Below are 56430 nucleotides of genomic sequence, written 5' to 3'. Positions count from 1 at the left end.
GGGTGGTGCGGTGAACTTCACGCCGGCCAAGCCATGCACAATCAACGCGCGGATATTGCCGTGATCACTGCCCTCTGGCGTTGCCACCACCGAACGGTAATGCTCACCAAACGCCAGCAGCGCTTCCTGGTCGCTCAAGCCTTCCAGCAGCGCCAAGCCCAAGGTCTTGCATGAACCTTCGTTCTGACCAGCAGCATTTTCTACGCCGCCATTGGTAAAAGCCTGCGGCTGGTAGTCGTAACCGGCAGCTACAAAAGCCAGGGTGTCGGCAAAAACGTGTTCGCCGCTGTTGAGGCTGGCGCGCAGGGTGTTCAGATCAGTCATGGGGTTTTCCTTTGGCGAGCGCCGCCTGTTGGTCGGCGCTGGCTTCTTGCTGGTATTGGGCTTTCCACTCGGCATACGGCATGCCGTACACCACTTCGCGGGCATCATCGAGGCTCAGCTCGATGTGGCGCTCGTCGGCCTCGGCCTTATACCACTTGGATAAGCAGTTGCGGCAAAAGCCCGAGAGGTTCATCAGGTCGATGTTCTGCACATCCTTGCGGCTGTCCAGGTGGGCCACCAACCGGCGGAAGGCGGCGGCTTCGAGTTCGAGGCGTTGTTGATCGTTCATAAGGCTCACTTAACTATCAGCGGCTGGCTGCGAGGGTTATCGACACCGACTCGGCAAAGCGCAGCGCATGGGGCTTGTCCACTTCGACTTCGGCGTACAGCACGGACTCATTGCTCATCACCAGGTCCAGCAACTCTTGCGTCAGGCGTTCGAGCAGCGCAAAGCGATTGCCTTCGACGTGGGCAATAATCGCCTTGGTGATGGTGCGGTAATTCAGCGCGTGGTCGATGTCATTGTCGCGCACGGCTTCCTGGGCGGCATACAGGATAGTCAGGTTGATCAGCACGTCCTGCTTGTTGTTGATCTCATCTTCATTGATGCCAATAAAGGTGCGCAGGCACAGGTCCTTGACCCGGATGCGCGCCATGCCTGGTTGAAGTTGTGGCATTGCTACTTGCTCCGTCCGATCAGTTGCAGGAACTCCATACGCGTGGTGTTCGACTCGCGGAACGCGCCGAGCATCACTGAGGTGTTCATGGTTGAATTCTGTTTTTCCACGCCGCGCATCATCATGCACATGTGCTTGGCTTCAATTACCACCGCCACGCCTGCGGCTTGGGTGACCTGCTGGATAGCGTCGGCGATCTGCCGCGTGAGGTTTTCCTGGATCTGCAGGCGCCGCGCGTACATGTCGACAATGCGCGCCAGCTTCGACAGGCCCAGCACCTTGCCGGTCGGTATATAGGCCACATGGGCCTTGCCGATAAAGGGCAGCAAATGGTGTTCGCACAGCGAATACAACTCGATGTCCTTGAGGATCACCATCTCGTCGTTATCGGAGGCGAACAATGCGCCGTTGACGATGGTTTCCAGGTCCTGCTCATAGCCATGACACAGGTACTGCATGGCCTTGGCGGCGCGCTTGGGGGTGTCGAGCAAGCCTTCGCGCTCCGGGTCTTCGCCCAGGCCTTTGAGGATCTCGCGGTAGTGTTGGGGCAGGGACAAGGTCATACAACATCCTCACAAACGGCTTACTTGATATGCCGCCCGCCGTTGACGGTCAGGGTGGTTCCGGTGACATACGGGTTGTCCAGCAGGTAACGCACACTCTGGTAGATCACCGCAGGCCCAGGCTCGATGCCCAGCGCTGACTTGGCCAGCACCTTGGCGCGGTACGCTGCATCATCGCCCGCGTTGAACATCACCATCGCCGGCGCGATGCCGTTGACCTTGATCAGCGGCGCAAACTGCGCAGCGAACGAAAGTGTAAGGCTGTCGAGGCCGGCTTTTGTGGCGCAGTAGGCGATGTGCTGACGGCTGCCCTTGCGCACCACGTCATCGCTGATGTGCACGATATCGGCGGGTGTCGAGCGTTGCAGCAAAGGTGAACAATGCAGGTTGATCAGATACGGCGCAAGCATGTGCACACTGAACATGTCGGTAAAGGCGCGGCTTTCGTCGCCAGGTGTTTCGGCAACCCACGCCGACGCGTTGTGGATGATCGCACGCAGGCTGTCGGTATGGGTTTTCAGTTCGGCGATAAAGGCCAGAATCCCGGCCTCAGTGGAGAAGTCGGCAAACACGCCGAGCGCGCCACGCGCGCGCAAGGCCTCAACGCCTGGGCGTTCGCTGCGGTAGCTGAAAATCACCGCGTGGCCTTCGTCGAGCAGGCGCTCGGCACAATAAAGGCCGACACGCTGGCCGGCACCGGTGATCAGGATCGGGGCGTTGGTTACCGTCATGGGAGGCTCGAGTCGCTGGCAGGTTGAAACTATACCAGCGACCGGCCACGCCTGTACTCAAGCAGCGGCTTGGGTAGCCTTGGGCGTTGGTGTTGGATGCAACCAGCTCGCGAGCAGATGGGTCGATAGAGGAATAAAGAAGTAAACCATCAGCGGCGTGAGTGCCAGGGTACTGACCAGCACACGCGGGAACATGTCCAACTCGCTGAGCAGCGGCCCCAGGCCGAAGTTGAACAGCAGCGACACCGGGAAAAATGCCAGCCAGATCGCCACCGCCTGTTTCCAGCGCGGTGGTCGTGCACCCACGGCACCGAACCAGCCATCGATGCCACTGACGCGATGCTCGGACGGGTCGGCAAACAGTTCGCTGCCACGGCTTAGCCAGGCGCTGCGCGAGGCGGAGAACTCCCAGGCATGCAGGGTTTTTTCATCGGCGAAGCGGAAGATGATCTGAAACTCATCATCATTGGGCGGCGGCGCAAGCACGCCGGAACCCAGGTAGCCGGGGAAGTCAGTGGCCAATTGCTCGCCTTCGCGCAGCCAGGCCATCAATTCTTCATAGCGCCCTTTGGCCACGCGGCGCGCAACCATCAAGGTGACGGGAGAGGTAGACATTGTGTATCTCCAAGTAATCAGGTGCGCCAAGCCGGGTAGGTGGCGCACTAAGGTGGCGGTCGGGTAAGACCATCACCAAAAAGCAGGCAAGGATTATTCCTGTTTTGAAGAAATACGCCAGCGGCAGTGGTCCGAAAAGTAACGGCCTTGAAAAGGACAGGTAGAAAGGCGTTAAATGGGACCCCAAATAACGTTGGCTTTTTGGCTCAAAATGCCCGTGATTAATGTGCCCATTGATAGCATTTCGCAACTGGAATCAACCGTCTCAGATGAGCTGTTTCCGATCCGTGAAGTGTCAAGACTGACAGGTGTGAACCCGGTCACACTGCGAGCCTGGGAGCGGCGGTATGGCCTGATCCAGCCAACGCGCACCGAAAGCGGGCATCGGCTCTACTCCAGCGCCGATATTGTGACCGTCAATCGTATTCTCGACTGGATTGAACGCGGCGTGGCCGTGAGCAAGGTCGGTAAGATCCTCGCCCGTGACGATCAGCAGGCTGAGACCATTCGTGCCGAGGGCGATAAGGTCGACGAGAGTGAGTGGTCACAGTGGCGGCTGCGGTTGCTGCAGGCGGTCAAAGCCTTTGACGATCGCCAATTGGAAAGCCTGTACGGTCAGGTTTTCGCGACTTACCCGCTGAACGTTGCGTTCCAGGACATCCTGATGCCCCTCTGGAGCGATCTGATGCGCCACCAGGGGCATTTTGGCCAGGCCAGTGAATGGCTTTTTTACGACACCTTCCTGCGCATGCGTACCTTTGAGCGCTTGCAGCTTGCCAGTGCCCCACTCGCGCCGCGGGTGTTGCTGGCGGCCATGCCTGGCGAATGCCGTAAATTGGAACTGCTGGTAGCGGCGCTGATGCTCAGTCACGAAGACACGCCGGTGAAAGTGCTGGGCATGGGCCAGCCCTTTGATGAACTGACATTGGTGTGTGAAAAGATCCGGCCCAAGGCGCTGGTGATTTTCTCCAACCATTGGCATAACCATGATCTGGCAGCGCGCCTGAACCGTCTGGCGTTGACCCTGGATTGCCCACTGTTCCTGGCCGGTGCCGCTGCGGACCTGGCCGAGGGTGATCTGGCCGGTTCGTCTATCGGCTGCCTGGGCAGCGAAGGGCGCCAGATGCAGAGCCGCTTGCAGCAGTTTCTTGCAGGCCAGTTGGATAGTTGATTTCAGGCGTGTACGTGCGGATGGACCAACCGGTGCTGATGCAGGATGAACTGGCGTAACCGTTCGATCTCATTCGCGTCACTCTGGCTCAGGCGATAAGCGAACAGACCCCGCGCGGTTTCCCGTTCCAGCGTGCCGCGCAAGGCAATACGCTCGTAACCGGACGGGCTGAACCACAGGGAAAAGGTTTTCGGCGGTTTGACCCGACCGCGAATTTCCACCAGTACGCCCTTGAATGACACCTCATGCACCCATAGCGCGGCAGGGTTGCCCCTGACGTTTTCCATCGCCACGGGGGCTTCAAGCGCCAGGCGCCATGGACGGATCATTGGCCCATCTTCAAAAATGCTCGGCACGCCCAAGCGCAGATGCACCGCATGAAACTCGTCTTCCACCAAATGCAGCGGGAAGGTCAGTTGCTGGTTGTCGAACTGTGCCTGGATGGTGACGTGGTCGTGAGCGGCCAGGCGCGTGAGCAAATCGCGAATCTGCGCACCGCCATTAACGGTCAGGCTCGACCAGGCATCCCGCAGGTTGAGTTGCGGGTTGTGCTGCATGTCCTGGATAAAATCCAGCTCGTCCTGCGTCAATAGCGCGTCGCGTTGCATTGATGTAGCTCAAGGGTGAGGCATTAAAAAGCCATTATCGCTCTAAAGACCGCATTTTTTACACTTTGTTAATTCCGCTCGTCGCCTTGAGTGCCGCCAGCTCATCTTTAAGCTCGGCCACTTGGGCTTCCAACTGAGCGATGCGTTGCTGCGCTTTCACCTGAACCGTAACGTCTTTTTGCACACCGACAAAATACGTTTGCTTGTCGGCCTTGTTGTAAACCGTGGAAAGCGACAGCTCATTCCAGAAGTGCGTGCCGTCCTTGCGGTAATTGCGCAGTATCTCCCGGCAGGCGCCACCGCTGTCGAGGGCTTCACGAATGGCCATCAGCGCCGGTTGGTCACGGTCACCCGCCTGCAGGAAGCGGCAATCCTGATACAGGATGTCGTCCAGGGTGTAACCGGTCAAACGCTCGAACGCCGGGTTCACGTAGATCAGCGGCTTGTCCTGGCCTTCACGTTCGGCGACGACGATACCGTCGTTAGAAGCGTTGATCACCAGTTGCATCAGGTTGGCGTTGATCATTGAGCAATCCATCGCATGTTTTTAAAGCCTGAATTCTATGGCAACTTTTGAATGTTGCACGGTGTGCACTGAAATATTTGTGTCAGCTGCTAATATCCCACGCTTTCGCTCAACTACAGGATCAGATTGATGAAAGTCGCCATCCTTTCCGGCTCGGTCTACGGCACAGCTGAAGAAGTCGCCCGCCACGCAGCCGGTATCCTCAACGCCGCCGGTTTTGAAGCCTGGCATAACCCACGCGCCACCTTGGCCGACGTGCAAGCCTTTGCCCCCGAGGCATTCCTGGCGGTCACATCGACCACCGGCATGGGTGAACTTCCCGACAACCTGCAACCGCTGTATTCGACCATTCGTGACCAACTGCCAGCCGCCTGGCGCGACCTGCCCGGTGCGGTGATCGGCCTGGGCGACGCCAGCTATGGCGACACGTTCTGCGGTGGCGGCGAGCAAATGCGCGAACTGTTCGCCGAACTGGGCGTACGCGAAGTGCTGCCGATGCTGCGCCTGGACGCCAGCGAAAGCGTGACCCCGGAAGCCGACGCCGAGCCTTGGCTGGCCGAATTGGTCACGGCACTGCGCGCTTGACCGGGAATTCACGCAGCAAGGCCCGCCACGCCAGATAAAGGCAATGCCCCAGCGCAAGCTGATGCCGGTGTTCTGGCTCGTGCTGACGGGCTTGCTCAACCTGTTCGCCGTGCCTTTATTGGCGGCACTTCTCTGACACCGTTTGTACTATTCTCATGACTGACTCGCTCAGTCATCAAGCTGGCTGCCAAGGCAACTCCTTGCGTCATCGCGCCTGACTAGACTGGCTCCTCATCCAGAAAAATAATAAGAACGCGAACCAAGGAGGTTGTTGCCGTGAGCCTAGCCCCTGTTCTATCGCCACAGAATGTCAAAGACCAGGTCAGCGCTGCCGAATGGCAGACCCGCGTCGACCTCGCGGCCTGCTATCGCCTGGTGGCGCTGCATGGCTGGGACGACCTGATCTTCACGCATATTTCCGCCAAGGTGCCGGGTACCGATGATTTCCTGATCAACCCCTATGGCTTGATGTTTCATGAGATAACGGCGTCGAGCCTGGTCAAGGTTGATCAGGCCGGCAACAAGCTGATGGACAGCCCTTACGAGATCAACCCCGCCGGCTACACCATCCACAGTGCCATCCATGAAGTGCGCCACGACGTGGTCTGTGTGCTGCACACCCACACCGCCGCGGGCGTTGCGGTGTCGGCGCAGAAGCAGGGCGTGCTGCCGATCAGCCAGCAATCCACCTTTGTCTTGTCCAGCCTGGCCTATCACGCCTATGAAGGCGTGGCGCTCAACCCTGAAGAAAAAGCCCGCTTACAGGCGGACCTGGGCGACAACAATTTCCTCATGCTGCACAACCACGGTCTGTTGACCTGCGCTGGTTCGATCGCTGACACGTTTTTAATGATGTTCACCTTCCAGCGCGCTTGCGACATCCAGGTGCTGGCGCAAAACGGCGGCGCCGAATTAATTGCCATTGAGCCGCAGATTCTGGCGGGTGCCAAGGCGATGGTGGCGGTTGTCACAAAGAGCGCGCAAGGTATGGGTGGTGCACTGGCGTGGCCGGCGCTGTTGCGTAAATTGGACCTGCAAGATCCCGGGTATAAAAGCTGATGCCACTCGCCGAGATACCGCTCAGAGCCTGGCGCAAACGTGGCCAGGAATTTCTCTTCCGTGGCCACATGATCCGTTACTGGGTGGCGGGGCAGGGCGAGCCGTTGCTATTGATTCATGGCTTTCCCACCGCCAGTTGGGACTGGCACTACCTGTGGCAGCCCCTGGCCCAGCGTAACTTGGTGATCGCCTGCGACATGCTTGGGTTTGGCGATTCGGCCAAGCCGCTGAACCACGATTATTGCCTGCTGGAGCAGGCGGACCTGCAACAGGCGCTGCTCGAACACCTGCGTGTGGAGCGGCCGGTGCATGTGTTGGCCCATGACTATGGCGACAGCGTGGCCCAGGAATTACTGGCGCGCCATTACGACGGCCGCTTCCTGATGGCCAGCTGCGTGTTCCTCAATGGTGGGCTGTTTCCCGAGACCCATCGCCCGGCATTGGTGCAGAAACTCTTGCTCAGCCCACTCGGCTGGATGATCGGCCGTGCCTTTGGGCGCAACGCTTTGTCGAACAGTTTCAGCCAGATTTTCGGCCCGAACACGCGGCCCAGTGAAAGTGCACTGGATGACTTCTGGAGCTTGATCAACTGCAATGACGGCCCGCGTATCCTGCATAAGTTGATTGCCTACATTCCCCAGCGCCGCCGTCTGCGTGAACGCTGGGTGGCGGCGATGCAACGCAATGAAGTGCCGCTGCGGGTAATCGACGGCGAAGTCGATCCCATTTCCGGTGCGCATATGGTGGAGCGTTATCGCCAGTTGGTGCCCAATGCCGACTCGGTATTACTGACCAATATCGGCCACTACCCGCAGATCGAAGCGCCGGTGCTGGTGCTCAAGCATTATTTGGCGTTTCGCGAACGTATCGGTCAGCCGGCGCCGCGAGTGGCCTACTCCTGAGGCCAATCCCGGGCTGCTGCGCAGCCCAGCGGGAGCAAGCTCCCTCGCCACAACAGCCGGTTGATCATCGCGCTGTCTTATTGAGCACCATTCAGCCTCGGCCGTGTTTATTGTGACCAAAGGCTGCGTGCGTGACACTCAACCCATTGCCAATGTCGCCAACGGAGTTCGGTATGAGTGAGTCAGTGCAGTTCCAGGATAAGGTCGTGATCGTCACCGGTGCCGGCGGCGGGCTGGGCCGTGCCCATGCGCTGCTGTTTGCCAGGCACGGGGCCAAAGTGCTGGTCAACGACCTCGGCGGCTCGACCCAGGGCGAAGGCGCGAATGCCTCGGCCGCCGACCGTGTAGTGGCGGAGATTCGCGAGGCGGGCGGTACTGCCGAGGCCAACCATGACTCCGTAACCGAGGGGGACAAGATCGTCCAGCACGCACTCGACGTGTTCGGCCGTGTCGACGTGGTGGTCAACAACGCCGGCATCCTGCGCGACAAGACCTTCCACAAAATGGACGACAGTGACTGGGACCTGGTGTACCGCGTGCATGTCGAAGGTGCCTACAAAGTTACCCGCGCCGCCTGGCCGCACATGCGCGAGCAGGGTTATGGCCGCGTGATCTTTACCGCGTCCACCTCGGGCATCTATGGCAACTTCGGCCAGTCCAACTACGGCATGGCCAAGCTGGGCCTCTACGGTTTGACCCGCACCCTGGCGCTGGAAGGGCGCAAGAACAACATCCTGGTCAATGCCATCGCCCCCACCGGCGGCACGCGCATGACCGAAGGCCTGATCCCGCCACAGGTGTTCGAACGCCTCAAGCCGGAACTGGTCAGCCCGTTGGTGGTGTACCTGGGCAGCGAGGCGTGCCAGGACACCTCGGGCTTGTTTGAAGTCGGCGGCGGCTGGATCGGCAAAACCCGCTGGGAGCGCAGCCTGGGCGTGGGGTTTGACCCTGAGGCCGGGTTCTCACCCGACGATGTGGCGGCGCACTGGGCGCAGATCTGCGACTTCGAAGGCGCTGCGCACCCCAAGGACAACATCGAAGCGTTGAAAGAGATGATGGCCAATTTGCAGAAGTTCAGCCTCTGATCGTTGCTTGAACACAGTTGAATAAAACGGGGCGCTAAAGGCGCCCCGTTTTATTTTGGGTATAAAAAAGGCCGCTGCAAACGCAGCGGCCGAAGTAAGACGTTGGATCAAGGAGCGACAAATCAACGTCAGTGAACAGCGGTAATAGATTGAAACATTAGGCCAATCTATTGGAATCAGACTTTTCCTGGATTTACCCAAGCGGGCCATCTGCCCTGAAAGTGCGTTAAGAATAGTCGGTTGTAACAAAATGAGTAATAGCAGTTCAGGACAAGGACTGTTGCAATTTCTGTAATGATCGCCAGCGCGCTATCCATCCTCCTGATAATCCGCCATCTGCCTGATCCATGGTGGCGCCCAAACCGCGGCCAGAGCGCCTGTTCATCCTTTCGAGCGACACCACGAATACCCCTTTGGTGCGCTTATCGCTCCCGAGGGGCGGCAGTAGGGTGGGGCCTTCTGTCACTCACCGGGGAAGACGCATGACAAAAACAACAATGCGCGCCATCTTCACGCCACAGGCGCTGGCCACGGCGGTTGCGCTGGGTTTCTGCGCCCAGGCGCAGGCTGTTTCATTCAACATCGGCGAGATCGAAGGGCAATTCGATTCCTCGCTGTCGGTCGGCGCCAGTTGGGGCATGCGCGATGCTGACAAGAAGCTGGTGGGCATTCCCAACGGCGGCACGGGGCAGGCGTCCACCGGTGATGACGGGCGGCTGAACTTCAAGAAGGGTGAGACCTTCTCCAAGATATTCAAGGGCATTCACGACCTGGAGCTTAAGTACGGCGACAGCGGCATCTTTGTGCGCGGCAAGTACTGGTACGACTTCGAACTGCAGGACGAAAACCGCGAGTTCAAGCAAATCAGCAACAACCACCGCGACGAAGGCGCGCGCTCGTCCGGCTACGAGCTGCTGGATGCTTTTGTGTATCACAACTATTCCATCGGCGATTTGCCGGGCGCCGTGCGGGTCGGCAAACAGGTGGTGAGCTGGGGTGAAAGTACGTTTATCGGTAACTCGATCAACAGCATCAACCCCATCGACGTCTCGGCGTTCCGCCGCCCAGGCGCCGAGATCAAGGAAGGCCTGATTCCGGTCAACATGCTGTTCGCGTCCCAAAGCCTGACTAACCAGCTGTCGGTGGAAGGTTTTTACCAACTCAACTGGGAAAACACCGTGGTGGATAACTGCGGCACCTTCTTCGGTAACGATGTAGTGGCTCACGGCTGCAATGGCAACTACACGGTCGGCAGCCCGGCGATTGCGCCGTTGCAACCGGTGGCCGCAGCATTTGGCCAGGGCTTTCAGGTGACGCGCGAAGGCGTGGTGGTGCAGCGCGCCAACGACCGCGAAGCGCGCGATGGCGGCCAGTTCGGTGCGGCCTTGCGCTGGCTGGGCGATGACACCGAGTACGGCCTCTACTTCATGAACTACCACAGCCGCACGCCAACGGTGGGCACGATTACCGCCAACACCAACCTGGCCACCATCGGCCGCATCGTCAGCACTGCCAACGCCATCGCGCCCGGCAGTGGTTCGGGCCTGGCCCAGAGCACCATGCTCGGGCGTGGCCAGTATTACCTCGATTACCCGGAAGACATCCGCCTGTACGGCGCGAGCTTCTCCACCACCTTGCCCACCGGCACGGCCTGGACCGGCGAAATCAGCTATCGGCCGAATGCGCCGGTGCAACTCAACACCACCGACCTGACCCTGGCGCTGGTCAACCCGATTGCCGGCCAAACCGCTTCGCCGATCCGCAGTTCGTTCGGCTCGGACAACTCAGGTTACCGCCGCAAGGAAATCACCCAGATCCAGAGCACCATGACCCAATTCTTCGACCAGGTGTTGGGCGCCGAACGCCTGACGCTGGTGGGCGAGGCGGCCTATGTGCACGTCGGCGGGCTGGAAGCCAAGACCAAACTGCGTTATGGCCGCGATTCGGTGTATGGCGCCTATGGTTTCGGCGGCGACACCGACGGCTTCGTCACCGCGAACTCCTGGGGTTACCGCGCCCGCGCGATCCTCGATTACAACAACGTGTTCGCCGGGGTGAACCTCAAGCCCAACCTGTCCTGGTCCCATGACGTCAGCGGCTACGGCCCCAACGGCATTTTCAACGAAGGCGCCAAGGCGATCAGCGTCGGCGTGGATGCGGACTACCGCAACACCTACACCGCGAGCCTGAGCTACACCGACTTTTTCGGCGGTGACTACAACACCCTCACCGACCGCGACTTTATCGCCCTCAGCTTCGGCGTGAACTTCTGACTTGGTTTAAGGAAGGACAACAACCTATGCGTAAGCTATTTGCAGTGATGGCCCTGAGTGTACTGGCCGCCCACGTCATGGCCGCCGTCTCGCCCGAAGAGGCCGCCAAGCTCGGCACCACCCTGACGCCGGTCGGCGCCGAAAAAGCCGGCAACGCCGACGGTTCGATCCCGGCCTGGACCGGCGGCATCCCGAAAAACGCTGGCGCGGTGGACAGCAAAGGCTTTCTGGCCGACCCGTTCGCCAATGAAAAACCGCTGTTCGTGATCACTGCCGCCACGGTCGACAAGTACAAAGACAAGCTCTCCGACGGCCAGGTGGCGATGTTCAAGCGTTACCCCGAGACCTACAAGATCCCGGTGTACCCGACCCATCGCACGGTCAACCTGCCGCCGGATATCTACGAGTCGATCAAGCGCAGCGCGCTGAACGTGCACGCGATTAACGACGGTAATGGCCTGGAAAACTTCACCGGCAACCGTTACTACGCGTTCCCGATCCCGAAAAATGGCGTGGAAGTGTTGTGGAACCACATCACCCGTTATCACGGCGGTAACCTCAAGCGCATCATCACCCAGGCCACCCCGCAAACGAATGGCAGCTACACGCCGATTCGCTTCGAAGAAGAAGTGGCGGTGCCGCAAGCCATCCCGGACATCGACCAGGCCAAGGCGGCCAACGTGCTGAGCTTCTTCAAGCAATCGGTCACGGCGCCCGCACGCCTGGCGGGCAACGTGCTGCTGGTGCATGAAACCCTCGACCAGGTGAAGGAGCCGCGTCTGGCCTGGATCTACAATGCCGGCCAACGCCGCGTGCGCCGTGCACCGCAAGTCTCGTATGACGGCCCGGGCACCGCCTCCGATGGCCTGCGCACCACCGACAACTTCGACATGTTCTCCGGCGCGCCCGACCGCTACGACTGGAAACTGGTCAGCAAAAAAGAGATGTACATCCCCTACAACAGCTACAAGCTCGATTCGCCGACCCTCAAGTACGACGACATCATCAAGGCCGGGCACATCAACCAGGACCTCACCCGCTACGAGCTGCACCGCGTGTGGGAAGTGGTCGGCACGGTCAAGCCGAGCGAGCGGCACATCTACGCCAAGCGCCACATGTACATTGACGAAGACAGCTGGCAGGTCGCGCTGGTGGACCACTACGACGGGCGAGGCCAACTGTGGCGCGTTGCTGAAGGCCATGCGCAGTTCTATTACGACCACCAAGTGCCGGCCTACACCGTGGAAACCCTGTACGACATCATTGCCGGGCGCTACATCGCGCTCGGCATGAAGAATGAGGAAAAGCGCAGTTTCGTGTTCGGCTTCGCGGCCAAGGCGGCGGACTACACGCCAGCAGCGCTGCGGTCCGAGGGCGTTCGCTGACTCAGATATAAAACATGGGAGCGAGCTTGTGTGGGAGCTGGCTTGCCTGCGATAGCATCACCTCGGTATGCCTGTCAGACCGAGGTGTCTGCATCGCAGGCAAGCCAGCTCCCACATAAGCCAGCTCCCACAGTTGTCTGCATTCTGCCTTTAATTAATGCCCTTCAATCACCCCGCTGAATACTTCTTCAACAACCGCCAACCACAGGACTAGGGTGGCGTCAGGTTGCATAACAATAAAAACGCAGGATGCAGCAATGACCGCCATGACCCGCTGCCTGGACCGTCCTGGATTCATGCCACGGCTGTCCGCCCATCACCTGTTACGCCCGCAATTGACCGAGCCGTTGCTCGCAGCAACCGTGAGGGTGAAGTTGCTGTGCGCGCCGGGTGGCAGTGGCAAAAGCGCGTTACTGGCCGAGTGTGCCTTGCAGGCGCCCAAGGGTTGCCAGGTCTATTGGCTGCCACTCAATGGCGCGGCTTTGAGCCCCGATGAGTTGTGCCAACGCTTGGCGCACAACCTGGGGCTGGCGTTTGTCGATGAAGCTACCTTGTTGCTTGACCTCAGCCGCTGGCAGCCCACGGCGTGGTTGTTCCTGGATGATTACTGCCGCCTGCCCGCGCCCGAGCTGGATGCTTTGCTCGACCGCCTGCTCAGTGTCGCCAGCCCGGCGCTGACCTGGTGGCTGGGCGCGCGGCGGCGACCGGCATGCAACTGGCCGCGGCTGTTGCTCGACGATGAACTGTTGGTGTGCAGCGAGCTGAACTTCAGCCCGGCGCAAGTCCAGCAACTGCTCGGCGGCGGGCAAAGCTTCGACAGCGTGATGCAGTTCAGCGGCGGTTGGTGCGCTGGTGTACGCATTGCCTTGCTCGGTGATGGTCACCCGGACAAAACCTTGCTCGACTACCTGCAACACGAACTGCTGCGCACCTTGCCGGTCGAGTTGGCTGAGGCCTGGCGGGTATTGGCGCACCTGCCGCGCTTCAACCCGGGTCTGTGTGAGCACCTGTTCGGCGCTGGCGACGGCGCCGACTACCTGCGGGAGTTGCAGGCATTGGGCGCCTTTATCCAGCCCTGGGAAGACACCACCGATTGGCTGCAGGTCTTTGCGCCGCTCGCACGCTTGCTGCGCGATGAGCCCTGGCCGGCCAAGCGCGCCTGGCATCGGCGTGCCTGCCAATGGTTTACCGCCGAGTGCGATTGGCAAGCCGCGTTTGAACAGGCCTTGCTGGCCGAAGCGTTTGAGATGGCGGTGAGCCTGTTGCAACACTTCAGTTTTGAAGACTTGTTCCGTCAGCAGAATGCGCAGCTGTTGCTGCGTCTGCATGAGCAACATGGCGATGAATTGATGCTTGGCTCCGCACAACTGGTGGGGCTCGTGACGGCCGCATTGTTGTTCGCCGGGCGCTTTGAGCAAGCCGGTGTGTGCATCGACCAGCTTGCCCGGTTTGCACCACAGCCGACGGCGGCGAAACAGCGGCATTTACTGGCGCGCTGGCAGGCGCAATGGGGCTGGTTGTTGCACCTCAATGGGGATGCCGAGCGCTCCCGCGAGCATTTTCTGGAGGCTTTGCAAGCGTTGCCCGACAGCGCCTGGACTTCCCGGCTGATGTGCCTTTCGGGCCTGACCCAGCAAGCCTTGCTGCGCGGCGAGCTGGACGTGGGCCAAGCCTTGAACCGCGAAGCGCTGTGCCTGGCGCGTGCCCATGGTTCATTGGTGCTGGAAGCGCTGCTGGAACTGGATCATGCGCAATTGCTGGAGCAACGCGGTGCACCGTATCGGGCGCAAAGCCTGCTGGAAAATGTGCAGGCGATGCTGGCGCGCCAGCGCCTCAAGGCGGGGCCACTGGTAGGGCGCATCGCCCTGCGGCGCGGGCATCTGGCGTTGCGCCAAGGCCAGGACACGCTCGCCGGTGAATGTTTCGAGAGCGGTTTGAGCCTGTGCCTGCACAGCCAGGACAAGCGCGTGCTCTATGGGTTTCTCGGCCTGGCGTTGCTGGCGGCCAACCATGGCGATTACGCCCAGGCGTTTGCCCAGCTGCGCGAAGCGGAGCGCTTGATGCAGCAACGCCATGTGCCGGACTCGGTATACCGCGCGGTGCTGTTGTTGGTCAGTGGGCACTTCTGGTTGCAACAGGGCCGTGCCGAACTGACCGTGGAAGCAGTGCGCCGGGTACTGCGCCACTTCCGTGGGCCACAGGCCCGGCAAGCACCGCCGGCTACGCTGGAACTGATTCCACGGCTGGAGTACTTGCTGGTGCTGGCCGAGGTGAAGCTGGGTGTGGCCGTTCAGCCCATGGAGCGCCTGTATGCCTTGCTCGACACCACCCAACAACGCGGCATGCTCTGCCTGGAAACCGAGCTGCACCTGGTGCTGGGCGAAGTGGCCTGGCAGTTGGGCGACTCAGCCGTGGCCCGGCGCGCCCTGCAAACCGGGCTGGAGCTGGCGCAACGCTGCCAGGTGCAGCAGGCGATTCGCGAGCTGCGTTTGCGTGCGCCGGGGCTATTGATTGAGCTGGGTCTGGAAACCCCGGCGGCGCCCAGTGGCGTGGTGGAAAACCCGCTGAGCCAACGCGAACTGGAAGTGCTGCAGCTGATCGCCCAAGGCAACTCCAACCTGGAAATCGCCGACCGGCTGTTTATCTCGCTGCACACCGTCAAGACTCACGCGCGGCGTATCCACAGCAAGCTCGGCGTGGAGCGACGCACCCAAGCGGTGGCCAAGGCCAAGACATTGGGCTTGATGGTCTAGGCGCAGAACGCCTGGCGGTATTCCCCGGGCGTGGCGCCCATGGCCTGGCGAAAACGGTGGGTAAAGTGGCTGGCGCTGGAGAAGCCACACCGCCACGCAATCTCGCCAAGGGGCAGGGCGCCGCCACGCAACAGGGCTTGCGCACGCGCCAGGCGACGTGCCAACAGGTACTGGTGGGGCGGCAGGCCGAAGCTTTGGCGGAACATTCGCGCAAAATGGTATTCCGACAGCGCGCACAGGCCGGCCAGTTGCCCGAGGCTGATCGGGTCTTCCAGGTGGTGGTCGATAAACTCCACCAACAGCCGCCGCTGATGCGCCGCCAACCCGCCCTTCAAACGCAGGCCATCGCGTGCGCCGACTTGGCTGAGCAAGGTGTGGCTGAGCATTTCATGGGCCAGACTGCTGGTCAGCAGGCGCTCGGCGGGCTCCTTCCAGTTGAGGGCGATCAGTTGGTGAAAGCGTTGGGCCTGGCTGGCGTCTTCGAGGAAGGTGCTTTCGCGCAGTTGCAGTTCCCGCGGTTCGCGATCGAGCAACGTGACGCAGCCGAGGGCAAATTGCTCGGGACTGAAATACACGTGGGCCAGGCGGATCTCACCGTTGATCACCCAAGCCGACTGGTGCTCGGCGGGCAGTATGCAGAGTTTATCCGGGCCGCCCTTGGTGCCAGGCTGATCGCGCCGAAACGTGCCGGTGCCGCCGCCGATGTAGCAGGACAAGGTGTGATGGGTCGGCGCCTGGTAGTCCTGCGAGTCGTGATGGTTGCTCCACAAGGCCGCAGACAAACCGTCACCGAGCTCGGCGCAGGCTTCCAGGCGTGCGTTGGGCGAGCGGTTAAGGGCTTGAAAGACTTGCAGGGATTCCAGATCTGGCATGGTTGTGCTCTCCGACGCCTTGCATCCTACTCCCGCCGGCGATAGCTGTGATCCCTGCGCCCGACAAAAGCGCAAGAATGTGCAAGAGCGCCGGCCGGCTGCCAAGGGACACTGTGCCTCAATCGACGGAGCCCGCTATGAACCTTTTCCTGTATTTACTCACCGTGCTGATCTGGGGCACCACCTGGATCGCCCTCAAATGGCAATTGGGCGTCGTGGCGATTCCCGTGTCGATCGTCTACCGCTTCGGCCTGGCGGCGCTGGTGCTGTTTGCGCTGTTGCTGCTCAGCCGCAAGTTGCAGGTGATGAACCGGCGCGGGCATTTGATCTGCCTGGCGCAGGGGCTGTGCCTGTTCTGCGTCAACTTCATGTGCTTCCTGACCGCCAGCCAATGGATCCCGAGCGGTCTGGTGGCAGTCGTGTTTTCTACCGCCACGTTGTGGAACGCCCTCAATGCCCGGGTGTTTTTTGGCCAGCGCGTAGCACGTAACGTGTTGATGGGCGGCGCGCTGGGGTTGCTGGGGCTGGGCTTTCTATTCTGGCCGGAACTGGCAGGGCATACCGCCAGCCCGCAGACCTTGCTCGGCCTGGGGTTGGCATTGTTGGGGACGATGTGTTTCTCGGCGGGCAATATGCTCTCGAGCCTGCAACAGAAGGCCGGGCTCAAGCCGCTGACCACCAACGCGTGGGGCATGGCCTATGGCGCTTTGATGCTGGCGACTTACTGTGCGGTGCGCGGCATTCCCTTCGACATGGACTGGAGTGCGCGGTATATCGGCGCGCTCTGGTATTTGGTGATTCCGGGTTCGGTGATCGGCTTTACCGCCTACCTCACCCTGGTTGGGCGCATGGGGCCGGAGCGGGCGGCGTATTGCACGGTGCTGTTTCCGGTGGTGGCGCTGAACGTGTCGGCGTTTGCCGAGGGATACCAGTGGACCGCCCCGGCGCTGATGGGGCTGGTGTTGGTGATGTTGGGGAATGTGCTGGTGTTCAGAAAGCCTCGGTCGGTTCACCCAATCTTAAAGGCGAAGGCAATCTAATGTGGGAGCTGGCTTGCCTGCGATGGCGGTGGGTCAGTCAAAGTTGAGCTAGCTGACCCACCGCCATCGCAGGCAAGCCAGCTCCCACAGTTGGGCTATTTGAGGCCCAGGCGCTTGGCCATGCGGCCAAGATTGGCGCGGTCCAGGCCGAGTTCGCGGGCGGCGCTGGCCCAGTTGTGCTGGTGGCGATCCAGGCAAGCGCTGATGACCTGGCGCTGGTAATGCTCGGTGGCCTGGCGCAGGTCGCCGTTCACGGCCAGCGGCGCTTGCAGCGGTGCTTCGATAGCCGGCGCGCTGACGTCCGGCAGGTCCAGGTCCTGGGCGCTCAGGCTCAGAATCTTCGGCCGCTCGCGGCAGTTACCCAGGGCTTTGAGCGCGCTGCGCCCGATCAAATGTTCCAGCTCCCGCACATTGCCTGGCCAGTTATAGGCCAGCAGCGCGGCCTGGGCGTCGCTGGTCAGGCGCAGGCTGCCCAGGCCCATGCGCGAACGGTTCTGCTCCAGGAAGTACCCCGCCAGCAGCAACACGTCCCGCCCGCGCTCACGTAGCGCCGGCACTTGCAGCGGGTACACGCTCAGGCGGTGGTAGAAGTCGGCGCGGTAGCGGCCATTGCGCACTTCTTCGGCGAGGTCGCGGTTGGTGGCGGCAATCAGGCGTACATCCACCTGGTGTTCCTTGTCCGAACCCAAGCGCTGCAACTGGCCGCTTTGCAGCACGCGCAGTAATTTGGCCTGCACGGTCAGCGACAATTCGCCCACTTCATCCAGGAATAGGGTGCCGCCATTGGCCAGCTCGAACTTGCCACGGCGTTCATTCAACGCGCCGGTAAAGGCGCCGCGCACGTGGCCGAACAGTTCGCTTTCCACCAGGGTTTCCGGCAGCGCGGCGCAGTTGAGGCTGATCATCGGCTTGTCCGCACGCGGGGACGCGGCGTGGATGGCTTGGGCGACCAGCTCCTTGCCGACCCCGGTTTCGCCGGTAATCAGCACGGTCAGGTCGCTGCCGCCCACCAGCTTGATCTCCTCGACCAGACGCTTGTGCGCCTTGCTCTGGCCGATCATTTCCTTGTGCTGTTGGCCGCTGGCCTGGCGGTAGATCTCGGCGCGCTGATGTTCGTCCTCGGCGCGTAATGCCAGGCGCTCGATGCGTTCGGCGACATTAACCGTGGCCGCCGCCAGGCTGGCAAAGGCTTGCAAAGCATCCAGCTCAACGCGTTCGAAACGCTCGGTGTCCAGCGCGTCGAGGGTCAGCAGGCCCCAGGGCTGGTCGTCGATAAACAGCGGGCAACCCATGCAGTCGTGCACTTCCAGGTGCCCGTGCAGGCCGTCGACCAAGCCGTCGTAGGGGTCGGGCAGTTCGCTGTCGCTGTCAAACCGGGTAGGGCCAGCGCTGCTCAGCAACACTTCAAAGCGCGGGTGTTCGCTGACCTTGAAGCGACGGCCAAGGGTATCGGCGCTCAACCCATCCACTGCCAGCGGCACCAGCCACTCACCGTCCAGGCGTAACAACGCGGCGGCATCGCACGGCAACAGTGCGCGCATGGCTTGCAACAGGCGTCGATAGCGCTCGCCCTCGGGCAGTTCGCGGGACAGGTCGGCGACCAGGGGCAGCAGGGTGGTGAGCAGCGATTGTGCAGTCATAATGACTCCTTGTAGTCCTTGTGACTATAAGGTGTAGGGAGTCATACTGACTACATTATATTTAACTTATTGAATTATAACGATTAATTAGTTGGCACGAATGCTGAGTAGGTAAAGGTAATCAGTAAAGAGACCCAGGAGTCTGCCATGCTTAGTGCCCAAGACCGTGCCATCGTCAAATCCACTGTGCCCCTGCTGGAGAGCGGCGGCGAAGCGCTGATCACGCATTTTTACCGCATGATGCTCAGCGAATACCCAGAAGTTCGCCCGCTGTTCAACCAGGCCCACCAGGCCAGCGGTGACCAGCCCCGTGCGCTGGCCAATGGCGTGCTGATGTATGCGCGGCACATCGATCAGTTGGACCAACTGGGTGACCTGGTGGCCAAGATCATCAACAAACATGTGGCCTTGCAGATCCTGCCGGAACACTACCCGATTGTGGGCGCCTGCCTGCTGCGCGCCATCTCTGAAGTGCTCGGCAGCGAGATCGCCACGCCTGAGGTGATGAATGCCTGGGGCGCGGCCTACGGCCAGTTGGCCGACATCCTGATTGGCGCCGAAGCGGCCATCTACGATGAAAAAGCCCAGGCGCCGGGCGGCTGGCGCGGTGCGCGGCCATTCCTGTTGGTCAAGCGTGTGGAGGAGAGCGACGAGATCATCTCCTTCTACTTTGCCCCTGTGGACAACGGCCCGATCCTGCAAGCCGCGCCGGGCCAGTACATCGGCATGAAGCTGGTGCTGGACGGCGAAGAAGTGCGCCGCAACTATTCCCTGTCGGCCCTGAGCGATGCGGGCCTGTACCGCATCAGCGTCAAACGCGAGGCCGGTGGGCGGGTGTCCAACTACCTGCATGACCAGATGCATGTCGGTGCAACCATCGACCTGTTCCCGCCATCGGGTGAGTTCACGCTGGCGGCCAGCGATAAACCGCTGGTGCTGATCAGCGGCGGGGTAGGCATTACCCCCACATTGCCCATGCTTGAAGCGGCCCTGGCAACCGAGCGCCCGGTGCACTTTATCCACTGCGCCCGCAACGGCGGCGTGCATGCGTTCCGTGATTGGGTCGATGCCCTGGCGGCCAGGCACCCGCAGCTCAAACGCTTTTACTGCTATGCCGAGGACGACGGCGTGAGCCCTGCGGCGGACAAGGTGGGGCTGTTGAGCCAGGAGCAATTGGCGGCGTGGTTGCCCGAGGAACGTGACCTGGATGCGTACTTCCTGGGGCCTAAAGGCTTTATGGCGGCGATCAAACGCCATCTGAAGGCGTTGGGTGTGCCGGAGCAGCAGGCGCGCTACGAGTTCTTCGGCCCGGCGGCGGCGCTGGAATAAGTACATCTACCCTCGCCACAACAAGCCCGGCTCCCACATTGGAATGCGATTCCCTGTGGGAGCCGGGCTTGCCCGCGATGGCGTCCGCTCAGCCACAACATTTATCCCGATTAATCCGCAGTTAACCCCTCTCTGTTTTAACCATGCTCTGTGTGTAAACTTGCCGGCATTGGCACAACGACAAAGGGAAAACGGGGATGAGTGACGAATTGCGTTTAGGCAGGGAGCGGCGCTTTCTGGTGTTGCTGGGCATCATCTGCCTGGCGCTGATTGGCGGTGCGCTGTATATGCAAGTGGTGTTGGGCGAGGCGCCGTGCCCGCTGTGTATCCTGCAGCGCTACGCTTTGCTGTTGATTGCGATCTTTGCCTTTATCGGCGCCGCCATGCGTCGCAAAAGTGCGGTCACTGTGTTTGAAGGGCTGGTAGTCCTCAGTGCCGTGGGCGGCGTCGCAGTTGCAGGCCACCACGTCTACACCCAGTTCTTCCCGGAGGTCAGTTGCGGCGTCGATGTGCTGCAGCCGATTGTCGATGAACTGCCACTGGCCAAGGTGTTTCCATTGGGCTTCCAGGTCGACGGCTTCTGCAGCACGCCGTACCCGCCCATCCTTGGCTTGTCCCTGGCGCAATGGGCGCTGGTGGCGTTCGTGCTGACGGTGATTCTGGTGCCGCTGGGCATCTATCGCAATCGCCAACGCCAGGCCTGAGTCTGCTCGCCAAAACGCCCCGGTCTTCCTTGAAGGAAGTCCGGGGCGTTTTTGGTTGTAGGGATTTGTGAAAGGGCCGTGACGAGGGGCAACAATAGGTGCGCGCAGCGTGCGACATGTTGTCACACGGACGTTGCCGCAGGACGTTTCTGACCCATCAAACCGCCGCCTGAATTTGCACCCGATGGCTAAATTGTGCTGTCAGTTCATCGTTTGGGCGATGCCGCGAATGTCACGCCGTGCGAGCCATTGGGTGATGTCCGAATGCCTTGTTTTATGGGGGCTTGGATCCGTTTTGCAAGCCCTTACAAGGTGTAAGGGAAGTGGCGTTGTGCCCAATAACACGGCAATTTTTGTGGTTTTTGTTGGGAATCGAACACGATAAGATCGCGAACCTTTGCAGGATTAGTGAAGGATTGTTGCTGTAATCGATAAAAATTATTTCTTTATAAGACATGGTTTATACATCGCTAGCTAACTACAATCGCCCGCACTGAATGTCCGGTGCTGTTCAATATTTGAGCACTGGAGCGGTCGAGGGGCAGATGGACGGCTCTGTGCGACCCCAAGGTTCCGGCAGCCTTTCAACTATCCGCACCAAATGGAATTGGTCTGTAACAAGGCCTTTAACCACGAAATCGAATAAGAACTCACCGCAGGTCCGTGAAACGTACAGTTATGGCGTGACGGGCAGGCTCTTATTCAATCGAAGAGAAATGCCAACCCTTGGCAGGGTGAAGTGTTGGCGATCAAAACCCAACTGCATTGCGCAAGCTGCTTTAGAGGTCGTGAGATGAGTAAAAACAGGTACCCCCGATTACTAGGCTTTTTGCCGCTGATTGGCATGCTGTTAATGCTGGGAGGCTGCAAGTGGACCTTGATGGACCCAAAAGGACAGATCGGTCTGGATCAACGAAACCTGATCATCACCGCTACCCTGCTGATGCTGCTGGTCGTGGTCCCTGTGATCATCATGACCTTCGCCTTCGCCTGGAAATACCGCGCGTCGAACACCAGCGCTACCTACGCGCCTAAGTGGTCGCACTCCACCAAGATCGAAATCGCCGTGTGGCTGGTGCCGGTCCTCATCATCATCGCCCTGGGTTACATCACCTATAAGTCGACCCACGAGCTGGACCCGTACCGTCCGCTGGAATCCAACGTCAAGCCGATCAATATCGAAGTGGTCGCGCTGGACTGGAAGTGGCTGTTCATCTACCCGGACCTGGGTATCGCCACGGTCAACGAGATCCAGTTCCCGGAGAACACTCCGCTTAATTTCCGGATCACCTCCGATGCCGTGATGAACTCGTTCTTCATCCCTGCACTGGGCGGCCAGATCTACGCGATGGCGGGCATGCAGACTCGCCTGCACCTGATCGCCAACGAAAAAGCTGAAATGGAAGGCATCTCCGCGAACTACAGCGGCGCTGGCTTCACCGGCATGAAATTCAAAGCGATCTCGACGAGCCAGGAAGACTTCAACGCCTGGGTAGCCGCAGTCAAGGCCGCACCTAAACAGCTTGATCAAGCTGAATACGACGCCCTGACCAAACCAAGCCAGAACAACCCAGTCGCTCTGTACTCCGCGTTTGAGCCGGACCTGTTTCAGAAAATCGTCGACAAGTACGAAGGTATGAAGCCAGGCAAGCCGGTCAAGCACGAGAAGAAAGAAGTGGCCGTGGTTGAAGGTTCTGACACGGGCTCGCATTCAACTGCTGGGGCAGAGGAGTAAACGATGTTTGGTAAATTAAGTTGGGATGCGGTCCCGTTCCACGAGCCGATCGTGATGGTGACCATCGCCATGATCGCGCTGGGTGGTCTGGCACTGTTTGCTGCAATCACGTATTTCAAGAAGTGGACCTACCTGTGGACCGAGTGGCTGACGTCTGTCGACCACAAGAAAATCGGTGTCATGTACGTCATCGTTGCCATGGTCATGCTGCTGCGTGGTTTTGCCGACGCCATCATGATGCGTACCCAGTTGGCCATGGCCACCGAGGGTTCGCCTGGCTACCTGCCGCCTGAACACTATGACCAGATCTTCACCGCTCACGGTGTGATCATGATCATCTTCATGGCGATGCCATTCTTCACCGGCTTGATGAACCTGGCCTTGCCGCTGCAGATCGGTGCGCGTGACGTTGCCTACCCGTTCCTGAACTCCCTGAGCTTCTGGCTGCTGGTTTCCGGCGTGGTGCTGATCAACCTGTCCCTGGGCGTCGGCGAATTCGCCAAGACCGGCTGGGTTGCGTATCCGCCGTTGTCGGGTATTCAGTACAGTCCGGGCGTGGGTGTGGACTACTACATCTGGGCGCTACAGTTATCAGGACTCGGGACGACGCTAACGGGGGTCAACTTCCTGGCCACCGTCCTGAAAATGCGCGCCCCTGGCATGAAACTGATGGACATGCCGATCTTCACCTGGACCTGCACCTGGGCCAACGTCCTGATCGTGGCTTCGTTCCCGATCCTGGCCGCTACCATGGCGCTGCTGTCGCTTGACCGTTACCTGGATTTCCACATTTTCACCAATGAACTTGGTGGCAATCCAATGATGTACGTGAACCTGTTCTGGGCATGGGGTCACCCTGAGGTGTACATCCTGATCCTGCCAGCGTTCGGTATCTTCTCTGAAGTGATCTCGACCTTTACCGGCAAGCGCCTGTTCGGTCACCACTCGATGGTTTATGCATCGGGCGCAATCTCTGTACTGGGCTTCATGGTGTGGCTGCACCACTTCTTCACCATGGGTTCGGGGGCCAGCGTCAACGCCTTCTTCGGCCTGGCGACGATGTTGATTTCGATCCCGACGGGGGTGAAGCTATTCAACTGGCTATTCACCATCTACCACGGCCGTCTGCGTATCACCAGCCAGGTTCTGTGGACCCTGGGCTTCATGGTGACCTTCGCCATCGGCGGCATGACCGGCGTACTGCTGGCCATCCCGGGTGCTGACTTCGTACTGCATAACAGCCTGTTCGTGATCGCGCACTTCCACAACGTGATCATCGGTGGTGCTGTATTCGGCTACATCGCAGGTTTCAGCTTCTACTTCCCGAAAGCGTTCGGCTTCAAGCTGCACGAAGGTTGGGGCAAGGCTGCATTCTGGTTCTGGATCTCGGGCTTCTTCGTCGCGTTCATGCCGCTCTACGCGCTGGGCTTCATGGGCATGACCCGTCGTCTGAACGCCACTACCAACCCTGAGTGGGTGCCGTACCTGTACGTCGCCATGTTCGGTGCGTTGATGATTGCTGCCGGTATTGCCTGCCAGCTGATCCAGCTGTACGTGAGCATCCGTGACCGTAAGCAGAACGCTTGCGACTCCGGTGACCCATGGAATGGCCACACCCTGGAATGGTCGACTTCGTCGCCACCGCCGTTCTACAACTTCGCTGTGATCCCTACTGCGAACACCATTGATGCGTTCACCGAAGCCAAGGAAGACGGTACTGCGTACCAGCGTCCTAAGCACTACGAGCCGATCCACATGCCGAACAACACCGCCACTGGCGTGGTGATGGGCGCGCTGTTGACCGTGTTCGGTTTCGCGATGATCTGGCACATCTGGTGGCTGGCAATCGTGGGCCTGGTAGGCACTATCGGTTACTTCATCATTCACGCTGCCCGTGATGATCAAGGCTACATGGTGCCGGTCGAGACGATCGAACGCATCGAAGCCGAGCAGCACGCTCGCCTGGTAGCCGAGAAGAAAATCCCGGCCAACCGTGTAGAAACCTCGTTGGAACAGGCTTAAACCATGTCGAACTTAGTGACCAATGCTGGACACGCCCATGTCGATGACCATGGGCACGATGACCATCACCACGACTCGGGGCCAATGACCGTATTCGGTTTCTGGCTCTACCTGATGACCGACTGCATCTTGTTTGCGTCGATCTTCGCGGTGTACGCGGTACTGGTAAACAACGTAGCGGGTGGCCCGTCGGGCCACGACATCTTCGAACTGCCTTACGTGCTCGGCGAAACCGCCTTGCTGTTGTTCAGTTCGATCACCTACGGCTTCGCCATGTTGGCCTTCTACAAGGGCAACAAGAAAGGCGTACTGAGCTGGTTGGCACTGACCTTCCTGTTCGGCCTGGGCTTCATCGGCATGGAGATCAACGAGTTCCACCTGCTGATCTCCGAAGGCTACGGCCCGCACCGTTCCGGCTTCCTGTCCGCGTTCTTCACGCTGGTAGGCACCCACGGTCTGCACGTAACTGCCGGCCTGCTGTGGATGGCGGTGATGATGTATCAGGTCAATAAGCACGGCCTGACCAACACCAACAAGACTCGCCTGAGCTGCCTGAGCCTGTTCTGGCACTTCCTGGACGTGGTCTGGATCTGCGTATTCACCGTCGTTTACTTGATGGGGACTCTGTAATGGCTAATGCACACTCCCATGACCATGACAGCCATGATGCGAGCCACGGCAGCGTAAAGTCTTACGCTATCGGTTTCATCCTGTCGGTCATCCTGACCCTGATCCCGTTCGGCCTGGTGATGTACCCAACCTTGCCGAAGTCGATCACCTTGATGATCGTCCTGGCGTTCGCGGTGATTCAGGTTCTGGTTCACCTGGTGTACTTCCTGCACCTGGATCGCTCGAAAGAGCAGCGCGATAACGTGATTGCGTTCGTGTTCGCAGGTCTTGTGATCCTGCTGCTGGTTGGCCTGTCGATATGGATCATGTTCAGCATCCATACGTTCATGATGGCGAAGTGAGGTAAGACCCGATGTCGCTTAAGCACTTTATCCAAATCACCAAACCGGGGATCATTTTCGGTAACGTGCTTTCTGTGGCAGGCGGTTTCTTCCTGGCCTCCAAGGGGCATGTCGATCTGGCCATTTTCTTGGCTGCGATGATCGGCACGTCCCTGGTGGTAGCTTCCGGTTGTGTGTTCAACAACTGCATCGACCGTGACATCGACTTGAAGATGGAACGCACCAAGAATCGTGTGCTGGTGCAGGGCCTTATCTCCCTGAAACTGGCACTGATCTACGCGACCGTCCTGGGTGTTGCCGGTGTAGCCCTGTTGTACAAGGTGGCCAACCCGTTGGCGGCGCTGTTTGCCGTGATCGGTTTTGTTATCTACGTCGGCCTTTACAGTCTGTACCTCAAGCGCAAGTCGGTTCACGGCACGCTGGTGGGCAGTCTGTCGGGGGCGATGCCGCCGGTGATTGGTTATGTGGCTGTAACCAATAGCTTCGACATGGCTGCGCTGGTGCTGCTGGTGATGTTCAGCCTGTGGCAGATGCCGCACTCCTATGCCATCGCGATCTTCCGCTTCAATGACTACCTGGCTGCGTCGATTCCGGTTCTGCCGGTTAAACGTGGCATTCAGGTGGCCAAGAAACACATCCTGCTCTACATCCTGGCCTTCCTCGTGGCGACCTTGATGTTGACCTTCAGTGGCTATGCCGGCATGAGCTACCTCGCCGTCGCCGCCGCCATGGGCATGTACTGGTTGTACATGGCCTGGACCGGCTACAAGGCGGTGGATGACACCGTCTGGGCGCGCAAGCTGTTCGTGTTCTCGATCTTCACCATCACCGCGCTCAGCGTGATGATGTCCCTGGATTTCCAAGTGCCGAAAGAGCTGTTGCTGACCTACGCACACTGAGTCACCGAGCAATAAAAAGCCCCGCCTTCGCAAGAAGCGCGGGGCTTTTTATTGAGTGGCCTTTAAACTATTCCCACATTCTACAAATGCAGGAAGCAACGTGATGACTAAAAAAGCCGTGATGGTATTCAGTGGCGGGCAGGACTCGACCACCTGCCTGATCCAGGCGCTGGGGCAGTATGACGAAGTGCACTGCATTACCTTCGATTATGGCCAGCGCCATGTGGCCGAAGTTGAAGTCGCGCAGAAGTTGGCCAAGCAGTTGGGCGCCACCGTTCACAAAGTGATGGACGTGTCGCTGCTCAACGAGCTGGCGATCAGCAGCCTGACCCGCGACAACATTCCGGTGCCGACCGTGAACAGCTCGGGCGAAAGCCTGCCGAGCACGTTTGTGCCGGGGCGCAATATTCTGTTTCTGACCCTGGCGGCGATCTACGCCTATCAGGTCAAAGCTGAAAGCGTGATTACCGGTGTCTGCGAGACCGACTTCTCGGGTTACCCCGATTGCCGCGATGATTTTGTCAAAGCGCTGAACACGGCGCTTGAACTGGGGATGGATTACAAGCTGCGCCTGGACACGCCGTTGATGTGGCTGAACAAGGCTGAGACCTGGGCTTTGGCAGATTACCACCAGCAACTGGACCTGGTTCAGCACCAGACCCTGACTTGCTACAACGGCATCATCGGCACCGGCTGCGGTAATTGCGATGCATGCAACCTGCGGGCTCGGGGCTTGAATGAGTATTTGCAGGACAAGGCGGGTGTGATGAGCAGCCTGAAGCAGAAGTTGCAACTGAGCTAGTTGTAGGAGTCATACTCGGTCATGTGGGAGCTGGCTTGCCTGCGATAGCATCAACTGAATGTCACTGACATACCGAGTTGTCTGCATCGCAGGCAAGCCAGCTCCCACATTTAGAGCGCATTACATCAGGCAGCGCTACCGGTAATCCAGCGTTTGAACAACGCACGCGCGCCATAGGCCGGCAGGATATTAAAAAACGCAAAGCCGACTTTGATCGCGATCTGCACGTAGATCATGCTCAAGATGTCGCTGGTCTGCATCGCGCCATAGAACGCAATAAAGCAGAACAGGAAACTGTCGATAATCACCGCAAAGAACGTACTGAGGAAAATCCGCAGGTACAGGTATTTGGAGTTGGTCAGTTCCTTGATCTTGCACAGCAAGTAGGAGTTTATGTTCTCCGACACCAGGAACGAGACCGAGGACGCGACCAGTACCGAGGACACCTGAATGATCACATCGTTGTAAGGGCCATCGAGTTTCCAGCCTGGCAGCCCTGGCAGAAACGTCGAGCCGTAGAGCAGGATGATGATCATCGCGTTACTGGCGAACGCAAACAAAATGGCACGTCTGGCCAGCCGCAGGCCGAATTGCTCGTTGAGCAAATCCACGATCAAAAACGTCAGCGGGTACAGAAACGTGCCTGGCGTGACGATGATGCCCATCGACTCCAGGTAAATAGGCTTGGTCGCGGCAATGCTGGTGAAGATATAAAACGTGAACAGCAACAGGTTCAGGATGATGTAGATCATCCAGGAGTTTTCGTTGCGGTCGTTTATATCGTAGGCCGTCAGCGTCCCTCCCTGTGAATAAAACTTCTTGTACATGTTCTTAACTTCCATTTTATTGAGGTTGTCCATTATTTCGCTGTTGATGACTTCACTCAGCTTCATCTTGATGACCTTGCCGGTGGCGATCACCATGATCACCGCCAGGCGCTTGTCATTCTCAAAGCCCAGCAGCTTGTATTTGCTGTTTTCGATGCCTGCTTCATACGTTGTCATTGAAGCGCTCCTCAATGATGTCGCCGATTACACACAGGCGCTCTGAGCCAGCGCAGGCTTCAAGGGTGATAAACATCTTTTGGATGGCCCGGTCGTACACCAGCTTTTCTTTGCCCAGCGTTGACGTGCCTTTTTGCACGATGAGCAAATCGCCCGGCTCGTTGATACCGGGAATGCCACGCTCCAGGCGCACACCGATCAGGTTGTAGGAAGAGCCGAAGTAGTAGGTCAGCGGATACAGGGTGGCCAACTCGCCAATGCGCTTGTCCAGGTTCTGGATCACCAGGCTTTCCTTGAGCACCGGCACGGCGGCCGGGTTCATGTTGCCCTGTGGGGAAACACTGCTCTCGATGATTTCCTTGGCTTCAAAATCGAGGGTCTCGATTTCATCGTAGGAAACACCGAAGAAGTCCGAGATCTTGCGGACAGTGGACTGCTGCACGTTGACGACCTTGCCTTCCAGGATGTTGTAGATGGTGGTCCTGGTCAGGCCGGCGGCATTCGATAGCGACAGCTGCGTCTCGCCGCGGCTTTTGATCAAGTACTTGATGTTGCTCTTCAAGTGCTCGGTTTTTTCGCGTCTGTGTATCACGTGCTCACCACTTCCTTTTAGTCGTTAACGTCCGTTGTTTGCGCAACCACAGCAGGGAGCGCCCGTTCCGGGGGCGCTTGTGGTTTTGCGGCGGCGGGAGTGTTGCATGCGTCGGCCCTAACAATAAAGTCCGGATGCGCTGCGGGCGTGCTTTTGATGGGGCTGGAGTCTGGAAAATGAACATTTGATTTGGAAAATGTTTAATTTCCTGTTTAATTGATCCTCTCGGTTCAGGACGGACCGGCACGCAACGCCCAGGAAGGGACCCGCACTGATGGCATTCAATACCGTACCTCTGAAAGACCAGGCCGACCTGCTGCGTCGTGGCCTGGCGGATCTGCGCGCAGAAGACTTCGAACTCGCCAGCCTGCTGGATGCTGAAGTCACTCGCCAGCATCGCACCCTCTCATTGGTGGCTTCTTCCTGCGCGGTCAAGCCCCGCACTCTGGTGGCCTGCGCTTCTGCCCTGGTCAACGTGAGCGCCGAAGGCACGCCCGGCAAACGCTATCGCACCGGCTGCGAAAATGTCGATTTAGTGGAATCCCTGGCCATCCGCAGGGCGCGGGAGTTGTTCGATGCACATTACGCCGGCGTGCAGCCTCATTCGGCGTCCAATGCCATATCCCAAGTGCTTTCGGCGCTGCTTGAGCCGGGCGATACGCTACTGGGCATGGCCCACGACCATGGCGGCGAACTCACCCATGGCAGCCCGGCGGTGTTCACCGGGGCCTATTACAAGGCTATCCGCTACGGCACCACCGACGATGGCCTTATCGATTATGAGCAAGTGCGCAGCCTGGCCCTGGCCCATCGCCCACGCATCATTATTTGCGGTGCGGGTGCGTACTCAAGGGTGGTGGATTTTGAGCGGTTTCGCGCAATTGCCGACGAGGCGGGCGCCATCCTCTTGGCGGATATTTCCGCTATCGCCGGGTTGGTGGTGACGGGGCGCCACCCGAGCCCGATCAACGCCGCCCACGTCACCATCACCTGCACGCACAAGCAATTGGGCGGCCCACGGGGCGGGTTGATCCTGTGCGGCCGCGACGCCGAGGCCAAGGTGCCTGGCCTGCGGTCGACGTTCAGCCGTGTGCTGGATCAAGCCGTGTTCCCGCGTATGCAAGGGGCGCCGGCGGTGAATATGATCGCGGCAAAAGCGGCTGCCTTCGGGTACGCGAAGTCAGCAGAGTTTGATGCCTGTATGGGGCGTGGCCGTGCGCTTGCCGATGAGGTGGCCAGTGCGTTTGCGGCCCAGGGTTACGACGTGGTGGGCGGGCGCAGTGACAACCATACGGTACTGATCCGGTTGCGGGGCGCCATGACCGGTGCCATCGCCGAGGCGGCCCTGGAGTCTTGCGCCATTGTGGTGAGCAAGCATCGCGTACCAGGCGAGACACGCTCGAAGTTGGTCACCAGCGGTTTGTGTATTGGCACCGGCTGCATGGCGCAACGCGAACTCGACGCCGAGGGTTGCCGCCAGGTGATTGCGCTGGTGTGCCGGGTGTTGGAAAACGCCACCCCGCTGGGCGAACAGGACTATCGGCTTGGGCCTGAGGTGCGCGAGCAGGTGCGCACAGCGGTAGAGGCCCTGTGCATGAATTACCCGATCGCCGACTACCTGGAGGGTTGATCACGGCGCAGGTGGCTAAATCAGCTGAGCGCCTTCTCGTCATACTTCTTTGTACGAACCGTGAGAAACCATCACCCGTCTACAAGGAGTCGCGCCATGTTCAGCGTAAGTCGTCGGTCTCTTCTCGCCTTTGGCGCGGCCCTGCCGGTGCTGGGCCGCCTGGATTGGGCGGTCGCCAGCCAGCCAGCGGCTCCGGCGGACACGGTGCGGCTTAATTACAACGAAAGCCCCTACGGTCCCTCGGACTCCGTCCGCGAGGCGATGCAGCGTGGCATCGGCCTCTCCGGGCTGTACCCCTATGGTTACATGTACGGCTTGGCCGAACAGTTCGCCAAATCGCAGGGGCTTATCGAAGAACAGGTCGCTGTATTTGCCGGCTCCATGGCCGCCCTGCGCTACGCGGTGCTGGCGTTTACCAGTCAGGCCCGTGGTCTGGTGATGGCCACGCCGTCCTATGAAGTACCGCGTCAGGCCGCCGAGTCATGGAAGGCACCGGTGTACGAAGTGAGCCTCAATGCCGACCACGCCCATGACGTGCCGGCCATGCTTGCCGCCGACCCTCAGGCGGGCATGCTGTACCTGTGCAACCCCAACAACCCGACCGGCACCCTGACACCCACCGAAGCGATCCGCCAGGCGCTGGCGAACAAACCCAAAGGCTGCGTGCTGGTGGTGGACGAGGCCTACATCGACTTCTGCGACGCACAAAGCTGCGTGAGTTGGGTCAAGGATCACGACGACTTACTGGTGCTGCGCACCTTCTCGAAAATCTACGGCATGGCCGGTGCGCGCCTGGGCCTGGCGATCGGCCACCCGGTGTTGCTGGAACGGCTGGCGGTGTTTGGTGGCGACAATGTGCCGGCGGCGTCCACGTTACTCGGTGCTCGGGCGAGCCTGGAAGACCTCAAGCTGGTGCCGCAACGCAAGGCGCTCAACGCCCAATTGCGTGACGAAACCGTGGCTTGGCTAAAGGGGCGTGGTTTTGCCTGCACCGCGTCGCAAAGTAATTGCTTCATGATTAACGTGAAGCAACCGGCAGAACAGATCATCGAGAAGCTGGCGGCACAGGGCGTATTGGTCGGGCGGGTGTGGAAGGATTGGCCGCAGTGGGTGCGGGTGACGGTGGGCAATAAACAGGAGATGGCGCGGTTTCGCGAGGTGTTCGCGAGTCTTTAAAGCAACACAAAACCCATGTGGGAGCTGGCTTGCCTGCGATAGCAGCACCTCGGTCTATAAGGCAAACCGAGGTGATGCTATCGCAGGCAAGCCAGCTCCCACCTTTTGAGCAATGCGTTACTGTTGCTGCGCGATGCTGTACCCATCAAACGCCGTCTGCTGCTGCAGCGCAGTAATCACACTCTTGCGGCTCAACGGCTGCTCGGCGCCGGCGTTATCCACAAAGCTCTCGGTTTCAAGCTCAGCCTCATCACCTTCACCCACAAAGCTGAAGCCCAAAAACTCGAACGCCTCGCGGTCAACGTTGAGCTTGGAGCGCGGCGTGCGCAGCGGCAGGGTGACGCTGATGCCATCCTTGCTGATCACAAACACTTCGGCTTCTTTCTTGGCCCGTGCAGCTTTGCCCTTGCCGGCGCTTGGGTTGCTGATGGCCTGGTGAGACTGGTTCAGCACCTTGAGGGCCAGGCCGTAGACCAGCTCCTGAAACTCGGGATCGTCCTTGAAACTGGAGAGGATGCGGCTGATCGAGAACTTACTGCTCAAGTCTTCCAGGGCGATATTGTCGGCCGCCTCGGCATCCTTGAGTTGCTTGAGCTGGCCCATCAGGTCGTAGGCCTTGTCGTCGTCGAAAGCGTCATGGGCCTGGCGAATGGCCACGCGCAGTTCACGGATCTGGTCGCTTTCCTTGGAGGTGTGGAACGCGTCCAGCACCATCTCGCTGATGATCTTGGCCGCAGGCACATGCTGTGAAAGATTGATGGCGTTTTCGTATTCGGCCTTCGAGTGCAGGGCGACTACGGATTCTTCGGCGGCGTGTTCGGTGTAAGAATCAGGCATTGAAATTTCACTACTTCAGTAAACGGGAGACAAAAAAGCGTCGCGCATTTTCGGCGGCCACGCAGGTCAGGTCAAGGCAGCACACTGCCCTTATCGCGGCGCAAGGCGCTCAGCGCCCGCTGCAATCGATCGGCCCGCCCGCAGAACAGACCAACGGTAAACCCCGACACACCGCCTACGGCCAGCAACATCTCAGGTGTGCTCAACAGCAACGGATGCACGGCCTGCTGATAGCCGAAGTAGTATTTCACCGCAAAGAACAGCTGCGAGATCAACAGGGTTTTCCAGGTACCCGCCAGCACCAGCGTTTCGCCATTGGCATCGAGCCGGGCGCCATCGGCGTTGAACAGCAACATCCCCATCAGCCAGCCTGCCAGCACACCACCGACCCAGGCACCACTCGACAGGATCGAGGGCGCCAGCGACATCAGCGACCACACCACCAGCACCACCGGCAAAATCAGCAGCGAGCGGCGATTCTCACGCCCGCCCATGCAGGCCTTGATGCCGTAATAACAAATCCACAGGTAGATGGCGTACACCCACACGGGCGTGCCTTGGAGGATATCGAGCATGGGTGCTTCCTTGCAGGGGCGGGAAGCGCTGATAGTCGTTGAGCCATCATCGTTTTGTCCATCGATTTGGCGCTGACTCACATCAACACCCTCCACGGCAAAACCCGTTACAACACAAAGGCCTGATGAACCCATAAAAACAACCGCTGGCCTGCGCCGAGGGGGCTACTCCACGCCAGGTTATTAAAGGATTAATGCAATGGCCTTTTCATTGTCCCGCCTGGCCTTGCTGGGGGCGACGCTGTGTCTTGCGCTACCTCTGCACGCCGCCCCAACCCAAATCGAGCAGGGTCAATACGTGGCCCAACTGGGCGACTGCATCGCCTGCCATACCGCCAGGCACGGTCAGGTGATGGCCGGCGGGCTGGAGCTGAGCACGCCGATGGGCACGATTTATTCGAGCAACATCACGCCGGACCGCGACACTGGTATCGGTAATTACAGCTTCGAGCAGTTCGACAAGGTGATGCGTGAAGGCGTGACGCCGGCGGGCATCAACCTTTACCCGGCGATGCCGTATCCGTCCTACGCGAAGATGAGCGCAGAGGACATGCGCGCCCTGTACGCCTACCTGATGCAAGGCGTGGAGCCGGTGCGACAGGCCAACCTTGAGGCGGACATGGGCTTCCCGTTCAATCAGCGCTGGGGCCTGGCGCTGTGGAATGTTGCCTTTCTCGACAAGCAGCCGTTCCAACCCGACCCGCAGCGTAGCGCGGTGCTCAACCGTGGTGCCTACCTGGTCCAGGGCCTGGGGCATTGCGGCTCGTGCCACACGCCACGGGGCATCGCCTTCCAGGAAAAAGCCATGAGCGATACGGGCCGCAGCGGCCGGCATTACCTGGCCGGTGAAACCGTCGAGCACTGGCGCGCCCTGAGCCTGCGCAACCTGTGGACGGTGCCAGACACCGTGCAACTGCTCAAGACCGGGCAGAACCGCTTTGCCACGGTCGCTGGCAACATGGCCGATGTGATCCACCACAGCACCCAGCATTTCAGTGACGACGACCTCACGGCCATCGCCAGTTACCTCAAATCCTTGCCGCCCGGTAAAGATGATCTGCCAATGCCAGCGGTCGCCCAAGCACCGGCCGCACCGCCAGCCGACCTGTTCACCAGCCGTGGCGGCCTGGGCTATATGCAGTTTTGCAGTGATTGCCACCGCAGTGACGGCGCTGGCGTAAAAGGCCTGTTTCCACCTTTGGCCGGTAACCCGAGCATTGCCTCGAACAACCCGACTTCGCTGTTGCATATCACCCTGACCGGCTGGGAAACCGCGCAAACCGCCGCCCACCCAAGGGTCTACACCATGCCCGGTTTCAGCCGACTGGCCGATCAGGAAATCGCCGAAATTCTCACTTTCGTGCGCACCCGTTGGGGCAACGAAGGCACGCCAATCAATGCGGGCCAAGTGAAGAAACTGCGTGACCAACTCAACCCTGACACCACCGATTCGTCAGCCTTCGAAACCCCAAGGCTGGCGAATTTGCTCGCCGCACCCAACGCCGACCAGGTTGTCCGCGGCATGCGCCTGCACCTGCAAACCAAGGCGCTGCTGCCGGATAACGTCGGCAATTCGCTCAACTGCACCAGTTGCCATCTCAACGCCGGCACCGTGGCGGATGGTTCGCCGTTTGTGGGTGTGTCGGCGTTCTTCCCCAGTTACGCGCCGCGTGCGGGCAAGGTGGTCACGCTGGAGGAGCGCATCAATGGCTGTTTCCGCCGTTCCATGAACGGCAAGCCGCTGGCGCCGCAGTCGGCGGATATGCAGGCGATGGTCGCCTACTTTGACTGGATGAAAAACAACACCCGCCCTGAAGATAAAGTCGCCGGGCGTGGCGTGGGCAAGATCGACCCGGCGATCAAGCCGGACCTGGACAACGGCAAGCAGGTGTATGCCAAGCAATGCGCGGTGTGCCATGGCGATAACGGCCAAGGCCTGGCGCGTGCCGACGGCGAGCTGGTGTATCCGCCACTGTGGGGCGAGCAGTCGTTCAATATCGGCGCTGGTATGGCGCGGCCTTACACCGCGGCGGCGTTTGTGAAGCGCAACATGCCGATCGGCTTCCACGAAAAATTCCCGCTGGGGCAGGGCGGTTTGTCGGACCAGGAAGCGGTGGATGTGGCGGCGTATTTCTCTGGCCAACCGCGCCCGGATTTTCCGGACAAGGTCAAAGACTGGCCCAACGGCGGCAAGCCCGTGGATGCGCGCTACTAGTTCAACTGCTTAAGGCAGGCCTCGAGAATATCCAGGCCTTGCTCCAGCACCGCAGGCTCGGTGGTCAGCGGTGCCAGCAGGCGGATGATATGCCGCGACTTGCCGCTGGGCATCAGCAGCAAGCCGGCATCGCGTGCCAGGCTGAGCAGTTGGGTCAGTTGCTGGGGAGCGGGCGTGCCGTCGGCATGGGCCAGCTCGATGCCGCGCATGGCACCCACGCCGGTCAGGCGGCCCAGATAGGGCGACAGCTGTTGCTCGCGCCAGGCGGCATAACGGCGAACGATGGCGGCTTCCTGCTGTGACCCCCAGGTTTTCAATTGCGCGTCGGTCATCGCATCCAATGTTGCCAAAGCAGCCGCGCAGGCAATTGGGTTTCCGGAATAGGTGCCACCGAGGCCGCCTTTGGGCAAGTTGTCGAGCAGCGCCTTGCGCCCGACCACCGCGCCCAATGGCACGCCACCGGCGATGCTTTTGCCGAGCAGGATCAGATCCGGCTCGATGCCCAGGCGCGAGAAGACAAAACGCTGGCCGGTACGCCCGAAGCCGGACTGGATTTCATCGACAATCAGCAGGATGTTTTTATCATCACAGAAGCGGCGCAGGGCCTGGGCGAACTCGATGTCCAGGGCCAGAAAGCCGCCTTCGCCCTGCACCGGCTCGATGATGAAACAGGCCACATCGTTGACGTCGATTTCCACACTGAACAGACGGTCCATGGCCTTCAGGGCTTCGGCGCAGGTCACACCGTTATCGGCGCTGGGGTAGGGCAGGTGATACACCGGGCCGGGTAGTACGCCGACCTTTTGCTTGTAGGGCGCCACCTTGCCATTCAGGTTAAGCGTGGCCAGGGTGCGGCCGTGGAAGGCGCCGTCAAAGGCGATCACCGCCGTGCGGCCGGTGGCGCCGCGCACGATTTTCAAGGCGTTTTCCGCCGCTTCCGCGCCGCTGTTGGTGAGCATGCCGCTTACCGCGTAATCCACCGGGATAAACGCACAAAGGCGATCCATCAGCTCGATGTAGGGCGCATGCGGCGCGGCGTTGAAGGCATAGTGGGTGAGCCGGGTGGCTTGTTCGCGAATCGCTTCCACCACGCCTGGGTGACAGTGCCCGAGGTTGAGCACGCCAATGCCACCGACAAAATCGATATAGCGCTTGCCCGTGGTGTCCCAGACTTCGGCATTTTTACCGTGACTGAGGCTGATGGGGTGAACGATGGAAATCGACTGGCTGATGCTTTCGCGGCTCATGAATCGGGGACTCGGCAATGGCGGGCGTGTATTTATCTAAGCCGCGCAGCCGGCCTTGCCGCAAACGAAATAAAATCGCCGGGTCATTCCAAATCGGAAGGAGCTGTTGCCTAAAGGTCGTTTGTGGCCGCGCTGCAAACCTGACAATACTGCCGGGCAACCTCAGAAACCGGCGCGGGCAGTGCGGCGTCGAATAATAAAAGATTCACAGGGAGTGCCTCGAATGAACCACCTCAAAACCCTTATCGCTGCCACGGCCGTGGCGCTTGCCGGCAGTGCCCACGCGGGCGTGACCCTGGACGCGATCCAGAAAAAAGGCTTTATCCAGTGTGGCGTCAGCGACGGCCTGCCGGGCTTTGGCGTGCCGGACAGCCAGGGCAAGATGACCGGCCTCGATGTGGACGTGTGCCACGCTGTTGCCGCCGCCGTATTCGGCGATGCCTCAAAAGTGAAGTTCACCCAGTTGACCGCCAAGGAGCGATTCACCGCGTTGCAATCGGGCGAAATCGACCTGATCTCCCGCAACACCACCTGGACCAGCTCCCGCGATTCCGGCATGGGCCTGGTGTTTACCGGCGTGACCTATTACGACGGCATCGGCTTTCTGGTCAACAACAAGTTGGGCGTGACCGCCGCCAAGCAACTCGATGGCGCGACCGTCTGCATCCAGGCCGGCACCACCACCGAACTCAACGTTTCCGATTATTTTCGTACCCACGGCATGAAGTACACGCCGATCACCTTCGACACCGCCGACGAGAGCGCCAAGGGCCTGGAAGCCGGGCGTTGCGACGTGCTCACCACCGACCAGTCGGGCCTGTATGCCCAGCGCATCAAGATGGCCCACCCGGATGAGTTCGTGGTGCTGCCCGAGGTGATCTCCAAAGAGCCGTTGGGGCCGCTGGTGCGCAAGGGCGACGATGAGTGGTTCAGCATCGTCAAGTGGACCCTGTTTGCCATGCTCAATGCCGAAGAAATGGGCATCACCTCGCAGAATGTCGAGGCGCAGGCCAAGTCCACTCAGAACCCCGACGTTGCGCGGCTGCTCGGGGCCGACGGCGATTACGGCAAAGACCTGAAGCTGCGCAAGGATTGGGTGGTGCAGATCGTCAAGCAAGTGGGCAACTACGACGAAGTGTTCGAACGCAATATCGGCCAGGGCAGCGTGCTGAAGATCAAGCGCGGGCTCAATGCGTTGTGGAGCAATGGCGGCATCCAGTACGCACCGCCGGTGCGTTGACTCAGCACTGCCTCAGGTGGGAGCTGGCTTGCCTGCGATGGCCACAGGTATCTCCACAACTTTCTAAGGCCGCCACATTCCTCTGTGGCGAGCGGGCTTGCCCGCGTTGGGCTGCTCAGCAGCCCCAGTGCGGGTACCGTGATACTCCTGAAAGAACTCTGCGTCTGTTTTTTGGGGCTGCTGCGCAGCCCAACGCAGGACAAGCCTGCTCGCCACAACAGCCCACTTGTCACAGACGTGGTATGTGTAGATATCTATGCTGCGATGACGGCCTACCTGTGAGTGCATCGGTTACTGACACACGGCTAGCGCAGGCAAGCCGGCTCTCACATCACTCCGAGACCACATCCTTGCCCGCCGCCTTGGACCGATACAGCGCTTGATCGGCACGTGCCATCAGGGCAGCGGGCGTTTCGCCCATCCGCCGCTCCACTACGCCCAGGCTCAGGGTGACTTTGAAGTCGCCCACGGCGGGCATCTCGGCGATGGCCTGACGGATACGTTCGGCCATTTGCCTGGCGATGTCCAAGGTGCTTTTGGGCAGGACCACCATAAACTCATCGCCGCCCCAGCGTGCGAGCAAGTCGGCTTGGCGCATACAAGCTTGCAGGCTGTCTACCACGTTCACCAGGGTCTGGTCGCCGACGCCATGACCATGTTTGTCGTTGATCGGCTTGAAGTCATCGATATCCATGGCCACCAAGGCCAGTGGTACACGGAAGCGCTCGGCACGGTCGCACTCCTCCAGCAGCACCTTTTCCAGGCGATAACGGTTGGCGATGCGCGTCAAGGCGTCCTGTTCGGCCAGGGAACGGTTTTCGTCCAACTGCAATTGCAGTTGCTGATTGACCCGTGACAATTCAAGGGTGCGTTCGGCCACCAACGCTTCCAGCGACTGGTTGCGCTGTTGCAGCTGTTCGATGGAAATTTTGCGTGTATGGATATCGTGGTGCGCGCCGACCATGCGCGCCACTGAATTGTCGGGGTTACGTGCAATGACGTAGCCACGGTCTTCTATCCACAGGTAAGTGCCATCAGCCTTGCGGCAACGATACTCGGCCTGGTAATGGGGCGCGCGTTGGCTGATGTAGTCATCAAAAACGGCCATGACGCGTGGATAATCTTCGGGGTGGATCACGTTCTCCCAGGTGAACACGCTGTTCTCCAGGGAGTGGCGGGGGTAGCCAAGCATCATGTACCAGCCGGGGCTGCGGTACACGAAACCGGTGTTGGCATTCCAGTCCCAGATGCCGTCGCTGACCAGTTCCATCACCGTATGCAACATGTCGGCGTTGAGTTCGGAAAAGTTATTGAGCTGCGGTTTATTGCCGGATGTCTCGTTCATCTGTGCACTTCCCTGCCTGTGCTGGCTTCCAAGGCCAGTCTTCATTGACGCCGGTACACCGTGGCTGAGGTTACTCTACATCGCGGCTTGCGCGCTTTGAATAGGATGAGTGTGCTGCTTTAGTGGTGTGGCGATAGGCCATTAATCAGCAGGTGGGGCGACATACGTTGTGCTCGCCTGGCACGAGCTTTCACGCCCTGGCGGGCCTTGCTTGCGTGTTCGGTACCAGGCGTACTTCGACATGTTGACCCAGAGCCCTTGCCGCACTGGCCAGGGTGGACAGCGTCATGCCCGCGTCGTTTTGGTCCAGCGCTCGATCGACGGCGGTGCGGCTGGTATGCATACGTTCGGCCAGCGCTTTCTTGCTGACCTTCTGCACCTTCATCGCCTCTGCCAATTGCCAGGCAATAACACGCTTCAACGCTCCGGCAGAGACTTCTTCTATGAGCCCATCATCGCTGAGAAAATCATCAAAGTTGGAGCCGATATGCTTATTCATGGAATGTTCCTCAGAGCTTGTTTTTGCGATGCCTGGCGGTGTTCAGGTCGACTGAAGGCGTTTTCTGACTCTTTTTAATAAAGCCGTGCAGCAAAATCATCTGGCTGGCGACCAAGGTAAAAATGACGCGTGCAGCATTTTCACCAAGATCGGTTCGGACCTCCCAAAGGCGATGCTCCAGCTTCCTAACCAACGGCATCCCTTGCGGCCATCCGAGTTGGACCGATTTTATGTCAGTGCCTATAAGCTTTTTTGATTCCCTGGGCAGTTCCATCAGCCATTCACGCACGGGCTCGTTGCCAGCCTCGGTTCGGTAAAATGCGACGTTCAACACGAGAGGTAGGTCGTTCACAGAGAGTGCACCAAAATAGGTTCATAAGGCAATCAGCGATTGAAGGGTCTTTTCGCGAAGATTGGTCAGAGCCTGGCACTTATTTTGTGAGTGGCTGAGGTTGAAGCGTTTCAAAAAAAATCAGTAAAAATAAAGAGTTGTGAGTTTTCTGAATGGTATGTGCGAGATTGGTTTGCCAGGCGTAAGAAAACTCACTTCGGCGCCACCATGCGCGTTCGCGGCTTGCCATCCGCGTTGTGCTGGTAAATCCCCTCCGGCTGGCCCTGCTCATTGAAAAACACTTGGCCTATGCCCGCCGAATTCCACAGCCGTTCACCCGCCTCGGCGTGTTCCGGGATATGCGGCACTACCTGCATGGTGCGCCGGCGCGTGAAACCGTTGAGGGGCGAGCGCGGTGAGTAGAGCCAGCGGTTGAGGCGGTCGAACCATTCCAGCAAGCGCGCCGGGAATTGGTTCTTGATGCCGCTGCTGGTGATCTGCCAGATTTTTGGGCCGGCGCTGCGGTGGCGAATCAGCACTTCATAGACGAACGAGTAGTGCACATCGCCCGACAGGATCACGTAGTTACCTGGCGTGCGCGAGTGGCGGAAGATATTCAGGATCACCTGGGCGGCGCCGCGATGGGCCATCCAGTTTTCGGCGTCTACCAACAGCGGGTAGCCGCACCAGCTGAAGACCTTCTGCACGGTCTCGATCAGCTTGACGCCAAAGATCGGCGCGGGCGAAACGATGATGGCCGACGGGTGATCCAGCAGGGCCTGCTGCAGTTCGCTCAACGCTTCCCAGTCCAGCAGGCCGGAAGGTTGCTTGAGCGCAAACTCACTGCGCCAGCGCCGGGTGCGAGTGTCGAGCACCACCAGTGCGGGCGTGGTGGGCAGTACGTAATGCCAGTGCTGGAATTTCAGCAGGGTTTGCACTAATTCATCGTGGGCACTGGCGTGCAAGTGGTTGTCTTGAACGTTGGCGGTCAGCGCCTGGGTGTGTTCCAACAGTTTGCCAAACACATCCGGCTGGTTGCCCCAGCCCTGGCACAGCATATAAGCGAGCAGGGCATTGCCGATGATGCGCTTGGAGAATGGATGGCCGTAGGCGGTGGCCTCCCATTGCGCGCTGAGGTTCCAGTCGTCGGTGATGTCGTGATCGTCAAAAATCATCAGCGTCGACAGGTGCGCGAAGACCCGCGCAACGCCGGGCAGGCCGTCACGGAACCGATCGACCTGGACTTGTTCGTGGTCGTAGCGCAGGTGTTCCGGCGTGCTTAATGATGGCGGCTGTGGCGTGATCAACGTCCAGGGCGTGGGCGACCACACCAACAGGTACATCGCCAGTACTTCGGCAAAGGTCACCAGGTGGTTGTCGGCGGTGCTGCTGGTAAAGATCGGTTTTTTCACACCGCCGAAAAACCGTTCGCGCAGGGTCTCGTTGCTGTCCAGTGCGGGCAGCAGATCCGCGCGGTGGTAATAGCTGGCGCGATGCCCGTAGAGGCTGGCGCTGTCATCCACCACGGCGCCTTCCAGGTATTCGTCGAACAACGCCAGGCGTGCGATAAGCGCATGAATCGCGCGCAGCATGGGGCCGGCCACATCATCGGCGTAGACCTGGTCACCGCTCATCATCAGCAGCGCCGGGCGCTCGGCCGGTGTGCGCGCGTCAGCCAGCAGGCGGTCGACGCACAGCAAACCGTCATCGGCGTGGTGATGAGGTTTGCGGCAGGAACCATGCACCAACTGGTGGATGCGGCTATGCACTACGAAATTCGCCGATGGAGCATCGGCATACAGCAGGTGCGGCGCCCATTGCGCAATGCCACAGCCGTCGACCAGCAGGTCGTAGTCGATGCTCACGTCCAGCGGCAGGGCTTCATTCAGGGTAACGTCGATCAGGTGGATAAAGGCGTGGCGCCCAACGGGCACGACTTGGCACTGCTGGGTGTCCAGATCGATCGTCAGCGTTTGGCCTTGAGGCACTTGCAGCTTTAAGCACAATGGCAGGACACGACTGCCCACCAGCCAGATCACCAGACGCTGGGGTTCCAGGCGCCTGAGCAGTGGGCCGGCAATGACGGCGGGCAGTGTGTCGGATGGCGGCATGAAGCAAGCAGCTCATACAAGGTAGGACTTAAAAGGGTAACGCAGAGGATGTCAGCGTTTTGTTAAAGGCGTGCCGCAGATCCCTTGCAGCCGATTACCCTTGTTGTGTTAGAGCAGATGGCCTTGCCCCAGGGATTCCAGGGACGTTCGATAAGGCTTGGGCTTGGGCGGTGCGTTTTGCATCATGGGGTTACTGTCAGGACGTGAGGGCTTTTCAGCGGACTGGGTGGCGATTTCAGCCATTTGGTTGGCCAGTTGGAAAGCTATGTTGAACTGAAAGCCGGGCAGCATGTGGACGATACTCATGGGAAAAACCTCTTGCTCAATTGGAGGGATGTTCTCGCATCAATACTCCCTTTGACTGCGCACCCACTCAGTGGCACTGGCCGGGTTAACGTTCCCGGCCATGGGTTTCTGCATGTTTAATATCCGTAGGACTGAATGCGTTTCAGACAGACTTGGGTACCGTAAACCTGAACTCACTGCCACGCCCCAACTCACTCTCAGCCTCAATCCGCCCGCCGTGGGCCTGCACGATTCCTTGGGTGATATACAGCCCCAAGCCGCTGCCGGTGGGGTTGTTTTCGGTCTGGGTCCAGTAGCGATCAAACACATGGGGCAACTGCTCAGGCGCAATGCCTTCGCCGGAGTCGCGCACCGAAAACACGATATCTTCACCATTGCTCATGGCGCTGATGCCGATATTGCCCTGGCGTGGGGTGAACTTGATGGCATTGCCGATCAGGTTCGACAGCACCTGGAACAGGCGCTCCGGGTCGGCATGGATCAGCAGGCCGGGCTCGGCGTTGAACGACAAGTCGATGCCTTTCTCCATCGCCAACGGTGCGAGCAGCGAATAGGCCTCTTCGAACATCTGGCTGACGTCCAACGACACCGGCTTGACCACATAACGCCCGGCCTCGATTTTCGAGGTGTCGAGCAGGTCTTCCAGCAGCACATTCATACGCCCGGCGGCCTGTTGCATGGTGTCGATGGCCGAGGAAATTCGCCGTGAGGTATGTGGGCCGTCGGAGCTGAAGGCTTTCTGCATCATGCCGCAGAGCATCGAGATGACCGTCATCGGGTTGCGCAGGTCGTGGGACACCACCGCCACCAGTTCATCACGGGCGCGCACGGCTTGCTGCTCGCGCAACACTTGGCGGGCCAGGTCATTTTCCAGGGCGGAACGGCGCAGGTCGTTGGCGGCAAACCGGTCGCCGTGGCTCCACTTGGTGGAGATACCGGCCATCTCGACTTTCCAGATTTCAAACGAGGTGCGTGGGCGCAGGCGCAAACCGGTGTCGGAGGTTTCCAGGTTCAGCGGCTTGTTCGGGTCGCCGCTCCAGTTGATGTTCTCTTTGACTTCCGGGCGAAACCACAACACGCCGTTATCCACAGGCTTGGGCAGGCTCATGGCCAGAACGCCACTGGCCACTTGCTGGAACTCGGCGGCAGGCGGGTATACCGAGGCCAGGTTGTGACTGGAAAACACCGGCTCGTCGCTTTCTTGCAGCCATTTGTGCAGCGCACGGATCTGCGCAGGCTCGGGGCAATTGCCGTAACGGTGCAGTTGTTTGTCTTCGATGATCGCCACGCCGCCCGACAGGGTCAGGTCCATCAGCACCTGCGGCTGCTGGGCCAGGCCATCGAAGACGTTTTGCTCCGAGGCTTTCATCGCGCGGTCCAGCAATGCCAGGGCTTCGACTTTTTCTTCGCGCTGGCGGCTCAAGTCCAGGGCTTCCATGGCGCTGATCTGCAGCGACAGCACCTGGCCGATGGTCTGGCAAGCAACACGCAGGTCGTTGGGCACCAGCAAGGGCTCGCGGTTGCCGCAACTGATCAAGCCCCATAGCTTGTCGCCGGCCATCAACGAGATGCTCATGGACGACAGCACGCCCATGTTCTGCATGTATTGGCAGTGAATCGGCGACACGCTGCGCAAGGTGGCAAAGCTCAAGTCCAGCGGCTGGTCAGTGCCCGGACGCAGCTTGGGCAGCAGCGGCACCGGCTCGTAGGCAGCATTCGGGATGATGCGCAGCCAGTTGGTGCGGTACAGCTCGCGGGCCTGCTCGGGAATGTCGGACGCGGGGAAGAACAGCCCGTTGAACAGCTCCATGGACGGCGCCGACGCTTCGGCAATTACCTGGCCGTGGCCTTCTTCTTCGAAGCGATAGATCAGCACCCGGTCGTAACCGGTCATGGCCTGGATTTCAGTCACGCTGATCTCGTACAGCGCTTGCAGGGTTTTCGCCGACTGCAAGCGTTGCAGCATCTTGCCCAGGTCACTGGTGCGACCATTCAGGGCGCGAGGTTTGAAATCTTCAAGGCGCGGCTCAAATTCCAGCACCAGCACGTTTTGATGGCGATGCAGCAAGCCTTCAAATGGCGCACCATTGAGCGTGACATGCAGCGCCGGCGCGTCGAGAAACGCGTTGTTTTCGGCGATCGATTGCATGGCTTGGGCAGGTTCAACGCCAATTAACTGGTGCAGCGGTTGGCCCAACAGCGCTTCGGGTGCGTGGCCGAACAGGCTGGCCACGTTGGCGCTGACCTGAGTGATGCGCAGCTCAGGCTCCGACAACGTCAACAGCACACCGTGGGGCTGGATCGCGCCCGGGAAGCGAATCGGTTCGTCGGCACAGTTGGCAAGCAGCTCTTCAAAATCGTCGGGTTTCATAGCAGTACCTCCTGGCGGGCGAGCCAATGCTCGAAGCCACTGAATGTGGAGCGGGCCGCATCGACCGCGCGCTGTTTTGCGTCAGCATCCAGCGGCAGGCGGCCCAGGTAATCGAGAAAGTCTTTCCAGCGTCGACCGGTTTCGGCGCCGTATACATCAAGGAACGCTCCGCCGTTATCGGCGTGTATGTCCAGGCGCCGGGCCATTTCCCGGCGCAGCACTTGGCCGCCCAGGGTGGCGCCTTCCAGTACATACAGGGCACCGAGGCAGGCCGCGGGGGTGTCGAAGGTCGGGTGTTCGGTGCAGCGGGGCAAGGCGTTGATGGCGTTATCATTCAAGCCAAGGGCGCGCAAATCGCCCAGCAGTGTGGGGGTTTTCACACGCAGTACAGCGTCATACCCGTCGGGGATCAAGCCACTGGCGTACAGCGCTGCTTCCATCGGCCCATAAAACCCGTAGTACGCCTGGAGCAAGCGCCGATACCCGCCAGCATCCAACTGATCGGAGAAAAACGGCAAGCGCTTTTCCAACGCCACATGCAGCAAACCCGTGCCTGTGCGCAACGCTTCCAGCAATGAGGGCGCACTAACGTCATGGGCCTGTGAATGCATTCAATAAGCTCGAACTGTGGGCCTTAAGGCCATGAATGACGCGTGAAATGGGCGACGATTCTACACAAGTCATTGCCGTCAACTGTACGCACAAGGCGAAAAGCCTGACCGGCGGATCAGAAAAGTCGCTCCTTGCGTAATAAATGACCACAGGGCACTGCAGCAAGTTCGGTTTAAGTGATGTCGCGACGCTATTAGTGCATGGAGGCGCCTTGCTGGGTCAGTGCGGTTTGCACGCACTCAACCAAGTGCTCTGCACTCCAGGGCTTGGGTAAAAAACGTACAGAGCCGCCGAGTTGCGCCGCCAGCTTGGTATTGCCCGAGGTCAGCACCACCGGCACCGACGGCCAGCGATGCGCGACCACTTTGCTCAAGTCATAGCCATTGAGTAACCCCGGCATCTGGATATCACTGACGATCAGGTCTACCGGATCATCGCCGCGCTCCAGGTAAATCATGCCTTCATCCGCCGAAGGAAACGACGTCACATGAGCCCCGAAGTCCTCCAATACATCCACCATTAACGCACGAATGATTTCGTCGTCTTCCAATACCAAAATCGATGGCTGAGCCATGATCCTTACTCCACCATCAGGGTTCAGTAGGGTGGAGTAGGCGCTGGCTGAATAGGTTCGATTGGATGTTTTTTAAACGATGGGTGGTCGTTTTAGAGCGGTCGCGTGGGGTTGTCCGCAGCGGCACGGCAAGGTGGATACAGGCATAATTGGCGCACCGTTGCCTGCTGTGGAGACTTGTATGAAGTACACCTTACTGACCCTCGCCCTGGTCCTCAACACCACCCCGGCCTTGGCGGCCGGCGATGCCGAGGCGGGCGGCAAACTGTTCAGTAAAACCTGCGGCGGCTGCCACAGCATCGGTGAAGGCGCACGCGGTGGCTTCGGGCCTGAGCTTAACGGCATCATCGGTCGACCTGCCGGCACCACCACGGACTATCAGTACTCCGACGCAATGAAAAACTCCGGCGTGGTCTGGACCCGCGACAAACTCGCGGCCTATATCGAAGCGCCGAAGAAGGTGGTGAGCGGTACGCGCATGATCTTCTGGGGTATCAGCGACCCGGAAAAGATCGAAAACATCTTGGCCTACCTGGAAACCTTCCAACCCAAGTAATCATTCGCGTACGTTCATGAACAGCATCAACCGCGCACTTTCATGCAGCCCACGGGTCAGCCCCTGCAGGCGCTGAAACTCTTCGGGATGCTGCTCGGCTACATCTTCGCGCGGTGTTTGCGAAGCCAGGTCGTGCAGGGTTGGTGAGCCGCCGTCGTGCTGCATTTGCAACAGGAAGTGCTGGGTTACACCGCCGATAATCGGGAAGGTGCCTTCGTGTAGCACCAGTGGCACCACACGTTCGCCTTCCGGCGCCGGCTGCTGGATATCGCGGCCCATCGCGCCGTTGCGAAACGGCACGCCCGCCATGCCGGCCACGGTTGGCAGTAAGTCCGCCAACCCCACGGCCTCGTCAATAACGCGTGGCTCAAGCCCCGGCGCGTGGATCAGCAGTGGCACGTTGTTGCTTTCCAGGCCCAGTTGCTCAAAAGCTGGCGCCATGTGCGGGATCTGGCTGATGCGTGTGTTGTGGTCGCCGAAGAACACAAAAATGCTGTTGTCGTACCAGCCACCGGCCTTGGCGATGTCCATCAGGCGGCCGATGTTGTAATCCAGCAGGCGCACTGCGTTGTATTGCTCGACACTGCGCGAACCGGCAGCCTGGACTTGTTCCAGAGTTACGTTGTTAAGTTGGAAACCATCATTTTGCTTGGGAATGGTGAATGGCCGATGGTTACCGGAAGTTTGCAGGTAGGCAAAGAACGGCTGGCCGTTGGGCACGGCGCGCAGCAGTTGGTCGCCTTCCTTGAACAGGTCCAGGTCAGAGATGCCCCACACGTCCACGCGGGGCGAACGCCAGTGGCTTTCGTCAAACAGCTGCACGCCGTCGATGCTCTGGCGGATCAGCGCGTTGATATTCGCCCAGCCAGCGTTGCCGCCGATCATGTAGAACTTCTGGTAACCCTCGAAGGCGTTGATCAACGTGTGTTGCCGCGTGATCAGCGGGTTGCGCGTGGCGGTCTCCTGGCGGGTCACGTCGGGCACGCCGGTGATGCTCGCCCACACGGTTTTGGCGGTACCGGTGACGGGCACATAGAAGTGTTTGAAGAACCAGCTTTGCGTCGCCAGCTTGTCCAGGTTCGGCGTGGGGTTCAGCGGGTTGCCATAGGCGCCGACCGCACTGGTGCCGAGGGATTCGAGCATGACGAAGACCACGTTGGGCGGGCGCTCGCCGGCCAGCTTGTAGGGCTGCACGCCTTGTTCGCGGATGAAATTCAGCTGTTGCGCGTCAGGCTGGTCAACGCCCAGGTACTCGGCCACTTGTGGGTAATGCGTGCGCACCTGGGTTTCATCGAATTGCGACTGGCCAACCTTGAGCGTGTCGTACAAAAACAGCACCGGGTTCAGCCCCACGGCGGCGACCTGGCTGTTGCCGGAGAAGAACGCATCACTCCAGCGCAGCGGCACCGGGTTTTCCAGGTTGAGATTGGCCACCCGGCCCAGCAGGGCCAGCAGCACAATGACCACACCGATCACGGACACCGACGCCACTGTGAGTTTGCCGATGGTTTTGGGCGCACGATCCAGCGTCAATCGCTCCAGGCACACCAGCGCCCACACCCACACGGCCACCGCCGCCAACCAGCAGGCAGTTATCCACAGCACTGGGTAGGTTTCCCACACCATCTGTTGAGAAATCTGCGCGTCTTGCAGATAGCGCAGCACCGTCGCGTTGATGCGCACGCCGAGGTAGGCGTAGTGGCCGAAGTCGATGATGTAGATGAGGCCTACCACGGCCAGTGCAATCAGCAGATAGCCGCGTGCCAGCCAGCGCAGGGCGGGCAGGGTGATAAGGTTCCAGCGCGGTAGCCAGGCGAGCACGGCCACGGGTAGCAGGAGCAACACCGCCAGGCGCAGGTCGAAACGCAGACCGATGCCGAGGGTTTCCAGCAAGCCCTCGGTATTTAAATCCAGGCCGGAAAAGCTGATTAAAAACACCAGCCGCAACGCCGCCAGCAGCACAAACACCAACCCGATCGCGCCCACGCCGTAGCGCAGGCGGCGTGATTGCAACGCAGTCATCGTTAACCTTCCCCATTTCAAAAAACGACGCAGACCCACTGTGGGAGCTGGCTTGCCTGCGATAGCGGTGTGTCAGTGGCTGATGTACTGCCTGAGGCGGCGCATTCGCAGGCAAGCCAGCTCCCACAGTTTGAGTTGCATTAATCCAGCTACCAGGCAGTAGCCCATCAACAGCGGGTCGACCAGGTAATCCCAATAGTTCTCCGATGCCTTGAGCCGCAGCGCAAACGCCAACGTGCCCACCGCCAGCATCCACACCGCCAACCTGTTGCGCAGGGCCAGCATCAACAGCGTCAATGCGCCTATCAACACAATCATCGGCCGAGGGTTAAACCCCCAGCGGTACGGGTCGAAATACGTCAGCCCCATCGCCGCCGGGTACAACAGCAGGCACAGCCCGCCAAACAGCACCAGCAGTTGCAGCTGATGTGCCCGGCCAAGCGGCTGCACCAGCCCCAACCGGCACACCGCCACCCACGCCAACAACACCAAGGTGCTGATCGCCAGGTCATCGGTAAAGCTGCGCACATACGCCGCCAACGGCAGTTCATTCACCGGAATAAAGCTCAACGCCACCAACACCGGCAGCAGCCATGGCCGCCACGGGGCGGTGAACCGGAACGTGCTGAGCAGCACAAACCCCAGCAATACAAAACTCAAATGGGCTTGCCACAACGCCATCATCACAAGCGCTCCGCCAGCCAGGCTTCGTTGAAGCTGACATGTTTGATAAAGGTGTTATTCCACGAGTAGACCAAGTGGTACATGCCGTCCGGGCTGCGGCTGAAGTACGGGTATTCGTATTCGAAATCACAGCCACGGGGTTTGCACACGCGGTAATCCAGGTTGCTCAGAAAGCGCTGTTCCAGTGGCAGGCGCTTGGCGCCGCTGGAGGCGCGGAAGCCTTCGCCGATGATTTCTTTATAAGCCTCTGGAGAGAACGGTTGGCCGAGCGGGTCCGGCGACTGGTCCAATTGCACCAACGTGCGCCATTGCGTCATTTGCGCGTCGGTGCCGTAGAGGCTGAGCTTGAAGCGGCCGTCTTGCAGGTCGTTGAGGGCGACGAGTAGACCATCGTCTTCAGTCCCTACGGCCGCCAGCGAAGAATTGGGGTTGGCCGGTTCCAGCGGGAACGGCTCGCTCCAGGTTTGCCCGGCATCCTCGGTGCGGCTGGCGAGCACGCGGTGATGGGTTTCACCGGCGTAGCGCAGCATCGCCACGGCCCGCTGGCCGTCTTGCGCCACGATGGTTGGCTGCAGCGAATGTTTGCCGCGGCTGATACGGAATTTGTCGATCACCGCGCCGTCGGCACTCAAGTACAGGTACTCGGCAAACTTGCCCATGAACTCGTGATACACCGGCAGGCCAATCGAGCCGTCGGCATGGAACACCGGCGCGGCGCGTACCAAGGTGCTGATATTGAAAAACGGCGAGGTCACCAATTGCCGAGGCGCCGACCAGTTCGCGCCGAGGTCATCGGAGACCATCACGTTGATCGCACTGGTGGCCCAGCCGCCGACTGACACTGACACGTAAAACATCCACAGGCGTTTATCCGGCCCCAGGGCAATCACTGGGTTGCCCAGCTTGCGAATGTAACGCTGGGTGCCGTCGCGTGTGCTTTCCCGCGTGGCCAACACCTGCTCGCCGCCCCATTCGCCACTGCGTGCATCAAACCGCGCCGTGCGCACCTGCACATCGGCGGCGCCTTCGCGGGAGCCGGCAAACCACACAGCCATCAAGTCGCCGCCGGGCAGGGCGGTCACGGAGGAGGAGTGCACAAAGTCGGTGAGCTGTGAGGACACAAAACGGCTGTTGTATTGCGGGGCTGCCGCCACCTTCGCCGGGCTCGGGTTCGCCTGGGCAAACGGTGCCAGCACGTGGGGCGGATGGCTCAGCCAGGCGGCGATAAAGACGCCTAGCAGGCTGAAGATCAGTAGGGCACAGCGCATAGGGAACCTGTGAGAAGAAAGGATGACGGCGCACGTTCACCCGGCAGGCGCTTCCTGCGGCCGGTGAGCGTGCATAACGACAGGTGGTCCCGTACCTGCCGGCACAGTGCAAAACCAACCTTAGCGCAACCTTAGTTGGCAACGAGCCGTAACATCTTTGCCCGAATAGCCCTGCGTAGAACCGGCATGATTTCGCCGTTTCCTACAGAGATTTCGCTATGCGCCTACTCCTCGTCGAAGATGATCGCGCCCTCGGCCAAGGCATTCGCGTGGCATTGGGCGCCGAAGGCTACACCCTGGATTGGCTGCAAGACGGCCTCAGCGCCTTGCACGCCCTGCGCACCGAAAGTTTTGATCTGCTGCTGCTCGACCTCGGCCTGCCGCGCCTCGATGGTCTCGACCTGTTGCAGCAACTGCGCGCCGGGCAGCATGACCTGCCGGTGCTGATCCTCACCGCCCGCGATGGCACCGCCGAACGCATCGCCGGCCTGGATGCCGGCGCCGACGACTACCTGATCAAACCCTTCGATGTCGAGGAACTCAAAGCCCGCGTGCGCGCGCTGTTGCGCCGCAGCCAGGGCCGCGCCCAACCCATGCTCGAACACGCCGGCGTCAGCCTCGACCCGGCCACCCAGCAAGTGCGCTACCAGGGCGATGAGATCATCGTCACCCCGATGGAATACCAACTGCTGCACCAACTGATGGTGCGCCCCGGTAAAGTTGTGACCCGCGAGCGGCTGTCTCGCGCCCTGTATGGCTGGCAGGACCGGGTGGAAAGCAATACGTTGGAGGTGTTGATCCATAACCTGCGCAAGAAGTTATCCACAGAGCTGATCCGCACTGTGCGCGGCGTGGGCTATGTGCTGGCGCTCAAACCATGAGTTCGGTACGCGCACGCATCATTATTCCGGTGCTGGTCCTGATCCTGCTCGGCGACGCCCTGATCAGCTGGCTGGTGCTGCGCGACAGCCACCACGAAATCGAAGAAGTCTACGACGCCCAACTTGCCCAAAGTGCCCGCCTGCTGCAAGGCGTACTGCGCCAGCGCGAACCTGGCGACGCAGACTGGGGCCGCTTGTACGAGGCGTTCGACCAGGCCATGAGCCGCGTGGGCGAGGAGGGCGTGGCCCATCCTTATGAGACCCGGCTGACCTTCCAGGTCTGGCGCAGCGACGGGCAACTGCTCATGCGTTCTGCCGAAGCCCCTGTCCTCACTGCACCGCCCACTACGCTCGGCGCCCATGACCTGATGGACAGCGGCAACGACTGGTGCGCCTTCCTCCTCGCCGACCCGCAACAAGGCCTACTGATTTGGGTGGGCGAGCGTGACGACGTTCGCCAGAGTGTGATCGAGCGTATCGTGCGCCACACCCTCTGGCCTACCGTGATAGGCGTGCCGCTGCTGACCGTACTGATCTGGTTGGCCATTGGCTGGGGGCTGACGCCCTTGCGCACCATGGCCCGCAAGCTGCGCGGGCGTAACACCAACGCCTTGCAACCGCTGCACGTGAACCCTCTGCCGAGCGAGCTGGAGCCGATGCAAACCGCACTCAACCGGCTGCTGGTGCAGATGGACGACCTGCTGGAACGCGAACGCCGCTTCATCGCCGACGCCGCCCACGAGTTGCGCACACCGTTGGCGATCCTGCGCATCCACGCGCAAAACGCCCAAAGCGCTGCCACCGAAGAACAACGGCGCGAAGCCCTGGACTTTCTGGTAAACGGCGTCGACCGCGCCACACGCATTGGCAGCCAACTGCTGACCATGGCCCGCATCGAGCCACAACTGAGCAACCCCGTGCGCAAGCCCGTGCAACTGACGGAACTGGTGCGCGAAGAACTCGCCGAGCTGACGCCCCTGGCCATGGAGAAAGGCGTGGAACTGGTGCTGGAAGGCGATGAAGAATGTTGGGTGCAGACCGAGCCGGTGGCGTTGGCGATTGCGTTGCAAAACTTGGTGACCAATGCGCTTAACTTTTCGCCGGTGGGTGGCGAGGTACGGGTGGTGATCGGCGTTAATGGTTTGCGCGTGGAGGACCAAGGGCCGGGGATTGATGAGGCGCAGATGGGGCGCTTGTTTGAGCGGTTTTACAGCCGGGATAACGCCAATGGCGCCGGGTTGGGGTTGGCGATTGTAGAGATGATTGTGGGGATGATTGGCAGTACGTTGAGCCTGCGAAATTTGGAGCAGGGCGGCTTGTGCGCGCAGTTGGTTTTTGACCAGAAAGTGCCGCGTAACATAACCGATTAATGATCCCCACCTGTTACGAGCCAACGGCCTCGTTGTGGCGAGCAGGCTTGCCCTGCGTTGGGCTGCGAAGCAGCCCCAAAGATAGAACTGCTGCACGTCCATCTCGACCGTGAGTACCCTCAGGTATTCAGAGACGGGCGGAGTTTCTTGTTTATCAGCGAACCACTGCGCATGGGATCTAGTTTTTCCGAGTGAGCTCACATTTGTGCAGCTTCGTAATCGAGAGCAATGAAATAGTCGCTTTTCGAAAGAACGATTTCATGAACGAAGAATGGTTGCACATGCGTTAGCCAATCCCGGCGTAGTTCAAACATACCGTTATTCACGGCCTCTCCCTTCGAGAGCCCAAGCTTTGTAACGACGGAGTAGTCCTCGCCCAAGTCCTTTGAGTCTTCCGTGCCACACGCGTATTCCGTGGTTTTGTCGAACCATTCCAATCTCACTTTAAGTCCCATGCGGCCTCACAAGTATTTTTTGATGTTTCGCTTTTTCTTTGCCGGCTTTAGCTGTTCGCCGGTTATATGACTGAAAGCCCCGAGGTGGCTTCCGTCACTTGCCAGATAGGCTTCCAGCTCGCCGTGTTGTGAGTCCCATTCATAAATCGTTCGTCCTTTTTCATCAATCCAGCGCTCTCTTAACCCGCCACCTCCCTGTTTTGGAGTTTTAGGCTTTGTTTTTATCAGGTTTAGAAAGCCGCTTATTTGCTCCTCTTTAGGCGCCTTGTGGTATTTGTGATCCCCAGCCCGAACACTCACCACTACATACAGCGGCCGAACCCCCGACTCCACCGGGAACACCAGAATAAAATCCCGATACTGCGGTGGGTAAATCGGGTTCACCAGAATCTGCGCCGCCTTCTCCGTCGGCGGATAAATCCAGATCACCGGCGCTTGCGGCGCAGCCTCCAAGGCGGGAATCCCCAGCGTGTCGCGCGGATCAACCGCTGGCGTCCAGATCAGCTCCACGCCCTCACCCAAATCCGCCACAAACTGATCGCCACGGCTTTGGAACTGCACCACATCGATCATCTGCCAATCGGGGTTGTTGCCCGTGTAAAACCCATATCCCTTGAGTGTGCCGTCCTCACGCTGCTCGACATGCAAACGCATCTGCGACCGTACCCGTTGCAGCGAGCGTAATTGCTCCTCGCTGTAGAGCGCGCTATCGCCCAGCGCCGATGGCCATAACAACGCGACCAACCCACTCAACAGCCCACCGGCGACAGTGCCAACAGCAGTCGCTGCCGACTCCACTGCCGCCGATCGCAACGCCAATTGCCCCAAGCCGACAGGCAGGGCACTGCCGCTGATCTTGCGCAAGGCAACCGCGCCACGGCTGTCTACCTCGTGGCCACCCAACAGGCTGAAATGGCCATAGTCCTTGATCAACTCCAGCGGTACGTAGCCGGTGGGGTCGCTGTAGCGAATGATGCCGTTGGGCAGTTGGCAGGGTTTTGTGAAGACGCAACCGGGCGGTTTGGCGGGTGTTGGCGCTGGGGTGGGAGGCGGCTCAAATAAATCAATCGGCGGTGAGTAAGGCGCGCGCTTCGGCTGCGGCGTCAGGATCCGCCGTTTGAGTTGTTCTTCTTCGGTAATGGGGTACGAGCGTTCTGACATGACTGGCTCACTTCCTTGTGTGGGAGTGAGCCTATGAGGTGGGAGCGGAGGCTTATGTCGGCTTCGTTCGATGGTTGGTGTGGGAAAAGGAGACTAGCGTTTGGTTAGTCAGGACTGTTTCGATTATTGCGATTTTCGTTTGTTTCGTTTAGCTTTGATTCAACCGAATTGTGTAACACCGGAGCTGCATCATGATCACCAATCAACTCCCCAAAACGATCCTGCCGCTGGAAAAGGAAGTCGAAGCCGCCGTGCAAGGCCAGCGAGAACTGGCATCTTTGCTTTCGACCAAATTTGAAACCCAGCGCATCGACATCTTCGACAAAGAAGACAAACCCCACACACTTGTACTCCCGACCTCAGCCCTGCGCCTGTTGGTCGACATCCTGGGCGAATTGGCTATCGGTAACGCCGTCAAGGTCGTGCCGGTGCATGCCGAATTGACCTCTCAGGAGGCCGCCGACCTGCTCAACGTTTCGCGCCCGCACCTGGTCAAGATGCTGGAGGAGGGCGCCATTCCTTTTACAAAAACGGGCCGGCATCGGCGAATCCGGTTTTCGGATCTGATGGCGTTCAAGCAGCGCCGTGATGAAGAAAGCCAAGAGGCAATGGAAGCGCTGGCGCAACAAGCTCAGGCGTTGGGAATGGGGTATGACGGATGAGGTGTTCGCCGTTTACTGCGGTATACGATGCGTGTGTTCTCTACCCGGCGGCACTCCGGGATTTGCTGATGTGGCTTGGTTTGTCGGGACTGTATCGAGCTCGATGGACGAGCCAGATCCATGAGGAGTGGAAGCGCAACGTTCTCAAAAACCGACCGGATCTTACGGCTGAGCAAGTCAATTGCACGTCGGCGCTGATGGATAAGGCGATACCCGATGCATTGGTGACGGGGTACGAGGATCTGTGTTCGAGTTTGGATTTGCCTGATCCTGATGACCGTCATGTGCTGGCGGCGGCGATTCGAAGCAAGGCTGAAGTTATCGTGACCTTCAATTTGAAAGATTTCCCGGCGCATATCCTGGCTGCCTATGACATTGAGCCTATGCATCCGGATGACTTTATTTCGGATCTGTGGGATTTGGATCAGGCGGCGGTGTTGGGGGCGGCGCAGAAGCAAAGGCGGACGTTGAAGCGGCCGCCGATGGAGGCTGGGAGTTATCTTGAGATGTTGATGCGCCAGGGGTTGGTGCAGACGAGTAAGGTGCTTGGGCCATATGGGGTGATGTTGTAGGTTCGAATGAGCGGGCCTATTTGCTCGAACGCTCCCACCGAAATTTTTCGCCACAGATAACGCCTATTAGCCGTGCCGCTTTCTGCGCTACTTTCCGCCCGGTCACTGCAAATTCAGTGACCGGGCCTGATAACCCGTGGAACAATAGGCGCTCAAGCGTCTCCAGCACCATGCCGGCGCTTTTTTTGCGTCCGCACATCCGTGTTATGGCGGCTGTGCGCGGGAGGCCCTCGGGCCTGCCGGGTTCCTATTGTCCCGGTTTATCAGCCTGCGCACAGCTGCCACCCTTTCGCCTGATAACGAATGTGGCAGCTTCTCGACATTAGGAGCTAAATCCATGAGTATTTCTGACAGGTCATATCCTCGTAATACTGCAACCCACACCACCGCCCAGCCCGGAGGTGCCCAATGATCAATCCACCTCTCAACAAAACCCTCGGCATCATCACCTTCTCCACCTGCGGCAAACAGCCCAACCTGCACCGTCTATTCCGCGTCAATGCTGGCGTGCCCATTCGTGACGCCCTGGAGCATGCTTCCGAGTTGCTGCACTGTTCCAAAATGCTCGCATTGGATGCGGCCATGGACAAAGGCGCGGACCGTTATGCCTGGGCGGCGCATTATTTGGGGGAGATGGCGAAGGCGGTGGTGGATGATTTGGCGAATGGGATGTTGCCCAATGGGGTGATGGAGGAGGGGGACGCTGTTTCGGTGTAAGCGGGTGGTTTGAGGGTGTGGCGGCTGGCGTCATCGCAGCATAGGTATCTACACAACTTTTGAAGGCCGCCACTTTCTCCTGTGGCGAGCAGGCTTGTCCTGCGTTGGGCCGCGAAGCGGCCCCAAACCCTGACACTGAGTACTTT

Annotated in this window: 55 protein-coding genes (1 of these 55 only partly in view); 27 read left to right on the top strand and 28 right to left on the bottom strand. The window is 59.7% G+C overall.

Annotated elements, in window-relative coordinates; all coding sequences use genetic code 11:
- The 6 genes in view from GIW48_RS12595 to GIW48_RS12570 are tightly spaced (at most 57 nt apart) and all read right to left on the bottom strand, a layout consistent with a single transcriptional unit that may run on beyond the window.
- A protein-coding gene (locus GIW48_RS12595; protein WP_236460466.1) for a HopJ type III effector protein crosses the window boundary here: on the bottom strand, window positions 1–324 show its 5' portion. It extends 15 nt beyond the left edge of the window; only the first 324 of its 339 coding nucleotides appear in the window; it begins with the start codon at window positions 322–324; its stop codon lies beyond the left edge, outside the window.
- Window positions 317–613: a DUF1244 domain-containing protein gene (locus tag GIW48_RS12590; RefSeq protein ID WP_236460465.1), complete on the bottom strand. Its 297-nt coding sequence runs from the start codon at window positions 611–613 to the stop codon at window positions 317–319. The genes GIW48_RS12595 and GIW48_RS12590 overlap by 8 nt, the downstream gene beginning before the upstream one ends.
- A gap of 16 nt (window positions 614–629) precedes the next feature.
- Window positions 630–1001, bottom strand: a complete 372-nt coding sequence (gene folX, locus GIW48_RS12585) for a dihydroneopterin triphosphate 2'-epimerase (protein ID WP_017135091.1) — start codon at window positions 999–1001, stop codon at window positions 630–632.
- 2 nt (window positions 1002–1003) lie between these two features.
- Complete coding sequence (folE, locus tag GIW48_RS12580) at window positions 1004–1564, bottom strand: GTP cyclohydrolase I FolE (RefSeq protein ID WP_017135090.1); 561 nt, start codon at window positions 1562–1564, stop codon at window positions 1004–1006.
- A gap of 20 nt (window positions 1565–1584) precedes the next feature.
- Window positions 1585–2295 carry a dihydromonapterin reductase gene (gene folM, locus GIW48_RS12575; RefSeq protein WP_099549443.1) on the bottom strand — a complete coding sequence of 237 codons (711 nt, stop codon included), beginning with the start codon at window positions 2293–2295 and terminating at the stop codon, window positions 1585–1587.
- Window positions 2296–2352: 57 nt separating this feature from the next.
- The gene (locus GIW48_RS12570) at window positions 2353–2910 is read right to left on the bottom strand and encodes an antibiotic biosynthesis monooxygenase (protein ID WP_099549444.1); all 558 of its coding nucleotides are present in this window, start codon (window positions 2908–2910) and stop codon (window positions 2353–2355) included.
- Window positions 2911–3121: 211 nt separating this feature from the next.
- On the opposite strand from GIW48_RS12570, the gene GIW48_RS12565 reads away from it, so the two are divergent.
- The gene (locus GIW48_RS12565; protein ID WP_176992544.1) at window positions 3122–4081 is read left to right on the top strand and encodes a MerR family transcriptional regulator; all 960 of its coding nucleotides are present in this window, start codon (window positions 3122–3124) and stop codon (window positions 4079–4081) included.
- A gap of 2 nt (window positions 4082–4083) precedes the next feature.
- Here the strand turns inward: GIW48_RS12565 and GIW48_RS12560 are convergent, their stop codons facing one another.
- Window positions 4084–4689 (bottom strand): hypothetical protein, encoded by a 606-nt coding sequence (locus GIW48_RS12560; protein WP_017135086.1) that lies wholly within the window; start codon window positions 4687–4689, stop codon window positions 4084–4086.
- A gap of 58 nt (window positions 4690–4747) precedes the next feature.
- Window positions 4748–5215, bottom strand: coding sequence for a PAS domain-containing protein (locus GIW48_RS12555; RefSeq protein WP_017135085.1), 468 nt, complete (start codon window positions 5213–5215; stop codon window positions 4748–4750).
- Window positions 5216–5344: 129 nt separating this feature from the next.
- On the opposite strand from GIW48_RS12555, the gene GIW48_RS12550 reads away from it, so the two are divergent.
- From GIW48_RS12550 to GIW48_RS12520, 7 genes are all read left to right on the top strand, one after another.
- Window positions 5345–5800, top strand: coding sequence for a flavodoxin (locus GIW48_RS12550; RefSeq protein ID WP_099549446.1), 456 nt, complete (start codon window positions 5345–5347; stop codon window positions 5798–5800).
- A gap of 276 nt (window positions 5801–6076) precedes the next feature.
- On the top strand, window positions 6077–6859 hold the full coding sequence (locus GIW48_RS12545; RefSeq protein WP_017135082.1) for a class II aldolase/adducin family protein: 783 nt from the start codon (window positions 6077–6079) through the stop codon (window positions 6857–6859).
- The gene (locus GIW48_RS12540) at window positions 6859–7761 is read left to right on the top strand and encodes an alpha/beta fold hydrolase (protein ID WP_176992546.1); all 903 of its coding nucleotides are present in this window, start codon (window positions 6859–6861) and stop codon (window positions 7759–7761) included. Before GIW48_RS12545 ends, GIW48_RS12540 begins: the two co-directional genes overlap by 1 nt.
- 173 nt (window positions 7762–7934) lie before the next feature.
- Window positions 7935–8846 (top strand): SDR family oxidoreductase, encoded by a 912-nt coding sequence (locus tag GIW48_RS12535; protein WP_017135080.1) that lies wholly within the window; start codon window positions 7935–7937, stop codon window positions 8844–8846.
- A gap of 482 nt (window positions 8847–9328) precedes the next feature.
- Complete coding sequence (locus GIW48_RS12530) at window positions 9329–11119, top strand: DUF1302 domain-containing protein (protein WP_099549448.1); 1791 nt, start codon at window positions 9329–9331, stop codon at window positions 11117–11119.
- 26 nt (window positions 11120–11145) lie between these two features.
- Complete coding sequence (locus tag GIW48_RS12525) at window positions 11146–12504, top strand: DUF1329 domain-containing protein (RefSeq protein ID WP_236460464.1); 1359 nt, start codon at window positions 11146–11148, stop codon at window positions 12502–12504.
- Between the two features lie 257 nt (window positions 12505–12761).
- Window positions 12762–15257 carry a LuxR C-terminal-related transcriptional regulator gene (locus GIW48_RS12520; RefSeq protein ID WP_236460463.1) on the top strand — a complete coding sequence of 832 codons (2496 nt, stop codon included), beginning with the start codon at window positions 12762–12764 and terminating at the stop codon, window positions 15255–15257.
- Here the strand turns inward: GIW48_RS12520 and GIW48_RS12515 are convergent.
- Window positions 15254–16129: a helix-turn-helix domain-containing protein gene (locus GIW48_RS12515; protein WP_138453523.1), complete on the bottom strand. Its 876-nt coding sequence runs from the start codon at window positions 16127–16129 to the stop codon at window positions 15254–15256. The genes GIW48_RS12520 and GIW48_RS12515 overlap by 4 nt on opposite strands.
- 137 nt (window positions 16130–16266) lie before the next feature.
- On the opposite strand from GIW48_RS12515, the gene GIW48_RS12510 reads away from it, so the two are divergent.
- A complete protein-coding gene (locus GIW48_RS12510; RefSeq protein WP_186618066.1) occupies window positions 16267–17169 on the top strand; it encodes a DMT family transporter in 903 nt (300 codons plus the stop codon).
- 95 nt (window positions 17170–17264) lie between these two features.
- Here GIW48_RS12510 and norR read toward each other — a convergent pair whose 3' ends face one another.
- The gene (gene norR, locus GIW48_RS12505; protein ID WP_236460462.1) at window positions 17265–18809 is read right to left on the bottom strand and encodes a nitric oxide reductase transcriptional regulator NorR; all 1545 of its coding nucleotides are present in this window, start codon (window positions 18807–18809) and stop codon (window positions 17265–17267) included.
- A 147-nt stretch (window positions 18810–18956) separates the two neighbouring features.
- Between norR and hmpA the strand changes: the two genes are divergently transcribed.
- The 8 genes from hmpA to queC all read left to right on the top strand — a co-directional run bounded on the left by hmpA (window position 18957) and on the right by queC (window position 27271).
- Window positions 18957–20138 carry an NO-inducible flavohemoprotein gene (hmpA, locus tag GIW48_RS12500; protein WP_017135073.1) on the top strand — a complete coding sequence of 394 codons (1182 nt, stop codon included), beginning with the start codon at window positions 18957–18959 and terminating at the stop codon, window positions 20136–20138.
- Window positions 20139–20335: 197 nt separating this feature from the next.
- Window positions 20336–20842, top strand: a complete 507-nt coding sequence (locus tag GIW48_RS12495; RefSeq protein WP_170040524.1) for a disulfide bond formation protein B — start codon at window positions 20336–20338, stop codon at window positions 20840–20842.
- Between the two features lie 793 nt (window positions 20843–21635).
- Window positions 21636–22577: a ubiquinol oxidase subunit II gene (cyoA, locus tag GIW48_RS12490; RefSeq protein WP_026013527.1), complete on the top strand. Its 942-nt coding sequence runs from the start codon at window positions 21636–21638 to the stop codon at window positions 22575–22577.
- Window positions 22578–22580: 3 nt separating this feature from the next.
- Window positions 22581–24599 (top strand): cytochrome o ubiquinol oxidase subunit I, encoded by a 2019-nt coding sequence (cyoB, locus tag GIW48_RS12485; RefSeq protein ID WP_017135070.1) that lies wholly within the window; start codon window positions 22581–22583, stop codon window positions 24597–24599.
- Window positions 24600–24602: 3 nt separating this feature from the next.
- Complete coding sequence (locus tag GIW48_RS12480) at window positions 24603–25229, top strand: cytochrome o ubiquinol oxidase subunit III (RefSeq protein WP_010206435.1); 627 nt, start codon at window positions 24603–24605, stop codon at window positions 25227–25229.
- A complete protein-coding gene (cyoD, locus tag GIW48_RS12475) occupies window positions 25229–25570 on the top strand; it encodes a cytochrome o ubiquinol oxidase subunit IV (RefSeq protein ID WP_010206434.1) in 342 nt (113 codons plus the stop codon). The genes GIW48_RS12480 and cyoD overlap by 1 nt, the downstream gene beginning before the upstream one ends.
- An 11-nt stretch (window positions 25571–25581) precedes the next feature.
- The gene (cyoE, locus tag GIW48_RS12470; protein ID WP_017135069.1) at window positions 25582–26469 is read left to right on the top strand and encodes a heme o synthase; all 888 of its coding nucleotides are present in this window, start codon (window positions 25582–25584) and stop codon (window positions 26467–26469) included.
- A gap of 103 nt (window positions 26470–26572) precedes the next feature.
- The gene (queC, locus tag GIW48_RS12465; protein WP_017135068.1) at window positions 26573–27271 is read left to right on the top strand and encodes a 7-cyano-7-deazaguanine synthase QueC; all 699 of its coding nucleotides are present in this window, start codon (window positions 26573–26575) and stop codon (window positions 27269–27271) included.
- A 125-nt stretch (window positions 27272–27396) separates the two neighbouring features.
- Here queC and GIW48_RS12460 read toward each other — a convergent pair whose 3' ends face one another.
- Complete coding sequence (locus GIW48_RS12460; protein ID WP_017135067.1) at window positions 27397–28275, bottom strand: queuosine precursor transporter; 879 nt, start codon at window positions 28273–28275, stop codon at window positions 27397–27399.
- Entirely contained in the window at window positions 28262–28867 is a 606-nt protein-coding gene (locus GIW48_RS12455; RefSeq protein ID WP_017135066.1) for a helix-turn-helix transcriptional regulator, read from the bottom strand. The genes GIW48_RS12460 and GIW48_RS12455 overlap by 14 nt, the downstream gene beginning before the upstream one ends.
- Before the next feature lie 274 nt (window positions 28868–29141).
- On the opposite strand from GIW48_RS12455, the gene glyA reads away from it, so the two are divergent.
- Entirely contained in the window at window positions 29142–30497 is a 1356-nt protein-coding gene (gene glyA / locus GIW48_RS12450) for a serine hydroxymethyltransferase (RefSeq protein WP_236460461.1), read from the top strand.
- 96 nt (window positions 30498–30593) lie between these two features.
- The gene (gene ptaA / locus GIW48_RS12445; RefSeq protein WP_236460460.1) at window positions 30594–31673 is read left to right on the top strand and encodes a pyoverdine biosynthesis transaminase PtaA; all 1080 of its coding nucleotides are present in this window, start codon (window positions 30594–30596) and stop codon (window positions 31671–31673) included.
- Between the two features lie 117 nt (window positions 31674–31790).
- Here ptaA and GIW48_RS12440 read toward each other — a convergent pair whose 3' ends face one another.
- Window positions 31791–32510, bottom strand: a complete 720-nt coding sequence (locus tag GIW48_RS12440; RefSeq protein ID WP_017135403.1) for a hypothetical protein — start codon at window positions 32508–32510, stop codon at window positions 31791–31793.
- A 71-nt stretch (window positions 32511–32581) separates the two neighbouring features.
- Window positions 32582–33085: a DUF6622 family protein gene (locus GIW48_RS12435; RefSeq protein WP_170040532.1), complete on the bottom strand. Its 504-nt coding sequence runs from the start codon at window positions 33083–33085 to the stop codon at window positions 32582–32584.
- Between the two features lie 199 nt (window positions 33086–33284).
- Between GIW48_RS12435 and GIW48_RS12430 the strand changes: the two genes are divergently transcribed.
- Window positions 33285–35300, top strand: a complete 2016-nt coding sequence (locus tag GIW48_RS12430) for a c-type cytochrome (protein WP_236460459.1) — start codon at window positions 33285–33287, stop codon at window positions 35298–35300.
- Here the strand turns inward: GIW48_RS12430 and GIW48_RS12425 are convergent.
- On the bottom strand, window positions 35297–36547 hold the full coding sequence (locus GIW48_RS12425) for a 2-aminoadipate transaminase (RefSeq protein ID WP_236460457.1): 1251 nt from the start codon (window positions 36545–36547) through the stop codon (window positions 35297–35299). The genes GIW48_RS12430 and GIW48_RS12425 overlap by 4 nt on opposite strands.
- A 223-nt stretch (window positions 36548–36770) precedes the next feature.
- On the opposite strand from GIW48_RS12425, the gene GIW48_RS12420 reads away from it, so the two are divergent.
- Window positions 36771–37787 (top strand): amino acid ABC transporter substrate-binding protein, encoded by a 1017-nt coding sequence (locus GIW48_RS12420; protein WP_170040537.1) that lies wholly within the window; start codon window positions 36771–36773, stop codon window positions 37785–37787.
- Window positions 37788–38118: 331 nt separating this feature from the next.
- Here the strand turns inward: GIW48_RS12420 and GIW48_RS12415 are convergent, their stop codons facing one another.
- The 8 genes from GIW48_RS12415 to GIW48_RS12380 form a co-directional block, all read right to left on the bottom strand.
- Window positions 38119–39132 carry a sensor domain-containing diguanylate cyclase gene (locus tag GIW48_RS12415; protein WP_236460456.1) on the bottom strand — a complete coding sequence of 338 codons (1014 nt, stop codon included), beginning with the start codon at window positions 39130–39132 and terminating at the stop codon, window positions 38119–38121.
- A gap of 190 nt (window positions 39133–39322) precedes the next feature.
- A complete protein-coding gene (locus tag GIW48_RS12410; RefSeq protein ID WP_236460455.1) occupies window positions 39323–39631 on the bottom strand; it encodes a helix-turn-helix domain-containing protein in 309 nt (102 codons plus the stop codon).
- Between the two features lie 10 nt (window positions 39632–39641).
- A complete protein-coding gene (locus GIW48_RS12405; protein WP_017135409.1) occupies window positions 39642–39983 on the bottom strand; it encodes a type II toxin-antitoxin system RelE/ParE family toxin in 342 nt (113 codons plus the stop codon).
- A gap of 191 nt (window positions 39984–40174) precedes the next feature.
- Window positions 40175–42073, bottom strand: coding sequence for an alkaline phosphatase D family protein (locus GIW48_RS12400; protein WP_236460454.1), 1899 nt, complete (start codon window positions 42071–42073; stop codon window positions 40175–40177).
- A 108-nt stretch (window positions 42074–42181) separates the two neighbouring features.
- Window positions 42182–42379 (bottom strand): hypothetical protein, encoded by a 198-nt coding sequence (locus GIW48_RS12395; RefSeq protein WP_170040543.1) that lies wholly within the window; start codon window positions 42377–42379, stop codon window positions 42182–42184.
- A 142-nt stretch (window positions 42380–42521) separates the two neighbouring features.
- The gene (locus GIW48_RS12390) at window positions 42522–44750 is read right to left on the bottom strand and encodes an ATP-binding protein (protein WP_236460453.1); all 2229 of its coding nucleotides are present in this window, start codon (window positions 44748–44750) and stop codon (window positions 42522–42524) included.
- Entirely contained in the window at window positions 44747–45361 is a 615-nt protein-coding gene (locus GIW48_RS12385; RefSeq protein WP_169988409.1) for a biliverdin-producing heme oxygenase, read from the bottom strand. Before GIW48_RS12385 ends, GIW48_RS12390 begins: the two co-directional genes overlap by 4 nt.
- Before the next feature lie 194 nt (window positions 45362–45555).
- Window positions 45556–45936, bottom strand: coding sequence for a response regulator (locus tag GIW48_RS12380; protein WP_017135414.1), 381 nt, complete (start codon window positions 45934–45936; stop codon window positions 45556–45558).
- A 181-nt stretch (window positions 45937–46117) separates the two neighbouring features.
- On the opposite strand from GIW48_RS12380, the gene GIW48_RS12375 reads away from it, so the two are divergent.
- Complete coding sequence (locus tag GIW48_RS12375) at window positions 46118–46492, top strand: c-type cytochrome (protein WP_169988406.1); 375 nt, start codon at window positions 46118–46120, stop codon at window positions 46490–46492.
- On the opposite strand, the gene GIW48_RS12370 is transcribed toward GIW48_RS12375, so the two are convergent.
- The 3 genes from GIW48_RS12370 to GIW48_RS12360 all read right to left on the bottom strand — a co-directional run bounded on the left by GIW48_RS12370 (window position 46493) and on the right by GIW48_RS12360 (window position 50466).
- Window positions 46493–48514: an LTA synthase family protein gene (locus GIW48_RS12370; protein WP_236460452.1), complete on the bottom strand. Its 2022-nt coding sequence runs from the start codon at window positions 48512–48514 to the stop codon at window positions 46493–46495. It lies immediately after the preceding gene.
- A 72-nt stretch (window positions 48515–48586) separates the two neighbouring features.
- On the bottom strand, window positions 48587–49198 hold the full coding sequence (locus GIW48_RS12365) for a hypothetical protein (RefSeq protein WP_236460451.1): 612 nt from the start codon (window positions 49196–49198) through the stop codon (window positions 48587–48589).
- Window positions 49198–50466, bottom strand: a complete 1269-nt coding sequence (locus tag GIW48_RS12360; RefSeq protein ID WP_236460450.1) for a sialidase family protein — start codon at window positions 50464–50466, stop codon at window positions 49198–49200. The genes GIW48_RS12365 and GIW48_RS12360 overlap by 1 nt, the downstream gene beginning before the upstream one ends.
- Window positions 50467–50684: 218 nt before the next feature.
- Between GIW48_RS12360 and GIW48_RS12355 the strand changes: the two genes are divergently transcribed.
- Together GIW48_RS12355 and GIW48_RS12350 are read left to right on the top strand one after the other, a co-directional pair.
- The gene (locus GIW48_RS12355) at window positions 50685–51347 is read left to right on the top strand and encodes a response regulator (protein ID WP_017135419.1); all 663 of its coding nucleotides are present in this window, start codon (window positions 50685–50687) and stop codon (window positions 51345–51347) included.
- Window positions 51344–52717, top strand: coding sequence for an ATP-binding protein (locus GIW48_RS12350; RefSeq protein ID WP_236460449.1), 1374 nt, complete (start codon window positions 51344–51346; stop codon window positions 52715–52717). Before GIW48_RS12355 ends, GIW48_RS12350 begins: the two co-directional genes overlap by 4 nt.
- Window positions 52718–52914: 197 nt before the next feature.
- Here the strand turns inward: GIW48_RS12350 and GIW48_RS12345 are convergent, their stop codons facing one another.
- Window positions 52915–53172 carry a colicin E3-like toxin immunity protein gene (locus tag GIW48_RS12345; RefSeq protein ID WP_169988399.1) on the bottom strand — a complete coding sequence of 86 codons (258 nt, stop codon included), beginning with the start codon at window positions 53170–53172 and terminating at the stop codon, window positions 52915–52917.
- Window positions 53173–53178: 6 nt separating this feature from the next.
- Complete coding sequence (locus tag GIW48_RS12340; protein ID WP_236460448.1) at window positions 53179–54333, bottom strand: S-type pyocin domain-containing protein; 1155 nt, start codon at window positions 54331–54333, stop codon at window positions 53179–53181.
- A gap of 191 nt (window positions 54334–54524) precedes the next feature.
- Between GIW48_RS12340 and GIW48_RS12335 the strand changes: the two genes are divergently transcribed.
- The 3 genes from GIW48_RS12335 to GIW48_RS12325 all read left to right on the top strand — a co-directional run bounded on the left by GIW48_RS12335 (window position 54525) and on the right by GIW48_RS12325 (window position 56284).
- On the top strand, window positions 54525–54995 hold the full coding sequence (locus GIW48_RS12335) for a helix-turn-helix domain-containing protein (RefSeq protein ID WP_017135424.1): 471 nt from the start codon (window positions 54525–54527) through the stop codon (window positions 54993–54995).
- A complete protein-coding gene (locus GIW48_RS12330; RefSeq protein ID WP_099549466.1) occupies window positions 54992–55567 on the top strand; it encodes a PIN domain-containing protein in 576 nt (191 codons plus the stop codon). The genes GIW48_RS12335 and GIW48_RS12330 overlap by 4 nt, the downstream gene beginning before the upstream one ends.
- 408 nt (window positions 55568–55975) lie before the next feature.
- On the top strand, window positions 55976–56284 hold the full coding sequence (locus GIW48_RS12325; RefSeq protein WP_017135426.1) for a DUF3077 domain-containing protein: 309 nt from the start codon (window positions 55976–55978) through the stop codon (window positions 56282–56284).
- Window positions 56285–56430 lie beyond the last annotated feature (146 nt).

It is taken from the genome of Pseudomonas sp. PA-6-3C, from assembly GCF_021605825.1.
GTDB lineage: Bacteria > Pseudomonadota > Gammaproteobacteria > Pseudomonadales > Pseudomonadaceae > Aquipseudomonas > Aquipseudomonas edaphica.
The sequence above is the reverse complement of the archived record's forward strand: the minus strand, read 5'-3'. Positions and strand labels throughout refer to the sequence as shown.

Excerpts from the sequence above, each read along its gene's own strand:
- GIW48_RS12590 (WP_236460465.1), bottom strand. The coding sequence starts at position 613 with ATGAACGATCAACAACGCCTCGAACTCGAAGCCGCCGCCTTCCGCCGG.
- folX (WP_017135091.1), bottom strand. The coding sequence starts at position 1,001 with ATGCCACAACTTCAACCAGGCATGGCGCGCATCCGGGTCAAGGACCTG.
- folE (WP_017135090.1), bottom strand. The coding sequence starts at position 1,564 with ATGACCTTGTCCCTGCCCCAACACTACCGCGAGATCCTCAAAGGCCTG.
- folM (WP_099549443.1), bottom strand. The coding sequence starts at position 2,295 with ATGACGGTAACCAACGCCCCGATCCTGATCACCGGTGCCGGCCAGCGT.
- GIW48_RS12570 (WP_099549444.1), bottom strand. The coding sequence starts at position 2,910 with ATGTCTACCTCTCCCGTCACCTTGATGGTTGCGCGCCGCGTGGCCAAA.
- GIW48_RS12565 (WP_176992544.1), top strand. The coding sequence starts at position 3,122 with ATGCCCGTGATTAATGTGCCCATTGATAGCATTTCGCAACTGGAATCA.
- GIW48_RS12560 (WP_017135086.1), bottom strand. The coding sequence starts at position 4,689 with ATGCAACGCGACGCGCTATTGACGCAGGACGAGCTGGATTTTATCCAG.
- GIW48_RS12555 (WP_017135085.1), bottom strand. The coding sequence starts at position 5,215 with ATGATCAACGCCAACCTGATGCAACTGGTGATCAACGCTTCTAACGAC.
- GIW48_RS12550 (WP_099549446.1), top strand. The coding sequence starts at position 5,345 with ATGAAAGTCGCCATCCTTTCCGGCTCGGTCTACGGCACAGCTGAAGAA.
- GIW48_RS12540 (WP_176992546.1), top strand. The coding sequence starts at position 6,859 with ATGCCACTCGCCGAGATACCGCTCAGAGCCTGGCGCAAACGTGGCCAG.
- GIW48_RS12535 (WP_017135080.1), top strand. The coding sequence starts at position 7,935 with ATGAGTGAGTCAGTGCAGTTCCAGGATAAGGTCGTGATCGTCACCGGT.
- GIW48_RS12530 (WP_099549448.1), top strand. The coding sequence starts at position 9,329 with ATGACAAAAACAACAATGCGCGCCATCTTCACGCCACAGGCGCTGGCC.
- GIW48_RS12525 (WP_236460464.1), top strand. The coding sequence starts at position 11,146 with ATGCGTAAGCTATTTGCAGTGATGGCCCTGAGTGTACTGGCCGCCCAC.
- GIW48_RS12520 (WP_236460463.1), top strand. The coding sequence starts at position 12,762 with ATGACCGCCATGACCCGCTGCCTGGACCGTCCTGGATTCATGCCACGG.
- GIW48_RS12515 (WP_138453523.1), bottom strand. The coding sequence starts at position 16,129 with ATGCCAGATCTGGAATCCCTGCAAGTCTTTCAAGCCCTTAACCGCTCG.
- GIW48_RS12510 (WP_186618066.1), top strand. The coding sequence starts at position 16,267 with ATGAACCTTTTCCTGTATTTACTCACCGTGCTGATCTGGGGCACCACC.
- norR (WP_236460462.1), bottom strand. The coding sequence starts at position 18,809 with ATGACTGCACAATCGCTGCTCACCACCCTGCTGCCCCTGGTCGCCGAC.
- hmpA (WP_017135073.1), top strand. The coding sequence starts at position 18,957 with ATGCTTAGTGCCCAAGACCGTGCCATCGTCAAATCCACTGTGCCCCTG.
- GIW48_RS12495 (WP_170040524.1), top strand. The coding sequence starts at position 20,336 with ATGAGTGACGAATTGCGTTTAGGCAGGGAGCGGCGCTTTCTGGTGTTG.
- cyoA (WP_026013527.1), top strand. The coding sequence starts at position 21,636 with ATGAGTAAAAACAGGTACCCCCGATTACTAGGCTTTTTGCCGCTGATT.
- cyoB (WP_017135070.1), top strand. The coding sequence starts at position 22,581 with ATGTTTGGTAAATTAAGTTGGGATGCGGTCCCGTTCCACGAGCCGATC.
- GIW48_RS12480 (WP_010206435.1), top strand. The coding sequence starts at position 24,603 with ATGTCGAACTTAGTGACCAATGCTGGACACGCCCATGTCGATGACCAT.
- cyoD (WP_010206434.1), top strand. The coding sequence starts at position 25,229 with ATGGCTAATGCACACTCCCATGACCATGACAGCCATGATGCGAGCCAC.
- cyoE (WP_017135069.1), top strand. The coding sequence starts at position 25,582 with ATGTCGCTTAAGCACTTTATCCAAATCACCAAACCGGGGATCATTTTC.
- queC (WP_017135068.1), top strand. The coding sequence starts at position 26,573 with ATGACTAAAAAAGCCGTGATGGTATTCAGTGGCGGGCAGGACTCGACC.
- GIW48_RS12460 (WP_017135067.1), bottom strand. The coding sequence starts at position 28,275 with ATGACAACGTATGAAGCAGGCATCGAAAACAGCAAATACAAGCTGCTG.
- glyA (WP_236460461.1), top strand. The coding sequence starts at position 29,142 with ATGGCATTCAATACCGTACCTCTGAAAGACCAGGCCGACCTGCTGCGT.
- ptaA (WP_236460460.1), top strand. The coding sequence starts at position 30,594 with ATGTTCAGCGTAAGTCGTCGGTCTCTTCTCGCCTTTGGCGCGGCCCTG.
- GIW48_RS12440 (WP_017135403.1), bottom strand. The coding sequence starts at position 32,510 with ATGCCTGATTCTTACACCGAACACGCCGCCGAAGAATCCGTAGTCGCC.
- GIW48_RS12435 (WP_170040532.1), bottom strand. The coding sequence starts at position 33,085 with ATGCTCGATATCCTCCAAGGCACGCCCGTGTGGGTGTACGCCATCTAC.
- GIW48_RS12430 (WP_236460459.1), top strand. The coding sequence starts at position 33,285 with ATGGCCTTTTCATTGTCCCGCCTGGCCTTGCTGGGGGCGACGCTGTGT.
- GIW48_RS12425 (WP_236460457.1), bottom strand. The coding sequence starts at position 36,547 with ATGAGCCGCGAAAGCATCAGCCAGTCGATTTCCATCGTTCACCCCATC.
- GIW48_RS12420 (WP_170040537.1), top strand. The coding sequence starts at position 36,771 with ATGAACCACCTCAAAACCCTTATCGCTGCCACGGCCGTGGCGCTTGCC.
- GIW48_RS12415 (WP_236460456.1), bottom strand. The coding sequence starts at position 39,132 with ATGAACGAGACATCCGGCAATAAACCGCAGCTCAATAACTTTTCCGAA.
- GIW48_RS12410 (WP_236460455.1), bottom strand. The coding sequence starts at position 39,631 with ATGAATAAGCATATCGGCTCCAACTTTGATGATTTTCTCAGCGATGAT.
- GIW48_RS12400 (WP_236460454.1), bottom strand. The coding sequence starts at position 42,073 with ATGCCGCCATCCGACACACTGCCCGCCGTCATTGCCGGCCCACTGCTC.
- GIW48_RS12395 (WP_170040543.1), bottom strand. The coding sequence starts at position 42,379 with ATGAGTATCGTCCACATGCTGCCCGGCTTTCAGTTCAACATAGCTTTC.
- GIW48_RS12390 (WP_236460453.1), bottom strand. The coding sequence starts at position 44,750 with ATGAAACCCGACGATTTTGAAGAGCTGCTTGCCAACTGTGCCGACGAA.
- GIW48_RS12385 (WP_169988409.1), bottom strand. The coding sequence starts at position 45,361 with ATGCATTCACAGGCCCATGACGTTAGTGCGCCCTCATTGCTGGAAGCG.
- GIW48_RS12380 (WP_017135414.1), bottom strand. The coding sequence starts at position 45,936 with ATGGCTCAGCCATCGATTTTGGTATTGGAAGACGACGAAATCATTCGT.
- GIW48_RS12375 (WP_169988406.1), top strand. The coding sequence starts at position 46,118 with ATGAAGTACACCTTACTGACCCTCGCCCTGGTCCTCAACACCACCCCG.
- GIW48_RS12370 (WP_236460452.1), bottom strand. The coding sequence starts at position 48,514 with ATGACTGCGTTGCAATCACGCCGCCTGCGCTACGGCGTGGGCGCGATC.
- GIW48_RS12365 (WP_236460451.1), bottom strand. The coding sequence starts at position 49,198 with ATGATGGCGTTGTGGCAAGCCCATTTGAGTTTTGTATTGCTGGGGTTT.
- GIW48_RS12360 (WP_236460450.1), bottom strand. The coding sequence starts at position 50,466 with ATGCGCTGTGCCCTACTGATCTTCAGCCTGCTAGGCGTCTTTATCGCC.
- GIW48_RS12355 (WP_017135419.1), top strand. The coding sequence starts at position 50,685 with ATGCGCCTACTCCTCGTCGAAGATGATCGCGCCCTCGGCCAAGGCATT.
- GIW48_RS12350 (WP_236460449.1), top strand. The coding sequence starts at position 51,344 with ATGAGTTCGGTACGCGCACGCATCATTATTCCGGTGCTGGTCCTGATC.
- GIW48_RS12345 (WP_169988399.1), bottom strand. The coding sequence starts at position 53,172 with ATGGGACTTAAAGTGAGATTGGAATGGTTCGACAAAACCACGGAATAC.
- GIW48_RS12340 (WP_236460448.1), bottom strand. The coding sequence starts at position 54,333 with ATGTCAGAACGCTCGTACCCCATTACCGAAGAAGAACAACTCAAACGG.
- GIW48_RS12335 (WP_017135424.1), top strand. The coding sequence starts at position 54,525 with ATGATCACCAATCAACTCCCCAAAACGATCCTGCCGCTGGAAAAGGAA.
- GIW48_RS12330 (WP_099549466.1), top strand. The coding sequence starts at position 54,992 with ATGAGGTGTTCGCCGTTTACTGCGGTATACGATGCGTGTGTTCTCTAC.
- GIW48_RS12325 (WP_017135426.1), top strand. The coding sequence starts at position 55,976 with ATGATCAATCCACCTCTCAACAAAACCCTCGGCATCATCACCTTCTCC.